This is a genomic window from Amycolatopsis halotolerans (assembly GCF_042647905.1).
Lineage (GTDB): Bacteria > Actinomycetota > Actinomycetes > Mycobacteriales > Pseudonocardiaceae > Amycolatopsis > Amycolatopsis halotolerans.
This window is the reverse complement of sequence record NZ_JBHRWI010000025.1, coordinates 1-57,671: the sequence shown is the minus strand read 5'-3', so window position 1 is coordinate 57,671 and position 57,671 is coordinate 1. Positions and strand designations below refer to the sequence as shown.

The 57,671-nt window shown below is 65.2% G+C and carries 30 protein-coding genes and 1 pseudogene (1 of these 31 running past the window's edge); 21 read left to right on the top strand and 10 right to left on the bottom strand.

Features of this window, described 5'->3' with window-relative positions; all coding sequences use genetic code 11:
* Positions 1-60, bottom strand: the 5' end (the start) of a protein-coding gene (locus tag ACFORO_RS21620) for a GntR family transcriptional regulator (RefSeq protein WP_377876467.1). 672 nt of this gene lie to the left of the window's left edge; 60 of the gene's 732 nt are visible here — the first part of the coding sequence; its start codon is at positions 58-60; its stop codon lies off the left edge, out of view.
* A 360-nt stretch (positions 61-420) separates the two neighbouring features.
* Here ACFORO_RS21620 and ACFORO_RS21615 point away from each other — a divergent pair, with 360 nt between their 5' ends.
* From ACFORO_RS21615 to ACFORO_RS21605, 3 genes are all read left to right on the top strand, one after another.
* Positions 421-1,677 (top strand): MFS transporter, encoded by a 1,257-nt coding sequence (locus ACFORO_RS21615; protein WP_377896619.1) that lies wholly within the window; start codon positions 421-423, stop codon positions 1,675-1,677.
* Between the two features lie 298 nt (positions 1,678-1,975).
* On the top strand, positions 1,976-4,513 hold the full coding sequence (locus ACFORO_RS21610) for a CoA transferase (RefSeq protein ID WP_377876463.1): 2,538 nt from the start codon (positions 1,976-1,978) through the stop codon (positions 4,511-4,513).
* A gap of 111 nt (positions 4,514-4,624) precedes the next feature.
* Positions 4,625-5,371, top strand: a complete 747-nt coding sequence (locus ACFORO_RS21605; protein WP_377876461.1) for an SDR family NAD(P)-dependent oxidoreductase — start codon at positions 4,625-4,627, stop codon at positions 5,369-5,371.
* Positions 5,372-5,758: 387 nt separating this feature from the next.
* Here ACFORO_RS21605 and ACFORO_RS21600 read toward each other — a convergent pair whose 3' ends face one another.
* A complete protein-coding gene (locus tag ACFORO_RS21600) occupies positions 5,759-6,409 on the bottom strand; it encodes a hypothetical protein (protein WP_377876459.1) in 651 nt (216 codons plus the stop codon).
* Positions 6,410-6,784: 375 nt separating this feature from the next.
* Between ACFORO_RS21600 and ACFORO_RS21595 the strand changes: the two genes are divergently transcribed.
* Positions 6,785-6,910 carry a hypothetical protein gene (locus ACFORO_RS21595; RefSeq protein ID WP_377876458.1) on the top strand — a complete coding sequence of 42 codons (126 nt, stop codon included), beginning with the start codon at positions 6,785-6,787 and terminating at the stop codon, positions 6,908-6,910.
* Between the two features lie 222 nt (positions 6,911-7,132).
* Here the strand turns inward: ACFORO_RS21595 and ACFORO_RS21590 are convergent, their stop codons facing one another.
* Positions 7,133-8,098 carry a Dyp-type peroxidase gene (locus ACFORO_RS21590; RefSeq protein WP_377876473.1) on the bottom strand — a complete coding sequence of 322 codons (966 nt, stop codon included), beginning with the start codon at positions 8,096-8,098 and terminating at the stop codon, positions 7,133-7,135.
* On the opposite strand from ACFORO_RS21590, the gene ACFORO_RS21585 reads away from it, so the two are divergent.
* Positions 8,049-8,480 carry a hypothetical protein gene (locus ACFORO_RS21585; protein ID WP_377876474.1) on the top strand — a complete coding sequence of 144 codons (432 nt, stop codon included), beginning with the start codon at positions 8,049-8,051 and terminating at the stop codon, positions 8,478-8,480. The genes ACFORO_RS21590 and ACFORO_RS21585 overlap by 50 nt on opposite strands.
* A 281-nt stretch (positions 8,481-8,761) precedes the next feature.
* Here the strand turns inward: ACFORO_RS21585 and ACFORO_RS21580 are convergent, their stop codons facing one another.
* Both ACFORO_RS21580 and ACFORO_RS21575 read right to left on the bottom strand, forming a co-directional pair.
* Positions 8,762-9,040, bottom strand: coding sequence for a hypothetical protein (locus ACFORO_RS21580; protein WP_377876456.1), 279 nt, complete (start codon positions 9,038-9,040; stop codon positions 8,762-8,764).
* The gene (locus ACFORO_RS21575) at positions 9,030-16,316 is read right to left on the bottom strand and encodes an RHS repeat-associated core domain-containing protein (protein WP_377876454.1); all 7,287 of its coding nucleotides are present in this window, start codon (positions 16,314-16,316) and stop codon (positions 9,030-9,032) included. Before ACFORO_RS21575 ends, ACFORO_RS21580 begins: the two co-directional genes overlap by 11 nt.
* 689 nt (positions 16,317-17,005) lie before the next feature.
* On the opposite strand from ACFORO_RS21575, the gene ACFORO_RS21570 reads away from it, so the two are divergent.
* The gene (locus ACFORO_RS21570) at positions 17,006-17,443 is read left to right on the top strand and encodes an SHOCT domain-containing protein (RefSeq protein WP_354736395.1); all 438 of its coding nucleotides are present in this window, start codon (positions 17,006-17,008) and stop codon (positions 17,441-17,443) included.
* A 416-nt stretch (positions 17,444-17,859) separates the two neighbouring features.
* Here the strand turns inward: ACFORO_RS21570 and ACFORO_RS21565 are convergent, their stop codons facing one another.
* Genes ACFORO_RS21565 through ACFORO_RS21555 form a run of 3 tightly spaced genes read right to left on the bottom strand, consistent with a single transcriptional unit; the run spans position 17,860 to position 23,655 of the window.
* On the bottom strand, positions 17,860-18,453 hold the full coding sequence (locus ACFORO_RS21565; RefSeq protein WP_377876451.1) for a hypothetical protein: 594 nt from the start codon (positions 18,451-18,453) through the stop codon (positions 17,860-17,862).
* On the bottom strand, positions 18,450-18,782 hold the full coding sequence (locus tag ACFORO_RS21560; RefSeq protein ID WP_354736399.1) for a hypothetical protein: 333 nt from the start codon (positions 18,780-18,782) through the stop codon (positions 18,450-18,452). Before ACFORO_RS21560 ends, ACFORO_RS21565 begins: the two co-directional genes overlap by 4 nt.
* On the bottom strand, positions 18,775-23,655 hold the full coding sequence (locus ACFORO_RS21555; protein ID WP_377876449.1) for a wHTH domain-containing protein: 4,881 nt from the start codon (positions 23,653-23,655) through the stop codon (positions 18,775-18,777). The genes ACFORO_RS21560 and ACFORO_RS21555 overlap by 8 nt, the downstream gene beginning before the upstream one ends.
* Before the next feature lie 717 nt (positions 23,656-24,372).
* Between ACFORO_RS21555 and ACFORO_RS21550 the strand changes: the two genes are divergently transcribed.
* From ACFORO_RS21550 to ACFORO_RS21540, 3 genes are all read left to right on the top strand, one after another.
* Positions 24,373-25,128 carry a barstar family protein gene (locus tag ACFORO_RS21550; RefSeq protein WP_377876447.1) on the top strand — a complete coding sequence of 252 codons (756 nt, stop codon included), beginning with the start codon at positions 24,373-24,375 and terminating at the stop codon, positions 25,126-25,128.
* Positions 25,129-25,349: 221 nt separating this feature from the next.
* Complete coding sequence (locus ACFORO_RS21545; RefSeq protein WP_377876445.1) at positions 25,350-25,553, top strand: reverse transcriptase domain-containing protein; 204 nt, start codon at positions 25,350-25,352, stop codon at positions 25,551-25,553.
* Between the two features lie 5 nt (positions 25,554-25,558).
* On the top strand, positions 25,559-26,425 hold the full coding sequence (locus ACFORO_RS21540; protein ID WP_377876443.1) for a hypothetical protein: 867 nt from the start codon (positions 25,559-25,561) through the stop codon (positions 26,423-26,425).
* Between the two features lie 394 nt (positions 26,426-26,819).
* Here the strand turns inward: ACFORO_RS21540 and ACFORO_RS21535 are convergent, their stop codons facing one another.
* The gene (locus ACFORO_RS21535; protein WP_377876441.1) at positions 26,820-28,967 is read right to left on the bottom strand and encodes a hypothetical protein; all 2,148 of its coding nucleotides are present in this window, start codon (positions 28,965-28,967) and stop codon (positions 26,820-26,822) included.
* An 812-nt stretch (positions 28,968-29,779) separates the two neighbouring features.
* On the opposite strand from ACFORO_RS21535, the gene ACFORO_RS21530 reads away from it, so the two are divergent.
* The 3 genes from ACFORO_RS21530 (at position 29,780) to ACFORO_RS21520 (ending at position 41,215) form a co-directional block, all read left to right on the top strand.
* Positions 29,780-34,075, top strand: a complete 4,296-nt coding sequence (locus ACFORO_RS21530; protein WP_377876439.1) for a LamG-like jellyroll fold domain-containing protein — start codon at positions 29,780-29,782, stop codon at positions 34,073-34,075.
* Positions 34,076-34,178: 103 nt separating this feature from the next.
* The gene (locus ACFORO_RS21525) at positions 34,179-40,970 is read left to right on the top strand and encodes an RHS repeat-associated core domain-containing protein (RefSeq protein WP_377876437.1); all 6,792 of its coding nucleotides are present in this window, start codon (positions 34,179-34,181) and stop codon (positions 40,968-40,970) included.
* Positions 40,970-41,215: a DUF2283 domain-containing protein gene (locus ACFORO_RS21520; RefSeq protein WP_377876435.1), complete on the top strand. Its 246-nt coding sequence runs from the start codon at positions 40,970-40,972 to the stop codon at positions 41,213-41,215. The genes ACFORO_RS21525 and ACFORO_RS21520 overlap by 1 nt, the downstream gene beginning before the upstream one ends.
* A gap of 7 nt (positions 41,216-41,222) precedes the next feature.
* Here the strand turns inward: ACFORO_RS21520 and ACFORO_RS21515 are convergent, their stop codons facing one another.
* Positions 41,223-41,426: a pentapeptide repeat-containing protein gene (locus ACFORO_RS21515; protein WP_377876433.1), complete on the bottom strand. Its 204-nt coding sequence runs from the start codon at positions 41,424-41,426 to the stop codon at positions 41,223-41,225.
* Positions 41,427-42,127: 701 nt separating this feature from the next.
* Here ACFORO_RS21515 and ACFORO_RS21510 point away from each other — a divergent pair.
* The 9 genes and pseudogenes from ACFORO_RS21510 to ACFORO_RS21470 form a co-directional block, all read left to right on the top strand.
* On the top strand, positions 42,128-42,835 hold the full coding sequence (locus ACFORO_RS21510) for a hypothetical protein (RefSeq protein ID WP_377876431.1): 708 nt from the start codon (positions 42,128-42,130) through the stop codon (positions 42,833-42,835).
* Entirely contained in the window at positions 42,832-43,164 is a 333-nt protein-coding gene (locus tag ACFORO_RS21505; protein ID WP_377876429.1) for an integrase core domain-containing protein, read from the top strand. Before ACFORO_RS21510 ends, ACFORO_RS21505 begins: the two co-directional genes overlap by 4 nt.
* Positions 43,165-43,215: 51 nt before the next feature.
* Complete coding sequence (locus tag ACFORO_RS21500) at positions 43,216-46,953, top strand: hypothetical protein (protein WP_377876427.1); 3,738 nt, start codon at positions 43,216-43,218, stop codon at positions 46,951-46,953.
* Between the two features lie 293 nt (positions 46,954-47,246).
* Complete coding sequence (locus ACFORO_RS21495) at positions 47,247-47,723, top strand: hypothetical protein (RefSeq protein WP_377876425.1); 477 nt, start codon at positions 47,247-47,249, stop codon at positions 47,721-47,723.
* Positions 47,656-48,312, top strand: coding sequence for an integrase core domain-containing protein (locus ACFORO_RS21490; RefSeq protein ID WP_377876423.1), 657 nt, complete (start codon positions 47,656-47,658; stop codon positions 48,310-48,312). The genes ACFORO_RS21495 and ACFORO_RS21490 overlap by 68 nt, the downstream gene beginning before the upstream one ends.
* A gap of 546 nt (positions 48,313-48,858) precedes the next feature.
* Complete coding sequence (locus ACFORO_RS21485) at positions 48,859-50,706, top strand: hypothetical protein (RefSeq protein WP_377876420.1); 1,848 nt, start codon at positions 48,859-48,861, stop codon at positions 50,704-50,706.
* A gap of 1,526 nt (positions 50,707-52,232) precedes the next feature.
* On the top strand, positions 52,233-56,303 hold the full coding sequence (locus ACFORO_RS21480; protein WP_377876418.1) for a hypothetical protein: 4,071 nt from the start codon (positions 52,233-52,235) through the stop codon (positions 56,301-56,303).
* Positions 56,304-56,348: 45 nt separating this feature from the next.
* A complete protein-coding gene (locus ACFORO_RS21475; protein WP_377876416.1) occupies positions 56,349-56,744 on the top strand; it encodes a hypothetical protein in 396 nt (131 codons plus the stop codon).
* A 268-nt stretch (positions 56,745-57,012) separates the two neighbouring features.
* Positions 57,013-57,671: pseudogene (locus tag ACFORO_RS21470) on the top strand (integrase core domain-containing protein); the annotation flags it as partial.

Sequence of the window (57,671 nt, the reverse complement as noted above, 5' to 3'; positions counted from 1 at the left end):
GATCCGCTCGTCGGCGGGTGCCGAAGCAGCCTGATCGAAGATCTCACTGTCCTCTGTCACGAGCCAAAGTTAGCTCAGATCGTTCCACAATGCAACGGCTTTGGCTGTCAGTCAGGGCAAAACATGGATTCTACCAGGGGTTTCGTCTGCCATCATCCGCGTTGTTGACTAATATTGTTCCACGATCTAGTGTCTCGTGAGCGCAGCAGGTCGTTGCTGATCAAGGCACGCCGCGCCGGAACGCGGGAGAGTCGCACGGAGCGCGGCCAGCGTATGAGAAGGCCCGCCGTGCGCGGTGCCCGCCGGCCGGAGCCTCATCGCGCACGAGCGACCTCCGCGAGTCCCGACACGCCAAGGAAGGCAGTTCTGATGAGCGATACGGCAGTCGATGGCCGAACTCGGCGAGGGGCCACGCCTCAGATGCGGCGCACAATCGCGGGTGCGTGCGCCGGCACGATCATCGAATGGTTCGACTACGGCTCGTACGCCTACGTCGCCGGGACGATCGCGGTGGTGTTCTTCGCCGGCGGTGATCCCGCCTTGGCGGTGATCCAGAGTTGGGGCCTTTTCGCCCTGTCATTTCTCATTCGTCCGTTGGGCGGGCTGTTCTGGGGATATGTGGGCGACCGCATCGGCCGTGCGCGCACTCTGAGTATTACGATCATCGGCACTGGCCTGACCACTACTGTCATCGGCCTGCTTCCCGTGTACTCGGTGGTCGGCTTCTGGGCGCCGATCTTGCTGCTCGTGACTAGGCTCTGCCAAGGTTTCTGCGCCTCAGGCGAATACGCGGGCGCGGCGGTTCTCGTGGGAGAACACGCGCCGCCCGGGCGGCGCGCTCGGTACGTCAGCTTCATCGCCATCGGAAACTCCGCGGGTTTTATGCTTGCGTCGATTTCGGTCACCGTCTTGCAGGCCGTGCTGGACACCGCAGCGATGCAGTCGTGGGGCTGGCGCGTTCCGTTCCTGCTCAGCGCACCGCTGACGCTCGTGGGCTGGTACATTCGCCGAAAGATCGACGAAACGCCGGCCTTTGTGGAAGTGCGGAACGGTGCAGCCCAAAGCGCGCCTCCTTTGCTCGCAGGCTTCTCGGCACACTGGAAAACCTTTTTACGACTGTTGTTCGTCATGGGAATCAATGCCGGAGCTTACTATCTCGTGCTGGCCTACATGGCCAGTTATCTTCAGGAAGAAGTTCAACTGAGCGCCTTTCAGTCCAATCTGATCGTCACCATTGCCTTGCTTGTTTACCTGCCCACCCTCTACTTTCTCGCCCGGCTGTCCGATCGTATTGGGCGCAAGCCGGTCCTGATCGCTAATACCCTGCTGTTCTTGGTGTTCAGTTTCCCCTCGTTCCTGGTGCTCGACCATGGCGGGTTTGCCGTCGCGCTGGTCGTCCAGATCCTGATGACCAGCATGTTCGCCTTCAGTGACTCCACCTTCGCCACCTTCTTCGTCGAATCATTCCCGGTTAACGTGCGTTTTACCGGTTTTGCGAGCCTCTTCAACTTCGGAGTAGCGATATTCGCGGGCACCACTCCTCTTCTTTCCAGCTGGCTCATCGGCCGAACGGGCGTCGCCGCCTCTCCGGCATTCATCGTGATGGTGTTGGCTGCGGCCTGCCTGATCGCACTGCTGCTCTCGCCCGAAACGGCCCCCGGGAAAAAGGTGCGATGACTTGCCCTCCCTGCGAAACGAGATCATCCTGGACCGGGCCCCACGGCTATCGCGGCGTGGCTGGCTTGACGCGTCGAGGGAGCATCGTCGGCGGACTGGTCATTGCCAGCAGTCGGGCCATAGCAGGACTCGCCTGGCGTCTCGCGGGTATCGCTGGCCAAAGGCCAGGGCGCAGTCTCTGATTCTGAGTCCGATGGTTCGCGACGGTTCGTTCAGTAAAAGTATTCCCGTACGGCGCGACAGGGTCGAACTGGATCCGAGCGACTGGCTGTCGCTCACCTTCGAAAGGGCTTAGTCTATGACTGAAGGTCACGTCGGATCGCGACCGTCGGGCGCCGGCCGCTCAGGGGAAATTCCGTTGCCTCGGCCCCTGTCACACATTCGCGTTCTCGATTTCGGGCAGTATTTTGCCGGACCTCTCGTCGGCATGATGCTGGCGGACTTGGGTGCGGAGGTCATCCGCATCGACCCCCCTGGCGGTCCCAGGTTGCATTCACCTGCTACCGATATGCTGTCGCGCGGCAAGTCGTCTTTGACCCTCGACCTCAAGTCCTCGGATGGCTTGGCGACGGCCCTTGAGCTGGTGCGTCGTGCTGATATCACGATCGAGAATTTCCGTCCTGGTGTCATGAAACGGCTCGGATTGGGGCCGGACGAACTGCGCGCGGCGAATCCCGGGATCATCAGTCTGTCGCTGCCTGGTTTTGCTTCGACTGATCCCGGTCTGGCGCCTGTCGCGGCATGGGAAGCGGTGATCGCTGCACGGACCGGGCAGTTCAGTGACATGGGCCTGAACCGCCGCCTCATGGGAATCAACCCCAGCTTCACACCGCTTCCGCTGGCTTCCGCGTATGGTGCGACCTTCGGGGCAATGGCGACGCTGTTCGCGCTCGGCGCCCGGGATCGAAACGGCGGGGATCACATCGAGGTTCCGCTGGCGTCGGCGCTGCTCGAAGGTCTTGTCTACAACTGCGAGCAGATTGAAGACTATCCAAAACGCTACAGTTCCGCGCGCGAGATAGAACTTGACCGGCGTGAAGCGGAAAGACTCCCTTGTGATCTCCCATTTTCGGAATTAGAGAGATATTTAGATCCATTCTACCGGACATACGAGTGTGCGGACGGACGCGGGTTCTTCGTCGGCGCAGCCGGTGTCTCGGGGCATCCCCAGCGAGCGCTTCGGGCGCTGGGGCTCGAGGAGCTCGCGCGGAGCCTTCCCGACTTCGACGCCTACCTCGACCAAAAAGATTGGCCGGCCGAGTGGAGCATGCGAAACTCTCCGGTGGGGGAGCGTGACCGAGAACGTCTTGCCGGGGTGATGAAGGCTGCCTTCCTCGGGCGTCCAGCTCGCGAATGGGAGGAAATCTTCGGGGCGGCGAAGGTGCCCGGAACCCTGCAACGATCTACCAGGGAATGGCTTTCGGACCCCCACGCGCTGGCCTCCGGCCTCGTCTTGAGAGTCTCCGATCCACGCCGCGGCGATATGCGGCAAATGGGAAACGTCGCTTGGCTGGCCGATGATTCCGCGGCGGAAAAAAAGCGCCCTGGGCCCACCCTCGACGATGCGTCGTCAAGGCTCCCCGCGATCCTCGCGGAGGCACCGCGCACGCTCCGCGGCGGCGCGGAATCCTCGGGATGGCTCGAGGGGTTGCGGGTGGTCGATCTGACGAATGTCGTCGCCGGTCCGACCATCGGATCGACGGTGGCGCGTTTCGGCGCGGACGTCGTGTCAGTGCAGCCGGTGGAGCCGTCGCTCGACCCATGGGGTGCGGTGACGCTTGGCGTGCACGCTCATCGCGGCAAGAGGAGCGCTCTGCTGAATCTCAAGACTCACGCGGGACGCGAAGCGCTCGAAAAACTGATTGTCGGGGCTGACGCGGTCACGATGAACTGCACAGACTCGCAGCGTGAGGAACTCGGTCTTTCGATCGAACGTCTCCGCACGCTGAACCCGACAGTCATCCTCGTTCAAGTCGATGCGTTCGGCGGTCCACGGCGTGGCCCCAAATCCGATCATCTCGGGTACGACGACTTGGCCCAGGCGGCGACGGGCGTCATGGTTCGGTTCGGCGGAGGCCTGGCGACCCCGGAGGAGCATGCTCATATGGGCACGATCGACGTGATCGCGGGTCTGAGCGCCTGTGTTGCTTTAGGGGCGGCGTTGGAACGCCGAAGGAGAACCGGGCAGGGCGGCGTCGCGCGTACTTCGCTGGCCGCCGCGGGAAACCTGATCCAGGCACCGTTCATGTTTGACTATCCGGGCCGCGCTCCATTTTCTGAGCCAGCCGGGCGTGAAACGCGCGGGCAGGGGCCCTTTTATCACTGCTATCAGGCCCTGGACGACTGGATGTTTTTTGCCGCGCCGGAAGAGCGGCGAGTCGCACTCAGGGCAGTCCCTGATTTGGCGGACCTCGCGCAGGAAACCGAGGAGAACCTGGGCGCCGCGTTGGCGGCGCGCTTCGCGACACGCGACGTCGCCTACTGGGAAAAGTCCTTAGCGGGCACCTCTTCGGCAGTTATCCGCATCGGCTCGCTGCGCGCCACGCGCGCCGCCGCGCTGGTGGCCGAGAGCGAAGGTGAGATCGACCTCGCCCAGGCTACGTTCCGCGTTGTCCGTCACGACCGCCATCCGATGGGCCGGTGGATCGATCTTGTCGCGCCGAATGCGGTACGGCCCGAACGGGGTCGTGTCTTCATCCCGGGAGACGCACCGAAATATGGTGCGCAAACCCGTGAGGTATTGCGCGGTATTGGATACGCAGAGGAGCGCGTCAACGCAATGCTCGCCAAGGGGGAAGCGGGTGATAGTTGGTCTGAGAATTATTTGCCGGAGTGAATTGAGCAGCAAGTTCGGACTGTGCGTTCGGTCTGCGGACGAGAGTCGTCGAGGCCGTGTGCAGTTGTGGTCAGCGGGATCATGTGCTTGCTCGGGAGCAGGCGCGGGCGGGTGAAAGGGAAGACCATGGTAAAGAAGCTGGAGAAACGAGTTGCTATCGTCACCGGTGCGGCCGGGGCGCTGGGTCGGGCCACTACGGCCGAGTTACGCGAATCCGGCGTCGACGTCGTGGGCGTGGATGTCGTAGGCGGGGATTGCGAGCAATTCGACATAGCGAGCAAGGAAGGGTGTGCGGCGATGGTCGCCCGCACCCTGGAGATGCACGGACAGCTCGACATTTTGGTCCTGAACGCCGGGGTGCAGCACGCGTCGCCTATTGAATCATTCGATGACGTCCAGTGGCAGCGGGTTCTTGACGTGTGCCTCAATGGCCCATTCTACGCCATCAAGGCCGCGTGGCCGGCGCTCACCGGTACGCCGGGCGGTCGCATTGTCGCCACGGCCTCCACGTTGAGCTTCCGCGCTGAGGCCAACAAAGCGGCATACAACGCTGCCAAGCACGGCTTGCTCGGGCTCATCAAGACCGCGGCCGTCGAGGGTGGTCAACTTGGTTTGACTGCGAATGCCGTGGCTCCGGGGTGGATGATGACCCCGTTGGTGGAGAAGCAACTCGCCGATCAAATGCGGCTGCGAGAGGCCTCTCGGGACGAGGTTCTTGCGGCGTTCCTCGAGGAGCAACCCGTGAAACGCTTTGTCGAGACGACAGAAGTGGCGGCAACCATATCGTTTCTGGCTTCGCCCGCGGCGTCAGCTATCAATGGGGTTTGCGTGCCGGTGGATCTGGGTGCGCTGGCGTGACGGTGCGCCGACCTGCCTCTGCTGCGGCGCGGCGTTGCTGACCTGAAGCAGAAGGCGCGCTTCGACAGGAACGCTCACCGGTCGGCGCACGTAACGGAGGTTGGAACGCCGCGACCGCCGTTGGACGGACCACTCCCGCTCGCGCGGGGAGAACTTTGTGGCGCTGCGAGCTAGTGATCACGATCTATATCGGCGGTATGCCCGCAGAAGGTGGCTTGGAGCTTGTCGAATCACTTGACGCAGTCCGGGAGCAGGCGGCTCGCGCGGAAATGATCGAAGCGCTCAAGCGCGGACAAGTTTCTTCGTGCTTGCCAGTTGTGCGCGGGATCATCGCGCGATCCTGCCACCCCGGGCGTTTACCGTTGGAATGTGCAGTTGATCGCCGACTCAACCGCCGATGCGCCACCGCACGTCCTTCCGAGGCTTCAGCCCGCCTGTGCTGCGCTGGCGAATTTCGGTCAACGCCTGGATGATCTCTGCTGGTCGCTGAAAAACTGCATCCGGGTCGAGATAGTACTCGCGGATGCGACTGTCCAGGGTCGTCACCTTCGCCAGCGCTTCACGTGCCTCGTGGGCGCGCAGGTTGTGGCTCTCGATTGCGCCTAGGGCCAGTCGCCGGGCGAGTTCTTCCCTGTCGGACTGCTCGAACCCGTCCGGCAGATTCACCCGGGTGGACCGTGTCTGGTTGGCCTCCGCGACAGCCACGGCAGCAATCGCAGCATTCACCAGCTCCTCGGCCGAAGACCGCCGTTTCGTGCGCACGTTCACCCAGTACGTCACCATCGCACCGAGAAAGACCGAGACCAGGGGAACGACCGCACCAACGGCAGTGGAAGTCATATCTACATCCTGGCCGTCCGGCGCTAAGCGTTCAGGGACTGCTTCAGCAGCCGATGAACCTTGTGCTCTTGCCGCTCCGGCAGATCGGTAGGAAACGATCGCCCCGTCGAGCATCATCGTCCGGCCCGCGTACATTGCCGCGCTCGGCTTCGCTCCCTCGTCGACCGGACAACCAAGGGCCAGCCGTTCCGCCGACACGAAGACCCGGCCCCTCCGGACTGGCAATCCGCGACCCGCGCGAGCAGTGCGGGGATGCGCAACTGGCTGCACGGAGGTCGAGTTCCCCGCCTCTGGAGCCCCCTCTCGCCATGCCCCGCTTGGCAGGCTGGGTTTCGTGACGGTCGATCTGCTGCCTTGCCTGCTAGCCGCCTCGTTCGCCGCGAACCTGCTCGCCTTGCTCTCCGAAATAACCGGTTTCGGCGGCGGAGTTCTGGTGCAGGCCGGTGTCTCGCCGCGCTGTTCGGTCTGCGTGCTGTTGTCCCGGTGCCGACCGGGGCTCAGCCGACTTTTCGTTTGCGACCGCTGCGCGCGTCGGCGGGCTGCACTTGGCCCAGTGTCGATCTGGAGACAGTCGTGGACGGACTGAAGGATGCGGAATTCGTTGCTGCGGAAGCCGGGCTGCTCGACGACGCCTTCCAGCTTGCTCAGGCTCGCGGTGCAGTCCGCCGCCTTGCCAGGCAACCGCACGCCGATCGCTGAACTCTCGTCGTGTCAGGAAACTCCCGGTTCGGGACCCGTGCGTCGGCACCGGTTCGCGCGGACGCCGAGCCACCAGAGTGCACCGTGGACCGACGTAGTCCCGGGACGGTCGATCTTCGTCGGTCGCATGGCCCGTGACGAGCATTCAACGAAGCGTTCGGCCGGTCGAGCGCGGTTGTCCGCGGTTCGTCGGGCAGGCGTGTTTTTCCCGGCATGTGGTGTTCAGGCGCGGGCGGCGTCGATGAGTGCTTTGCCTGCGTAGTCGCCGGGGCGATGGGTGGGACCGGGCAGCACGAAGTAGTAGCCGCCCCCGAAGGGCAGGATGTATTTGTCGAGGGCCTGTCCATTCAGCCGGCGTTGGACCGTGGCGAATCCGCGTTCGAGGTCCTGCTGGAAGCAGATGAAGATCAGTCCTTCGTCGCGCGGGTTCTCTGCGTTGCGTCGGTATGAGTAGCCGCGGCGGAGGATCCGGTTCTGGTCCGTTTCCGGTCGTCGGGGGTTGGCGCGGCGGATGTGGGCGTCGAGCGCGATGGTCTGCCCGGTCGGGTCGCTGGAGTAGTCGAATGGTGTCGTCTCGCCGAGGCGTCCCAGCGGGGAGCCGTCTCTTTTCGTCCGTCCGATGACTGTCTCTTGGCGCGCGACGGATTCCGCGTCCCACAACGACGGCGCGAAGCGGATCAGCCGGACGACTTGGTAGGTGCCGCCCGCGGTCCACGCTGGTTCGTCGCTGCCCGGCTGGACCCAGACGAGCTGGTCCATCAGCTTCGGATCGTTGACGTCGGGGTTTCCCGCGCCCTCGCGGAATCCGAACAGGTCCCTTGTGGACGGTCTGCCGTCTTTGGTCGCCGAGTTCTCGTCGCGGAATCCGCCAATGCTCCATCTCGGCCGCAGCCAGCGGCTGGTCGCTCCCGCCAGCCGCTGGCTGACGCGTTCGGCTTCCCCCGATTCCGCAGCGCAGACTTGCACCAGGATGTCGCCGTGACACTGACGAGCGTCCAGCACATCGTTCGGGAAAGCAGGCATCGTTCCCAGCCGGCGTGGCCGCAGCGCCTGAAATCCGAACCTGCCGTCGAACAGCGACGCACCGACGGCCACGGTGACTTCGCTGCCTGCGATCGCCTCGTCAAGGCTTCGAAAGGTGGCTTCCACGCTCGCACGGTCGGTCGCCGCGAAGTCGAGCGACGACATCACGACCGACTTCGGCGGCGGGGTCACCACTCCGGTCTGTGAGCGCTCCGCCAACTCCGGCACGTCGTTCCCCGATGCCGGGGCGGCCGAACACGAAGCAGCCATCGACGCCGCCAGTATCGAGCCGAAAAGCGCCCTGCGCGGCAGCTCCGCGCTCCGGACCGGCAAGCAGTCGCTATCGGCCACAGCCGCTCCGCTCTGTCCACGACGACCAGGCCACCGGCCCTTGCGCTCTCTGCCGCAAAGACGCGCGAGCAGCGGCATCGTCTCGCGATCCGGCCGGTTCCCGCACTGCCAACCTTTTCCGCAATCCGTATCGCTCGATTTTGACGTGCACGAAATCTCTTCTCGATCCGATTCGTTGAAAACAATGCCGAACTGATCTCCGCGCATGGCACGGTGGCGTCCCCAAGTCCTCAGCCCGCTTGCGGCGGAGTAATGCTGCGGGGCACGCCGGCTCGAGGACAGTCCGGCGTGGGGCTGTCGTTTCCTGCCTCGGAGCCTCGCTTCGTGCTCGTTCGGTTCCGGCTGTCGCGCGCAAGGCCGGCGGTCGTGGCGGGACTTCGCTGCGCGGCAGCCCCTGGGCCGATCGGGTTCCCTGACTGCCGTCCTCACGGGCCGTCCCGCCCTCTTGCCGGCAGGGGCGGCTCATCGGCCGATCGCTCAGATCAAAACGCCGGAAGATCGCAGCCTGTCGAGACCGGACCCGCTGACCTCGAGGCGCGCGGTATGGGCAGGATCGAGGATGTCGGTTTCTCGACCGTATCTCCATATCTTGTCCACTCGAATCGAGACTGAGGCGCGATCGCCCGTACTGTCGACGAAGGCGTTGAAAACCTGCCCGATCGAGGTTGTGCCTTCAAGTGCGCGCACCACGCAGACCGCATGTTCCGCGGCAACGGATTCCACCTCCTGCACGTAGACGGAGACTTTATCGGCCAAGTTTCAGCGCTCCTTCGACGAACTGCTGGATCTGTGCCGCCGAAAGCTTCGGCATGGCCTCCAAGGTAGGCGAGATCTCGCTGATGGAAACACTCGCCGGGACGGCGATCCCCAGGTCGCGCAGGAGCCCCCTGGCGTCGGCTGCCGGTATCTCCGCGCTGATCCGCCGGGCGAACTCGTTCGGTGCCAGGTCCACGCCCACTTCGAACTCGGACGCTATGTACCCCTCGTAAGTAGCCACTCCCGCAAGGTCGCCGGGCAACGCGATCTGGACCACCGCTTCACCGAATTGCTGAGAGTGCGTGGCGAACGTGGCGGCCACGCCGGGATCGGTGGACGTTGGAGTGACTCCGACGCGTTGCGTCCCTTCGCTGCCGGGATATCCGCGCGTGGTTCCCCGGAACAGGGCCTGCGGTTTGGCGCCGAGCGGGTCGGTGAGGTTGGTGGGCTGGTTGGTGACGTAGGCGTAGAGGTTGCTGTCGCCGCCGGCGAAGCCGAGGGGGTCTTGGCTGATGAAGCGCTGGTCGCCCGGCGAGTAGTAGCGGGCGCGGTTGTGGTAGAGGCCGGTGCCGTCGTCGTCGCGGCCGGCGAAGCGGGTGGGGTTGGCGTTGTCGGTGCCGGTGAGGGTGGTGGCGCCGAAAGGCTGGTAGGTGTATTCGCCGGTGACGGCGCCGTTGGTGTCGGCGACGGCGAGGGTGCTGCCGAGACGGTCGGTGAGCAGGGATTGGGTGTTGCTGCCGGTGGTGCGGGCGTAGACCTGGTCCAGGCCGCCGGTGAGGGTGGTGGCGGTGACGGTGGCGCCGGACAGTTCGGCGGCGGGGTCGAGGCCGTCGTAGAGGTAGTTTTTGGTTGCTCCGGCGGCGGTTTTGCCGATGCGGCGGCCGAGGCCGTCGTAGGCGTAGGCGGTGGTCTGCCCGGCTGTGGCGGAGGCGGTCAGCTGGCCGCGGGCGTTCCAGGTGTAGCTGGTGGCGCCGTCGGCGGTGAGGTTTCCGGCGTTGTCGTAGGTGCGGGCGGTTTCGGCGAGGTCGGTGAGCTGGTTGGCGCCGTCGTAGGAGGCGGGGCCGTAGGCGGCGGGGATGGCGGCGCGGGCGTAGCTGCCGCCGACGTGGATCGGGCGTCCGGCGTTGTCGTAGGTGTAGGCGAGGTCGCCCAGTGTGGTCGTGCCGCGGGTGTAGCCGATGGAGGCGAGTTGGTCGGCGTTGTCGTAGCCGTAGGTTTCGACGATGCCGTCCGGCAGGGTCACGGTGCTGCGCCGGCCGGCGCCGTCGTAGCTGATGGCCGTTTGTGTGCTGCCCTGGGCGATGCTGGTGGGCCGTCCGGCGTTGTCGTAGCCGTAGCTGATTTGCGGCTGGCCGGCCGCGGTCATGGTCTTGCGGCGCCCGGCAGGGTCATAGGTGTAGCTGATCTGGCCTTGCGGGGTGGTGGTCTGGGCGAGCTGGTCGAGGTCGTTCGGGCTGAAGGCGGTGGTGCCGGCGATCGAGTCGGCGGCCGAGGTGAGACGGTTGCCGGCGTCGTACCCGTAGACGGTCTGGCTTTCCGCTCCGGCCTGGGTGACCCCGTAGCGGACGGCGGAGGTGCGGTCGAGGGCGTCGTGGTCGATCGCGGTGGTGGTGCCGCGGGCGTCGGTGGTGGTGGCGAGGTTGCCACCCGGGTCGTAGCCGTAGGTGGTCTTGCGGTTGAGCGGGTCGGTGTGGGAGGTGACCCGGTCGAGCGGGTCGTAGTCGTAGGTGGTGGTGTGCTGTCGCGGGTCGGTGACGGTGTGGAGGTTGCCGTTGGGGTCGTAGCCGTAGGCGGTTGTGCGGCCCAGCGGGTCGGTGACCGACGCGATCCGGTCGAGCGCGTCGTAGGCGATCGTCGTTGCCGAGCCGGTGGGGTCCCGGCTGCCGGTGACCCGGCCCGTCGCGTCCAGGGTTTGTCGGGTGGTGCGGCCGAGCTGGTCGGTCGAGCTGGTCGGCTCGCCGAGGGTGTAGCCGTAGACGGTGGCGTGGCCGAGGTTGTCGGCGACCTTGCTGACTTGGCCGTTTTCGAGGCTGTCGATCGTGGTCGTGCGCGCGGTCGGGTCGGTGACGGTGTGCAGCGCGCCGTTGGGCAGGTAGCCGTAGACGGTGGCGTTGTTCTGCCAGTCGGTGCTGCGGCTGATCTGGTCGAAGGGCCCGTCGCTGGTGAAGGTCGCGGTGCGGGCGCTGGAGGTGCCCGCGAGCTGGGTGAGCGAGGTGAGGTTGCCGTAGGGGTCGCGGCCGAAGTCGGTGCGGCGGTTCAGTGCGTCGGTGGTGCTGGTGACGGCGTTGCTGGCGGGGTCGCGGGTGATGGTGGTGGTCTGGGCGAGCGGGGTGCCGAACGCGGCGGTGTCGCTGGTGGTGAAGCCCGCGGCGTTGAAGGTCAGGCGGCGGACGGTGCCGCGCGGGTCGGTCAGGCGGGTTTCGGTGACGTTGCCTGCCGCGCCGGTGGTGTAGTCGATCGTGAAGAACGTGCCGTCGGCGTTCGTCTGTTTGGTGACGCGCCCGTTGGCGTCGTAGGTGTTGGCGGAGTAGACGGTGCCGCGGGCGTCCTTGCTGGTGGCGAGGCGTCCTTGGGGGTCGTAGGTGTAGGTGGTGACGTTGTTGCCCGCGTCGGCGAATTGGGTCAGGTGGCCGGAGGTGTCGTAGTCGTAGGTGACGGCGCGGCCGGTGTTGTCGCTGACGAGCGCGAGTTCGTGGTCGCTGTCGTAGGACAGGCCGAACCATTTCCCGCTCGGCGAGGTGACTTGGGTGATGCGTCCCTTGGCGCGGACGATGCCATCGGGGTCGGCGGCCGCGCCGGCGCGGTGGACGGTGATGGTGTTGCCGAACTTGTCGCGGATGGCTTGCAGCGGGGCTTCTTCGCCGAAGACGTAGGTGGTGCCGTCGCGGAGCCGGACGTCGAAGCCGTTGCCGTTCCAGGCCAGCACGGATCCGGCGAACTTCGTCGGGGTGGGGTCGGCGGCGAAGACGGCGTCGAGGAAGTCGGTCGATCCGGTGCCGCCGGGGGTGATCCGGTGGTATCGCACCCGGCCGCCGTCGGGCAGGATCAGCTGTCCGTCGATCCACTGCTGGTCGGAGTAGAGGTACATGTTGTAGTCGAAGTCGCCGCCCACGCCGAAGGTGCGCTGTGCGGTGTCGCCCTGCTGGTAGGTGCGGTTGATCGCGAGCGGCAGGGTGTCGTTGACGGCGAGGTCGGTGTGGCTGCCGGTCAGCAGCCCGGTGGCCAGGTCGACCGGGTCCGCGGCGCTGACGACGCCGCCGGGCTTGGAGGCGACCGGGGGCGGCGGCGCGGTGCCGGGCTCGATGAGCATGGCACCGGTGAACTGGTAGACCTCGGTGCCGGCGTCGGGCACGACCTGCTTGCGGTCGGCGGTGACCTTGCCGTGGCCGTAGACGAACCAGCCGCGGCCGGCCGGGTCGTAGTGCCAGAAGTCCATCACCGTGCCGGGCGCTGCGTTGGCATAGTTCGGGTAGACCACGCGGGCGCCGGTGGGGAACACGTGGGCGCTGCCGGGCTGGACGGTGAAGTACACCGGGACGTGGGAGTTCGGCAGCGGGAACGGCGGGCGGTCGATCGGGATCGCGGTGATGCCGAGCCGGGTCACCGGTTTGCCCGCGACGTCGCGGACCACGGCCCCGGCGGGCAGGTGCACTTCCAGCCCGGGGATGGCGGGGTTGGTGACGACCACTTCGCTCGGAGTCGGCGAGGCGAATTCGACGGTGTGGGCGGTGTCGAGCGCGGTCAGCCAGATCGGGTACGGCAACACGGTAGTGCGGCCGGCGGCCGCGTCGACGCCGACGTCGTACAACCCGAACGACGCCTTGGGCCCGCTGGCGGTGGCGCCGTCGACGCGCAGCACGCGGTGCCCGGCGCCGATCCCGGCGAGCAGGAACCGTCCGGCGGCATCCGTGGTGGCGCGCGTGCCGTCGATCGAGACGGTGACGTCGGGCAGGCCTCGCCCGTCCAGCGTCCGCACCCGCCCCGACAACGCCGTCGTGCCGGGGCTCGCGCTCAGCGCCGCGGGCTGCTCCGCGGCCACGGCGGCGCGGTGGGTCGTCCAGTCCTTGCCGGCGAGGTTGGCTTTGTCCGGGGTCCACGTCTGCGCGCCGGCCTGCGCGGCCGGGGCGGGTTGCTGGAAGCCGGAGGGCACGCCCGGGGCGCGCGGGGGCATCGCGTCGGCGTTGGACAGCTGCAGAGCCGCGCCGGGGCCGGGCGAAGGGGCGACCGCCGGCGGTGCGGGGGCGCGGGGCTGCGCCGAGGAGCGCGCGGACGCGGCGGCTGGCACGAGCACGACTGTGGCGGTGCCGGTGTTGGAGTACGGGCCGAGGATGATCTCGTAGCTTCCGCTCACCGGCAGCGCGGGCAGGCTGATCGACGCGCCGCCCTGGCCGCTGGCGAGAACCGTACCGTCCGGTTTGGACACTTGGTAGTACGGGTAGTAGGGCACCGTGCCGCCGGTCGTGTTGAGCGACAGGCGCTGTCCGGCGGTGCCGGCGTAGTGCAGCCGGTTTTCCTGGCCTGCCCGGGGGAAGGACAGGGTTTTGGCCGTATTGAGCTGCAGCGTGCCCGCGTCGATCGGCTCGGACAGGGTCGCGGTGACCGAACCGGTGGCGAAACCGTCCGGGGTGACGATGATCCGGTGGTTTCCGGCGGTCGCCGGGACGATGATGATCTCGCCGCCGGGATCGACCCGGTCGTCGATGATCGCGGCCCCGGTCGGGCCGAGCACCCGCACCCGCAGCACCGTGCCGGCCGGGAACGTCGAGCCGGTGAGGCCGAGGTCGAGGCGCTGGCCGCCGACCGCCGTGAAACCGGTTTCGCCGAGCTGGGCCCGCTGGGCCATGGCGAGTGTCTTGGCGGCTCCGCCCGCCGTGATCGCGCCGGCGTCGACGCGCTGTTCGAGCATCAGCTGCGTGGCGCCGGTTTCGGCGTACGGGTACACGACGATCTGGTAGGTCCCGGTGGCGGGCAACGGATCCAGGTCGACCTGGGTTTCGGTCAGGTTCCCGTCGCGCAGGACGGTGTTGTCCGGCTTGACCACCTGGACGCGGAAGGTGTGGGCGAAGGTCGGGGCGGCGAAGTCCAGGCTCAGGTGCTGTCCGGCGGTGCCCGCGACGGTGAAGCGGGTGCCCTGCCCCGCGCGCCCGGCGCTGACCTGTTTGGTGGCGCCCACGGCGAGTGCACCGCCGGCCTGCTCGTTCGACAGCGTGACCGTGACCGCGCCGGTGCTGGTCGCGTCGTTCAGGGAAAACTGCAGCCGGTACGCGCCGGTCGCCGTCGGGGTGAAGAAGAACGAGCTGAGCGAACCGATGTCGGTCGCTCGCACCGCGACCTTGCCGTCCGGGCCGATCACCTGCACCCACAACGACGCCGCGGCCGGGAAGGTCCATCCGGAGAACGCCACCGACACCGTCTGTCCCGCGGTCGCCGGGAACGACGACACCGCGGTGCGTCCCGGCTGGGGGAGGCTGATCGTCGTGGCGTCACCGGTCGCGCTGAGCGCTCCTGCGGGCTGGATCGTCGTGAGCCGCAGGCTGAACGCGCCCGCGCTGGAGTACGGGTCGACGGTGATCGTGTAGGTGCCGGTCGTCGGCAATGCCGGGACTTCCCAGTGGTAGTCCGCGACGATGCCCGACGTCAGGACCGAACCGTCGGGCGCGGTGACCGTGAGGAAAGGCAGATAGGCGAAGCCGTAGCCGGTGAGGTCCAGGCTCAGCGCGGTGCCTGCGGTCCCGGCGTAGGTCAGGCGGGCGTCCTGGCCGGGCCGGTCGATCTGCACGGTCTTGTCCGCGCCCGCGGTGATCGCGCCGGCTTCCAGCGCGACCGAGGCGGTGACAGTGATCGATCCCGTGCTCTGGTCGGAGGAGCCGAACACGACCGAGTAGGTGCCGGTTTCGGCTGCGGTGAAGTCGAAATTGCCGTTGCCGTCCAGCCTGATCTGTCCCCGGGTGGACCCGGGCGACCATTGCAGAGCCACCCCGTGCGGCTCGCGGATCGACGCCGTGGCCAGCGTGCCGGCCGCGAACGTGGAACCGCTGAAGCCGAGGTCCAGGTGCTGGCCGGCGGTTGCGGGGAAGGACAGTTCCGCTTGCTGGCCGGGCTTGGCCAACGTCACCGGCGTGCCCGCGCCGGTCGTGCTCAGCGCGCCGCCGACCCGGCTGGAGAGCGTGGCTGTGACCGAGCCGGATCCGTTCGCCGGCGGAGTCAGCGCGATCTGGTAGATGCCTGTGCTGGGCAGCGGCGGGAGCTCGTATCCGCCGTGCAGCTGGGAAAAAGCCCAGAACTGGTCGTAGGGAGCGCGGGCGAACTTGCCGCCGTAGGGAGTGAAGGCGCCGACGCCGAAATCAGTCGAGAACGTCGATCCGGTCAGCCCGAGGGTGAGCCGCTGGTCCTTCTTCCCGGCGAACCGCAGCAGTGCGATCTTGCCCGCGGCCGGGATCGTCACGACGGTCGCCGCGCCGTCGACGGCCAGCCGCGGCGTCGTCGCGACAGCGGCCGCAGCGAATCCGCTCGGGGCCACGATGACGTCGTCCGTGCTCGTGCCCGCCCCGCCGGGGGTCTCCACCGTCACCGGGCCGGGCGCCGCGTAGTCGGGCAGTTCGACCGTCAGCGACGTCGCGGTCGCGGTCTTCGCCTTGGCGCGCACCGAGCCGACGGACACCACGTCGTTCGCGACGGCCGGGTCGAACCCGGAACCGGAGATCGTCAGCGTCGAACCGCCCGTCAGCACCGCGGGGCTGAACCCGGTGACGACCGGAGCCGCGGCCGCGGCGTCCACCGTGAACGCCTGCTGACTGCCGGCCGAGCCGGACGGCGTCGCGACCGTCACCGCCCCGCTTGTCGCTCCGGCGGGGACGGTGACGACCAGCGACGTAGCGCTCGCCGCGGTCACCGCGGCCGCTTTTCCGTTGAAAGAGACCGTGTTCCCGGCAGCGGAGGCGGTGAACCCGGTCCCGGACACCGTCACGGTCGCGCCGACCGGAGCGTGAGCGGGCACCAGGCTCGTGATCGACACCGTCGACGAGGCGTACCGGTCGATCGAGGTCAGATTCCCGGACGCGTCGTAGTTGTAGCGCCCGGCGGCGCCGTCCGCGCCCGTCTGGGCCACGCCCTTCAGCTGGCCCGCGGCATCGTAGGAGTAATCCACCGGATTCGACGGAAGAGCCGCCGCGGCCCGAGGCGCCGGCGCGGCCGCGCCGCTGGCCGGAACCTGAGAACCGGACAGGACCAGAAGCGCGGACAACCCCAGCATGAACGCACGCCGCAAGGCAGGCACGATCCCCCCAAAGGAAACACCGAGTGAACAGCTCTGAATGGAACGAAAACGCGTGACAGAACCGTGAAAAGCCGCTTCCCGGGAAAACTCGAAAAGCGCACCGGCTGACGACGCTAATCAACCGGTGCGCCGTGCACAAGATTGCTTGCAAGCCGTGCAGGTAAGAACGGGCAAGCCGCGGAGCATCAACGGGCTAAGACGGACGCGAGAACGGGCAAACCGGGCGGTCGCTGCCGTTGATCCCCCGAATGACCTACGACTATCGCCGTGGTTTGCGGTTGACGCGGATTCGCTATTTTTAGTTCTTGACCAACAGGTCGGCAAAGGGGCCTTATGTGATTAAGTTGTTGACGTCTGCGGTCTGCGGGAGCGTTGCGGCCCGTCCGCTGCTGGTTGAAATTCGCAAGCACGAGTCACTCGCGCGTTGAACGTTGCGGAGTCTCTTGCCTCGGGCGAGTTCGGGAAGGCGGCGGTGGGTCCTGGGCTGTTATCAGTGGCAGCCAGTCCCGGTGGGAAGCCGGGCGAAGCTCGCATCAGGGGATACGCAGGGGAACTGTGCGAGGCGCTCTTTCAGAAGCTGTGCTGATTCAGCTCGTGTATTGATCGCTGCCGAGCCTGACGGGTAACCGACGGGCTCGCTTCCGCGATGTCAACTACCGGAACTGTGTTGATCAGGGCGGAGGCAAGTGATGGCGAGCGGGCAGAGCCACGGGTTGGGTGTCGGGAGCGGGAGCATCATCGACTACGGCGGCGGCGTCATCGAGTACCGGCAAACCGGCAAGCTGCTTCCGGCTTTCAAGGTCAACATCGCCGATATCACCGGGTTTTCGGTCCGCAAGGCGACGCGGCAGGACAAGAAGAACGGCGCGAGCGCGTTCCAGCAGATGCTCGTCCTGCAAGGCAGCGGGACAGAGCTCGCTTCTTGCCCGGTCAACCACGGAACCGCGGCGAAGGTCGAAGAATGGATCCGGGCGCATCCCTCGTACCGCGGAAACGTCCCGCAACACGCGCCAGTGCCAGCGCAGGCCACCATTGCAGACGAGCTCGCGAAGCTCGCCGAGCTGCGCGACACGGGCGTGCTCTCTCCGGACGAGTTCGCCCGAGCGAAGGCGAAACTGCTGGACTGACCCGCTGGTCTCGCCTTCCGCTGCTGTTGCGGGGATCGCCGAAGCCGCCGCGATGCGCCGGGCGACACGTCCGACCGGAGCCGGCGACGATTCCAGTTCGGTCACGTCCGCGTGGTCGTTGTGATGTTTTTGGTGCTTGCGCCGACAACATCGGCGTGTTCGAAATGGTGATGCCGGGGCGGCGCGTTGTCAGCCCGTGTGGTGGTGGCTCCGACGCGGCGGCGCTGCCGCTGTGCGGACGATTCGCTGGACAGAGCTGCCTTGCCGACAGTGCTTCCGCTTCGCGTGAGGCGGGCGCGTGATCCAGAACATCGCGAGCGTCGTGACGACCGTGAGCGTGTTCCTCGCGATGCTGTCGCTGCGGGCGTCGCAGCAGCAACGGCAGCATTCGATCGAGCCCGTCCGCTCCGTGCGGGTCAGGGGCAGGACTGGCTGGGGCGAACCGTTGCGACGGAGTCCAGCGGGATGATCTGGTAGGTCTCGTGTGAATGGACGATGACCGAGCCGCCCGACACCCCGGCCAGGCCCCCGCAATATCGCGTGCTCCTCGACTCGACGGTGACGGTGGGCTCCGCACTGCTCGCGGCTGGCGCGAACCATGCGAGCCCGGTCGCGGTGGCTACCAGGCACACTCCGAACAGGGATGTCCGGCGGGCGAACACGATCTTCCGTCCGGCTTCGGCCGTTTCCTTGCGGGTCCAGGCTTCCAGATCCTCGCCAGCCAGCAGGCACGTCTCTCCCGGCGCTCCGGACGCTGCCCGGATCGCCGAGAGGGTGGCGACAACGAATGCGATGAGCGCCAAGGCGAACAGGGCCGCAGTCAGTTGGGCATAGGGCGCGGCGAGGCTGGTCAGGTTGTCGCGCCCTTTGATCACCAGGACGGCGCTGAACAGAGCGGTCAGGCTGGCCAATCCGGTCCGCCAGGACTCCGCCTGCTTGCGCGTCGCCTCGAGTTGGTGGAATCGAAGTTCCTGTGCTTTCCGCGCCCACAGCAGCCGCTCGGTACTCACGACATTTTCACCCGCCAGTGGGCACCGCAGCCCAGGAAAGGCTCGTCGGCAGGGCGGTCCGAGTGGCCGTGGCCGCAGTCGCAGCAGACCGTGCGGCCCGCGGCGGGCTCAGGCGGCGGCGTCTTCTTGCGCCGGAATGATTTATAGCCGCTTCCGATGCCATAGTGCCAGTTCGTCGTCGTTCGGCCGCCGCAACCGGGGCAGATCCCGGTGACGTTGATGCCCCGTCCGCCGTCGAGGGGTTTTGCGGCGAATCCGGGCTGCAGCTCGTAGTCCTTGATTTGATAGGGGATCGACCGGTGGTGTTCGACCCGGGTGTCGTCAGTCAACGGAGCCCTCCGTGAGGAGTTCGTATCCGAACAGCGGAGCGTAGCGACGCAGGCGTTCGCGGACTGCTGCTGCGGTTTCGTCTATCTCGCGGGCGCTCGCGGCAATATGCTCCTCGGTGATTGTTCCGGAGATCGCGGGTTCCTGGCCGTCCAGGTATTCCGTGAGGATCAGAAGGTCCTGCCAGGACGCGATATCCTGGAGGCACGCTGCCGGGTCGTAGGTCCATGTGAGGCCGATCGGCTCGAGCGCGGCGAAGCGCGCGTGTGCTTCGGTCAGCGTCCAGCCCAGCCGGCCCGCGGTCTGAACGAGCCACAGCGGCGTCACAGTGTCGACATAGCAACGGCGTCCTAGCTCGTCAACCGAGGTCAGCATCGCGAGGTCATGCCGGTCGGCGGGCCTGTCCGGCAGCGACTTTCGGGCAGCTGCATCGATCACAGGAAGAGGCGCGCCGAGAACGCGGTAGGGTTCGAGGCGTTCGAGCAAGGCCGAAATTGATTGTCGTGCCCTTGCCGCGGCTGCGACTATGTCGCCTGGGCGCAGCGCCCAATCCACCTCAAAGTTGTCTCCCTTGTCGAGTAAGTAGTGGCGAGAGCCCAACATGGCGATGCATTCCTCGTGCCGAGGCGTCAATCCCTCTGCTTCGGACGCGGCTGGCGGCAGGGCCGTCAGATCGGCCGTTCCGGGGTAGATGGTTTCGAAGTACTCGATGGATTTCGCGATGTCGTAGTCGAGGAACCAAGCCAGCTGCAGGACCTCAGGGACCGTGATCGGCCGATCCAGGCCGACGATGTCGAGCAGACGCCGGCGGCGCCGCAGCCGTTCCTCGTAGTCGTGAAACTCGCGAGCCCCGACCCCTCGGAGCAGATCCAGCACTGCGAGCCATCCCGGGGCCAGAACACGGCGGTATGTCGACCAGTCGAATTCGTACAACTCGTCGTTGATGATGGCTTGCTCGTCTTCGGTCGCCGGTTCGGGAGCCGCGCCGATCGCCGGCAGGCGGATCATCCCGATGTCGGCGAGACGGTGCAGGCCGGTGAAGATCTCCTGGACGGTCTCGCCGGTTGCGCCGGCGAGCTGAACGAGGTGCAGCCAGGTGAGCTCGAAACCCAGCGTCTCGGCGAACCGCAGAGCCTCCTGTTCTAGTTGGGTTGGATCCTCCGGGTAGGACTGCCTGCCAGCCACCGCGTAACCAAGGGCGGTGAAGCGATCCAGCAGCTTGAGCACGTAGCTCACCGGTTGGCCCAGCTTGGAACTCGCTCGCAGCACGTGAGCGGGCGAAACGGTGGGGTTTGTCCAGGGAAAGCCGACGAAGAAATCCTGGGTGAACAATTCGACTTCGCCGCGGGTGAAGACGTGGTCGTGCAGCTGGCGGAGGCGGCCTGCCAGCGGATTGGTCCAGTCGGAGGAGGTGAATGCGGCCACCCGCCGAATCACCTCGCCAAGAGGGATGCGAAGGTTGGCCGAAGCCCTCGCCAGGCTGAATCCTGGGGGAGATCCGTGCCGGTCGGCTGGTGCGAAGGCAGCGACTGCGCCGAGGAGGGATTCCTCCTCGGTGGATCCGGGCAGGACGTCGTCCTTGTCCACGAATCGGTAGTCGATGCGGGGGATGTTCCGCGCGGCGGAGAGATCGATCCCGGTGATTGCATAGCGACGGAGACGCTTGATCCGTTCCGAGGGCGACTCGTCCTTGTCAGCCGCCGCCTCGAGGACCTCGTCAATCGACGGTCGCCCGAATTTGCCGGGACGCCGGTAGTAACGGCCGGAAGAGTAGATCGCGCCGAGCACGTTGGCATCCATCGGGCTCACAACAGGGAAGCCGATAGTCGTCGCCGGTTCGGCCACGTGCTCCGAGCTGGCGAAGGTGGTGACTCCCCTCCACGCGCCCACTCGCCAAGCGGATATCCACCAGTCCCTCGTCCCGCCGCTCCACGGGATCATTTCGCCGGTGAACAGTTCGCGATCGACGGGCAAGCAGCCGACTCGGCTCAGCGGCGCGCTGGTTCGCCCCCAGGCACCCTGCACGGCCATGTCGTGCTCCTGGCCGAGGAGATAGGCGAACACGTCCTCGGCGATGGTCGGGGTCTGGTCCGACACCTCCCACAGCCAGGGCAGGGTTAGTCCTGGCCACTGCCGAAGGGCCGGCAGCGATTCACGGATCTGCTGCCGGATCCAGTCCTTGTCCCATTGCCGCAGCCTGTTGCGATCGACGGTGAACTGCGGCCGGCGCGGTCCGCGGAGGTTGACGATGAGGCCATGGCGTTCCTCGTTCGTCCGGACGCCGTCGGCGGCGAAGCCGCCTTCTCCCGGGACCCACCAAAGGTCCTCGCCGTGCTTCAGCGGTTCCACGACGGCATCGGGGAACCGTAGCAACTCGGGTTGCCAGCTCTCGCGTGATCCATTGGCCTCGATCACGTCGACCGTGTACTCGGCGATCCAGAGCAATCGGCGCAGAGTGCGGAGCACCGACAGCGAGTCCTCGCCGGTCAAATACAGCCGGATCCGGGTTCCGCCCGCCGGCATGTCGCTCGAATGGGTGATCTGGAACAGGCTGCCGCTGCTGGCGATGCGAACGTTGAACGCCTGAGGACCGACCACGTCGTCTTCGCCGACTGGGCGCGTCGTGATGTGAATTTCCTCGGCGATCATGAAGTAGCTGAATACCCCCACACCGAATTGGCTGTTGGGGATGAGCCGCAGCGGGGGATCGAGTTCTTGCCAGCGCATCTGCTCGGAGCGGAACCCAGACCGGTAGACGAACCGTTCGCCCGCGTTGGCGAACGTGCTCACCATCGTGTCCATGCTCATCCCGACACCGTTGTCGGTGCACTCGATGAACTCCCTGCCCTCCGGATCGGTGCCTTGCCGGAACGAGATCAGTCCTGACCAGTCCACAATGGAGCACTCGCGTCGGGTGAGGTAGCGTCGGCGGACATCGCGGTAGCGGCACGCGTCCAGCGCGTTCTGGTACAACTCGCGGATCGCCAGGTCAGGCTCGCCATAGAGCTGGCGTCCCATCAGCAGTTCGCGCACCTTGTCGTCGGAAAGCCGGAAGCGGAGCAGCGGGGTGTCGAACACCGGCTGCCCGTCCTGGTTCTCTGGCCGGAGTCCGTCGGAGTTCGCCCTGTCTGGGAGCTGGTCGATCAATTCCTTGGCGGGGTCGAATGCCAGGGCGGTCTTGAGCACGACGTCGGCGCGGTGCGCGAGGTCGGTGAATGCCGCGTGCAGCGCGGGGTGATCGCAGATCGCGTGCAGTTCGAGGTCGGTGCCGTTGCGCTCCCAGCGTGCGTTGACGGTCGCCGCGTGCAGGGCGGACAGTTGGACCTCGGAGCCGATGCCCAGGTGGTCCACCACGACGGCGGACACCCGGCGAGGATCGGCTGCCAGCACCCCGCCCAGCCACAGCGCTGCGGCCATCGCGCGCATGCGAGGGTCGAACACACGCTGCCGAACCAAGTTCACGAGGCGTTGGTCGTCTGCTGAGGCGTCCACGCACTCGATCAGGGTGTGGATTGTGGAGCAGAGCTCGCGTTCGGTCAGTGCCGCGGTTACCCAGCCCGCTGCCGCCCGTGCCAGTTGCCCGCAGAGCTGTTCGACGCTCGGTTCGGTCCACAGCGAGGGACGGACCGCGAGCCATTGGTGCACCAGCCACATTCCCAGTGCGTCTCTGGGCTCCGCGCGATCGCGCCGGGCCAGGCCTTCCGCACGGCGGCACACGTGCTCGTAGATGGAGTGGGTGGTCTCGAGGTCGCTTCTGGCTCCGTCGCGGAAGGTGCGGGTGAAATCGGTGGGCTCGACGGTCGCGGCGAGCCGGATGCCGGCACTCAGCGCGGCTTCCCGGAGGAACGGCGCTGCCACGAGAACCGCCAACTCGACCGAGCTGAACCCCGCTTCCTCGGGGAAGCATTTATGGACGGCGGCCAATACTCGGACCGGATAGTCCTGCGCTGCCCAGGGATCGACGATCCCGGTGCGGGTTGCGAGGAACTCCTGAGCTTCGAGCCATTGCTTGGAGCACTGGTCGACGACGCCGAGAACCGCCTCCGATGCCTGCTGTCGGCCGGGATCGTCCTTGAGGCAGCGCTCCCACATCGGAGTGTTCTCCGCTGCGCGCCGCCAAGCCTCGCCCACTTGGTCGCCCGCGCAGATGACGGAGTTGCCCGGTCGCGCTGTGCTGCCGGGGCGGTGCGCGATCACCAGATCCGGTTTCTGTTCGAGTCCGTCGGTTCTGGCCGTCTTGCGCGCCATCCGGCGCATGACCTCGTCGTGCACCTCGGTCAGGGTCCGTGCGGGGTTGCGCCGGTCCAGCACCTCCGCGAGCGCTTGGGTGAAATAGCTGCCGTCGTCACCGTGCTGGCTGCGCTCCCCGGGTTGGCAGCTGTTGAACAAGACGAAGGAACCGTCCGATGGATATGGCAGCTCACCGCTGCTGGGCACCAGGGCCAGCGAGTCGGACAGATCGTCCCGGCATGCGTCTACGGCGAAGACGACGAGGCCTGCCCGGGACTCGCCGAGGCGACTGGGTATCAGCGAGACGAGGCATTCCGGGTCGGGTCCGTGGGGGCCGGCATAGGCGTCTTGCGGCACCAGGTAGCCCTTGCCGCCGACGGTGACGCCGTGCCCGGAGAAATACAACAGAAGGGTTCCGCCAGGAGCGACGTCCCGGAAGGCTTTCATCGTCGCCGAGCGGATCCGGTTCCCGGTGGGCTCTCGGCCCGATTCGTCGCCGACTCCGCAGTATCGGACTTCGTAGCTCGACTGGACCAGCACGTCCGCCATGCGCCTGACATCGGCGGCGACGACTTCCGGCAGCGCCTCGAAAAGATCATTGTCACAAGAAGGAACACCGATCAGCAGCGCGAGCCGATCCGCCACGGCCGCCTCCCAAGCTCACGTCGCCTGCACGAACATACAAAGTTCGGAGACGACGACCGGTTCGTTACAGCGCGCGATGCCTCGTGGACAGCGACCGGCGCGAACTCTCCGGCCCCGGAGATAGGACCGACATGTTCGGCTTCGTCGAACTCGCCAGGGTCCGACGCGTTGGCTTGAGGCCAACTGGCCGTCATCGTGCGCCACGGCTGGCGGCGTTGGGCGGTGTGAACGCGGCTCCTTCCTGCGTCGCGTCCATGAAAGTGGCGGCACCGCGGAAGGTTGCGCCTCCGAATTGTGTCTCGCCCGTGAAGACGGCTTTGTCGAACAAAGTCAGGCCGCGGAAATTTGCTGCGCCGAACCGGGCAGCACCGCCGAAAGTCGCGCCATTGAACCGGGCGCACCGGTGAAGGTCGTGCCGTCGAAGCGAGCCGGGAGAGGCGTTCCGCAGACGGATCCTGCCACTGGGGCGCAGCGTGTATTCGAAGGTAGGTTGCCTCACGAGAGGCGGTGGGCGAGTGCCTTGGAGTATCGAGTTCCCGGATCTAAGGGTGACAGCTCTCGGATTATAGCGAAGACCCTGCCCGATGGTCGGACAGTGATGGGGTGGACGACTGAACACTACGAGACGATCAAGACCTTCAGTGCGCTATACTTCCCTGTCAGGCTTCTCCGGGCTCTCTGCTAGAATTCACCTGGTTGATAGTGGGAAGGTGCGAGATGAGTGAAAGCAGCCCGGTTATTCCGCTCTATCGCCTAGTCGAAGAAGAGTCCGGAACGGTCATCATCGCGGCGCATGAAATCAACGGGTTCTTTGTGGAGTCTGATCACGCACAGTCAGAGGACATCTTGGTCTTCGGGTCTGCGCGAGAACCGGTCCGCCTCGGCAAGGACCTGTCGGACGTAGAGCTGCGCGTGGTCAACTCACTCGGCAAGGCGATCGGGTCGTATTACATCGGGCGGGTAGGGCTGCGCTCTACGTTCGAGGGTAAGGAAGGCCCCGGGCGGGGTGGCTTTGTTGCGACCTTCTATGGCTATACCTGCCCGTACGTCGCAGCGGGAGCAATCTGGCGTCGATGGTCTTCAGGGGGTCCCCTTATGAAGGGGGAATGGGTGGGGTATCCCATCGAATCGCATGCTAGCTGGCTCCATGTGGTGCAGAACTCTTGGTTCGAAACTGGACATGCGGCTAAGAGGTACGGCGTTGGCGAAATCTGCGTAATCGATGGAAGTCAGATCGTTGGTGAAGGCAGCTTCTATTGTGCGCTTGGCGAAGCGGTTAATGGTCCCGGCGGATATTTTGGATCCACTCTTGACGGGCTTGCTGACTGCATTGCGTCGTCCCGAAACGCTAGTGCTTCGTTTAAGTTGGTATGGGAACACTTTTCCGGTGCGCAAGAAAGGATGGGTGCCTCGCTGGCGGCGTCCGCTATAGACGTTCTGAGAGAATTCGGCGTAGACGTGACACTCAGGTAGCAGTGCTCGATTTCTGGGCGTCAGAAGTGCGAAACTGAAAGCCCATAAGGCAGTTCCTGGTGGGCCTTCAGCGGGTCTTGACGGCAGTAGTTGACGGCAACGTCAGCGTACGAAGGCGGCGCAAGGTGGCGGTTCGTCGCAGTCGGAGCTGGTCGTCTCGGTGATCGACGAGCCGTTGAGCGCAGTGCCGAGCGTGTCGATGGCGTCGCGCTGGAGGCGGAGTGATTCCCAGGGCGAACGGAAAGATGCGTCGTCTGGGAATCCCTACCACGGCCGACCGGGTGGTCCAAGCGGCCCTGAAGCTGGTGTTGGAGCCGATTTTCGAGGTGAACTTTCACCCACGCTCCTACGGGTTCCGCCCCGGACGCCAGGCACAGGACGCGATCGCCGCGTCAGCGACGCCGGGCAGCGCACCGCTCAGCTGACCCGGATGCTTGGCGGCCGCCGTGAATTTGCCTCATTGTTCGGCGGGCCGCTGCTTCCCGCGCTCCACGACCTCCTGCCGACGACTTCCTCTGTCGAAGAGGCCTACCCGGATGGACGTGGCGTCGTATTGCGGGCCGGAGAAGGCGTACTGAGCTTCGACGGCTTCGTCGACCGCACTGACAGACTGTCCGACAAGGATGTTCGCGGCGAGCTCGACCGCGCGTTGCGCGCGCGGGTCCTGCGCCGCGGACTGGTGTTGCGCTGTGCCGTGTGCCAGAGCAAGCAGTTTCTGATCATCGACAAGCTCGCACAGACTTGGCGTTGCGAGCGCTGCGACAGCGGGAACGAGTTGGACCACAGCGCCTGGCACCGCTCCACGTGCGAACCCGCATGGTTCTACGGGTTGCACCCGGTGGCGCAGCACCTGCTCCGGGACCACGGCGACGTGGTCGCGCTGCTGTCAGCTCGTCTGTCTGCGCCGTCGCAGGGCCGCCCTGTGCGGTACCAGGACCTTATGGAATTAGAGTTCGTGAAAGACAACGAGCCGCAGGTCGAAGTTGACTTGATCGCCTACCGCGAGGACGCCCTCATTGTCGCCGAATGCAAGCACAGCGATGACTTGGGTGGCGGCGTGAAAGTCAAGCGGCGCACCGAGATCGACAAGAAGTGCCAGGCCGCGGCGTGGGTCCAGGCCGATCAGTTGGTCTTCGCGACCACTGCCTCAGCCTGGAAACCGAGCGCTGTCGGGGCGATCAGTGCAGCTGTGCGCGGTTTTGAAGGCTGGTCAGCCTGCAACCGTCCGGTCGTACGGCTTATCACCGATCTGGGAACAAATTCTTCCCACGACGAAGTCATCAGACCTGGTACCTGACAGCACTTTTCTTTTGATTCTCGCCCCGCGGACGTGCTAGTCATGCCGCGACTTTGCTCGCACCCCCGGCCACCGCGCGGCGCAGCGCGGTGGCAAAGGGATCCGTCAGTTGACGAACTCGTGAGACCACCGTGTTACCAGCGCTAGGACCACCTTGCAGTTGGGCGTCGGTTCAAGAACACGTTCTCGATGACAGCGCCCATGAGTCATTCTCGTCTAGCCGCGAATGCCCTCTTCTGTCGATGAGCGGCTACTCGATATGTGGCTGGTCGCCCGGTGGCGGACATTATCGGGGAAGTGAACTCTCTTGTGTGTTGCGGATGGCGGTGTTGGCCGGGATCGAGATCCGGAGGCTGTAAAGGCGGAGTTGCCCACAGGAGACGGTCACACTCGGTCACTGCGACGGCTTAGTTGTCAACTCGGTCCAGGTGCGCAGGAAGTGGCTTTCCATGCCACCTGGGCGAGCGCTTCGCACGATGACCTGGTCATCGCCAGGAGAACGGAACATGGCGAGGACCTCGTCCTCCAGAAGGCAGATCCCGTATTCGCCGCTACCGTCGACGTAGACACCGGCCGGCCGCCCGGCCGCCCAGAGCGCGCGTATCTTGCGTCGCAGAACTGCGACGGCCCCGCTGGACAGGATGACTCGTTCTCTCCTTCCGCCGAAGTGAAGAGGCGGATAGGCGATGTCCAGTGCCGCAGGGACGGCTTGGGTGTAGCCGTCCAGCAGGCGATCCGCAGGAATGGTGTCGATCATGGCTGACAGTGCGGCGGGATCGGCGTCGGGTTCACAAGGCAGATCGAAGGTAGCGTGGAGCAGGGCAGTCAGTCCCGCGAGAGCACCTCGCCGCCGGTGTGCAACGTGCGCTGCGATCTCCAGTCCTCCGCGCGCGTTGTAGATCGTTTGGGCGACGATCTCCCGTAGGTCGATCTCAGGTGCGATCGTCAGCAGTCCTTCGTCGAGTGCCTGTGCGTTCTGGAATGCGGCTTCAACCAGGGTCTTGTGCAGCGGGCTGGTATTGCCGACGAGGTCATCGCCGATCCACGTGACGAGCCGCCGGATCACGTCCGGATCCTCGGTAGGTTCGCCACCGTTGCTCGGCCCGATGACAAGCTGTGGTGGGCGTGTCGCAGTGTCGGCGAGCGATGCGGCGAGCTGCAGTTCGGTCATGGGAACGGCCAAGTCGGCGCGTGCCCAGGCCAAAAGCGAACGGATCCGGTTGCGGACAAGCGGGTCTGTCTTCACCTGGTACGCCTTGGCGTATGTCCACAATCGCGCGAGCCGAAACCCGAGGCGGGAGAACCACTGCGCGCCAAAGGTCGGGATCTTCTCGTCTGGCGCGATGGTGTCGATGACCTTCAACGCGAAATCGGGTGTGTGAGTGCCGATCACGGCTCCTGCGAGCTCGCCACAAGTGTCGGCGAGTCGTGCCGGATTGGTGAGCAGGTCACGGGTGTAGTCGCCGATGAGGCCCCAGGAGTTGAACACGACCGGGACGGCGTATCGGTCCATGATCGGGCCCGTGCTGCGGTGACGCTGGTCGCTGCGCATGTCGCGCCAACTGCCGGTCCGGTGCCAGCTCACGGTTCCGTGCGATGACAGGAACCGTGTCGCGGCATCGAGTTCAGGCGAGGAGGGATGCCAGCGGTCGCCGCAGCCGAGTTCCGCGACGCGCTTATGCAGGGGCGAGCGCGTCATCGCGCCGAGGAAGTAGTCCGCTTTCGCGGCGCCGAGGAAGCCTGCCGGATTGACCCGCGCGACGGTGAGTCCGACAGGCTCGATGGACCCGATGGGGTAGTCGCTGTTCTCCCAGGCGAAGCCGAAACCGGTGACGCCGCCGCGGTCTGCCTCACGCCCGATCAGGTCTAGCGCGCTGCCTAGCAGACATCCCGTCGAGACGGGATCGGCGTGGGGGTCGTGCGGGGTGAACCTCAACGTCATGGTGTCGATATGGCGTGCGGGGATGACGTCCTGCCCCAGGCTCGTCCATCCTGACGGAAGCCGGACAGTGAGTTGCAGGGATTCATCAGCCTCGAGGCAGAGAATTCTCAGCCCGTGCCAGGTGATCAACGACGACAGCGAGTGGTCCAGCAACGGCGCGTAATCCGTGGAGACCACGACGAAGCAAATGTCCGTCCGGGCCGAGAACGGCAAGTGGTTGCGCAACTCTTGTTCATAGGCGAGCAGTTCGGTGATCGTCTCTCGCGCGGTGGCCTTGGCTCGCTTGATCTCGAACACGACCACCGAACCTGTTTCCGGTGACATGTAGAGCAGGTCGGCGTACAGCTTTTCAGACCGGTCGAGAGAGATCGACCGCGTGTAGTTGGACACCAGCGTAAGATCAACGAGCCGGTCGCGCACCATCAACGCGGCATCGGCCACTCGATGGAGGACGATGTCGTCCAGGAGCAACAGCCTCTCGCTTCCCTGCACCTGATCCAGTGCGACGGACTCCACCTCGTCCCAGCCGACGATGCTGCCGACTAGTCGACCGTCGCCGATCAGATTGTCTACGAAGCCCTGTAATTCCTTTTCCAGCACAGTTCTCCCCCATGTGGTTTTGCCCCTTGATGCCCGTCAGCGCGGCAACGCTTGACGGGGAAGTCGATCTGCGTCGGCTAATGTGCTCCGGCAGTTGGCGCTTGCTCGACGCTGACGAGGACTCCGCCGACGCGGGCACCGCTTCAGCGGAGCCGCGAACTGTGAACGCCTCGATCCGACGCGCGCGGACGGTCTCGGAGCCCTCGATCTCGACCGCTTTGCGGCGGCCGAGCGCGTCGCGCGACTCCTGCAACCGGAACGTCCGTCCAGTCCAAAGGATGGGTCAGTAAGGAGGTCATCGGCGACATGATCACATCTGATCGCTCGCATCGAAGCGGACAGCCACTGACACTCACCCGAATAGAGCACACCTTCTGAGCGTCGAGTGCTCGTCGCGGAGTCCGTCGATGCTCGACCTTGGTCATAGCCAGCGGCTGGCCGCCCTCGCGAGTCGCTGGCTGAAGCGTTCCACTCTCTCTCCCTCCGATTCCGCGGCGCAGGCTTGCACCACAGGATGTCGCCTTGGCACGTCGGAAGAGTTGCATGGTTGGTCGATAGCTGTCTCACTTGGTCGACTTATGGTGTGTTGGTGACTAATTCAGGCCTGACTTTTCGAGTTGTCTGAATAGTGCTATTTGTCTTGTTGTGAAGTTGGCATGGACATCGCTTCCTGGAATTCTTGGCTGTTTTGTAACCTGACGCCGAATGCTCCGTTTGGCGTATTTCCTTAAATTGGTTGATTAGGCAAAGTAATCCCGGGTTCGTCGGGGGCCCAGCGTTTGCGGCTGGTTGCTCTGGGCGAGGGGGATGTCGTGCGTGGTCGGGTTGTGCGCTGGCGCGCTTTTTTCGTTGCGGCGACGGTGGTGCTGGGTACCGCGACAGTGGTTCAGACCGGTGGTTCGGTAGCTGCGGCGGCTGTTCCTGACACCGCGGCGGACGAGGTGACCGCGGCTGCTTATGCCCGCGAGGGCGACAAGCAGGTCGAGGTTGCTTCTGAGACGACCGAGACCACGCAGGTGCTCGCGAATCCCGATGGTTCGTGGACGATGACGCAGTACGTGCATCCCGTGCGGGTGAAGCAGGGGGCTGCCTGGGTTGCGGTCGATTCCACGCTGGTGCAGCGATCTGACGGCACGATCGGGCCGAAGGCTGCGGCTATCGATCTCGCGCTCAACCCGGGTGGGACCGGTTCCGCGGCGACACCGATCGTGAAGGCTGGCGCGCAGGACAAGGCAGTTGGGCTGAAGTGGACGGCTGACTTGCCGAAGCCGCGTCTGGAGGGCGATACCGCGACTTACGCGGAAGTGCTTCCGGGCGTGGACCTGACGGTGAAGGCGGCAACCGAGGGCTACACCGAGAACCTGGTCATCAAGACAGCGGACGCGGCGAAGAACCCCAAGTTGCGCGAGGTCGCGTTCGGTCTGTACACGAAGAACACATCTGTTTCCGTCGCGGAAGGCGAGGGCCGCGGCACGCCGGCGCAACCGAAGCCGACCGACGGCCTGCAAGTGACGGACGGTTCGGGCAAGGTGCTGTTCGCCGGTGACGCTTCCCGGATGTGGGACTCGTCCGGGGTCGGATCGCCTGCTGAGCAACAGCTCGGCGAAGGCGGCGGCCGTCGCGAGGCGGTGATGGACTTCCAGCTCGCGGCAGACAAAGTCACGATCGCTCCCGACCAGTCGTTCCTGGACGACCCGGCGACGCGCTACCCGGTCTCGCTCGATCCGGACAACTGGTGCACGTCCTGCGGCATCCAGTCCCATGTGGTCGTGCAATCAGGTTACCCGGATGCGCACAACTGGAACGCCTCCACCGGTGATCTCTCCGATCTCAAGGCAGGGTACGAGGATTACGACCGGGCCGGGACGTCACGGTCCTACATCCAGATGAACACCTCCCGGTTGGGCGGCACGGTCATCCACAGTGCGACGCTGAACACGACAGTGCTGCACAGTTACAGTTGCAGCCCGCGGCCGACCGGGTTGTGGATCTCGAATCCGGCCGACCCCGGGACGACGTGGAACCTGCAGCCCGGCTGGTCCTATCACGTGTCGGACATGAACGTCGCGAACTGCCACGACGCCGGCAACGTGGCGGGCCAGTTCGATGCCACCGGCGCGGCTCGGGACGCGGCGGCGAACTACTGGCAGAGCACGTGGTTCGTGCTCGCGGCCGCGAACGAGGGCGACGGTACCGCGGCGTGGCGCCGGTTCGCGCTGAACCCGTATTTCCAGGTGAACTACAACTCGTACCCGAACCCGCCGGCGAATCTGTCGATGCAGCGCGGCCTCCTGCCGTGTGTCACCGGCCCGAACCGGCCGTGGGTGTTCACGAAGACGCCGCAGCTGGCAGGCCAGGTGTCGGATCCGGACGGTGGCACGGTGCTGGCGAAGTTCGGCGTCGCGTTCGGCGCGGTGGGACACAACGTCTACAGCCACGACAACGGAGCGAACCTCGTCGCGGTCGGCACCGCGGGACCGAATCAGCGCGCGACCGCGCAACTGGCGGCTGTGCCGGCGGGCTGGATCAACGACGACGGCGTCTACAACTGGTCGATGCAGGCGACCGACGGCGAGTTGTGGACCAACTGGGTCGGCAATTGCGAGTTCACGGTGGACTCCAAAGCACCGCACGCCCCGAGCGTGACGATGACCGGCACGCCACCGGTGAATCAGGGGGATACGGCGGCTTTCTCGGTGCGCGTCGACATGGCGACCGCTGGCCTCTACGACATCGACCACTTCATCTTCACAACCGACGGTTCCGAGCCGCAGGTGCAGGGCTCGCTGACCGCGCCCGCCACGCAAGGCACCGACGCCGGGGGCGCGCTGATCGCCACGACGAACCTCAGCACCACCGCGGTGAACGGCAACCAGAACCTGATCCGCGTCAAGGCCGTGAACAAGGCAGGCACGCCAGGTCCGGTGGCGACGTGCGTGGCTGACGGCCACCTGGACGGCCCGTCGTGCTCTTATCATGTGCAGCCGGTGACTCCGGGCACGAACCTGGCCGCCGCGTGGTCGCTCGACGAGACCGGCGGCACCACCGCAGCGGACACCGCCTCGACCACGCCGGGCAACAGCGGTATCGCCGTGCACAACGCCGCGCTCAACGGCGGAGCCGCATGGTCGGCCGGTTACAACCAGGGCAACAGCTGGTCCCACCCCGACGCGAACGGATACGGCGAGGGCGCGAAGGGAGCCTTGAGCCTCGACGGCACGTCAGGCTTCGCCCAGACCCCGGGTCCGGTACTGGACGCGACGAAGTCGTTCTCGGTCGGCGCGTGGGTGAAACTGACCGACACCACCCACTCCCAGACCGTGCTCGCGCAGGACGGCACGCTCACGGACCCGTTCCTGTTGCAGTACAACAAGGAAAGCAACGCATGGGTCATGCGCATGACCACCGGCGACAACACCGATCTCAACGACGCCAGGGCAATCGCGAGCGGCGCACCGCAGCTGGGCGTGTGGACTCACCTGACCGCGACCTACGACGCGAAGACAAACATCGCCACGTTGTACGTCAACGGCGTCAAACAGGGAACGACCGCTGCGCACCCGTGGGCAGCGTCCGGACCGATGCTGATCGGTGCCAGCAAATGGAACGGCAGCAGGATCGACTACTTCCACGGTCAGATCGACGACGCCCAGGTGTGGCAGCGTGTGCTGTCGGCCTCGGATGTGCACGACTTCGCCAATGTCGGCGTCCTGGTCGCCGCGTACGGTCTCGCCGAGGGATGCGGGCCCGAGCTGACGAGCGCGACCTCGCGCGTGCCGTCGCAGCAAGTGAATTGGCAGCTCAATGAAACCAATGGTGCGGTAGGGCACGACACCAGCGCGTTCGGCAACGACGTGAGCATGTCCGGTGGCTACAGCTGGGTGCCGGGCCACTCCGGCGGCGCGGTGCACTTCGACGGTGCGACCGGAACTGGCACGTCGTCCGGGCCGGCCGTGAACACCGCCGGCTCGTACACCGTGTCGGCGTGGGTCAAACCTGACGATCTCAACGGAACCTACACCGTGCTGACGCAGCCGGGCAGCCACGCGGAAAACTTCGTACTGCGCTACGCCAAGGACGCCGGGCACTGGGTCTTCGGCATCAACTCCGCGGACGACGCCGCCGCGACGATGCGGTGGGCCGTCGGGACGAGCACGCCGTCGGCCTCGACCTGGACGATGCTCTCCGTCGTGTTCGACGCTGACGCGAAGCAAGCGCGGCTCTACGTCGACGGCAAACGCGAAGCGACCGTCGCCGCGCCTGCGGCGTGGGGCGCGACCGGCAACGCGCTACTCGGTGCAGAACCAGGTGCCGTGAACCTGTTCAAGGGAGCCGTGGACCAGGTCGGTGTCTGGGCGACCGGGCTCAACGACGACCAGATCGCGGCGATGGCGGGCTACAGCTACTACGAGTCGGTTGGGCAGCGGGCGAGCAGTGCTTCCGGCGGCGTCCAGCTCGCCGCAACCCCCGACGCCGGAGGCAATCCGACCGCGTGTGCCGCGCAGTTCGACAATTCCTGGAGCGGCCAGGTTGACGTCCCGAAGCCGGCGAACTTTCGCACGGACAAGTCCTTCACCGTGGAGGCTTGGGTCAGCCACACCTGGACTACTGCCGACGTGTCCGCTGTCGGTGCGGTCGACCCGTACGCCCGGGCTGTGGCAGGGGGGAACGATGCGCAGTACTCGCCGTTCCTGCTTGGCTATCGCGCCGTGGCCGACAGTGCGGGGAAACTGCACGGGAAGTGGAGTTTCCTACTCTCCACTTCGGCGACCAGCGACGGTGCCTGGTACGCGCTCAGCGACGCGGACGTCGTCGACAACACGTGGACGCACCTGGCGGTCTCCTACGACGCCACGACCCACATGGTCACGCTGTACGTCAACGACGTGAAGCAGAACTTCTTCCTCAACACCCAGGACGGCGGCGGCGTCTCCGGCCGCGACGGCAGCGGCGGCCTGTTCCTCGGCCGGGGGATCTGGGGCGGCAACCGCTCGGACGAGTGGTACGGGCGGCTCGCGGGCGTCCGCGTGTACTCCGGCGTCCGCGGCACCGCCGTCGTCGGCAACGACCGATTCGAAGACGACCCCCGCCAGTTGTTCGCGGGCTGAACACACCGAAATTCTTCTGGCTCGAGAACAGGGGTTTGTGATGCGCGTGCGGTTCCGGACGAGCAGATGGGCAAGAGCCACCGCTGGTGCGGTTGCACTGATCATGACCGCCTGCGTCCAGCAGGCAGTGGCCGCACCGGCGAACAGCCCGCATGGCTGGCACGGCCTTGGCTGGGACCTGCCGCCGCTGCAACAGACGACATCAGTGTCGGGGAAGCCCGACGGACTGGCTTCACACCCGGTCCCAACGCCGTCGGCACCGCTTCCGAAGGTCGTCTGGCCCCCGGCATCGAGCACCGAGGTCGACCTTTCCTCGGCTCCGAAGCCTCAAGCTGCGGAAAAAACTGCCGCGAAGCCCAGCCTGACAGTGAGCCGAAACCGGCAGTACAATCGGGCCGAGCAGAAGCCCGGATCGGTCAAACTCGATCTGCTGGAAAAGTCAGCCGCAGACAAGGCCGGTGTCCGGGGAACACTGATGACCGTCACGCCGAAGTCCGGCGACGCCAGCGGACCATTGAACCTGGACCTTGACTACAAGTCTTTCGCCGACGCGTACGGTGCGAACTACGGCTCACGGCTGCGGTTCGTCCAGTATCCGGCATGTTTGCTGACCACTCCCGACGAACCGCAGTGTCAAACTGAAACCCCGCTGGAATCCAGGAACAACACACAGAACGATCATCTCTCGGGCCAACTGACGCTGTCGACGTCAAGCGTCGCGGTCGTCGCGGCCGAGGCCGACAGCAAGGGCGATGGCGGCGATTTCAAGGCGACAGACTTAAAGCCATCTGGCAGCTGGAGCGCCGGAGGATCAACCGGTGCGTTCTCGTTCTCGTATCCGCTCGGTACCGCCGCCGGGCCGAGCGGAAAGACGCCAGGGCTGAGCCTGGACTACTCCTCGGACGCTGTGGACGGACTGACATCCGCAACCAACAACCAATCCTCGCCGGTAGGCGACGGCTGGACCCTGGGCGGCGGAGGATACATCGAGCGGTCATACAAATCCTGCGCGGAGGACCTCGGAGGAAACAACGGGCAGAACAAACAGAACGGCGATGCCTGCTGGTTCTCCGACAACGCCACCCTGTCCTTCGGCAGAGCCAACGAGATGCTGGTCAAAGACAAGGACAACGCATCCGTCTGGCACAAGAAGATCGACGACGGATCGAAGATCGAGAAGCTGACCAACGCCGCCAACGGCACCCGAGGCAACGAAGCCTGGAAGCTCACCACGGTCGACGGCACGCAGTATTTCTTCGGTCTGAACCAGCTCCCGGGGTGGCAGAGCGGAAACGCGGAGACCCATTCGGCCTGGACGGAACCCGTCTACGGCAACAACCCCGGAGAACCTTGCTATCACGCCGCGTTCGCGGATTCCTTGTGTTCGAATACCGCATGGCGCTGGAACCTCGATTACACCGTCGACACCCACGGCAACGCCACGGCCTACTACTACGACACCGAGACCAACGCCTACGCAGTCAACGCCAACACCGCAGCGCCCAGCAGTTACGTCCGCGGCGGCTACCTGTCCCGCATCGAGTACGGATTCAACACCCGAGTGGCGAACGTCTATTCGGCGCCGCCGGCCCGCGTGATGTTCGGAACCACGGAACGCTGCCTGCCGGACGCGTCGTTCACCTGCGATCCTGCTCTGCTGACGAAGGACAACGCGACGCATTGGCCGGACGTTCCCTTCGACCGGATCTGCACCGTCGGGACCAAATGCCTGGACGCCTCTCCGAGCTTCTTCAGCCGTAAGCGCTATACGACGATCACCAGCCAAGTGACCGACGGCGCCGGCGGCTGGAAGCCGGTCACTTCGTGGACGCTCGGGCAGTCGTATCCGACGACCGGGGACGGGCAGAGCCCCGCCTTGTGGCTCGACTCGATCACCCAGACGGGCCTGGCCAACACCTCCGGGACGCAGCCCGCGGTCTCGCTGCCGCCGACATTGTTCCACGGCGTGCCGAAAGCCAACCGCGTCGACGCCACCCACGGCTACACCGCACTCACCCGCCAGCGGATCGATGCGATCACCAGCTCGACCGGCGGCGTCACGAACGTGAAGTACGCCGAACCCGAATGCATCACGGGCACGAAAATGCCTGCTTCCCCGGAGAACAACACGCTCGCCTGCTACCCGGTCTACTGGACCCCAGGCGGTTTGGACGACCCGATCCTCGACTGGTTCAACAAGTACCCAGTCACCGAAGTCAAAGAGGACGGCCGTACCGCGCTGTCCCAGCAGGTCGTGACGCATTACGACTACCTCGGCGGCACGGCATGGCACCACGACGACAACCCGCTCGTCGACCCGAAATACCGGACGTGGTCGCAATTCCGCGGGTACGGCGACGTCAAGACCACCAAGGGCGCGGCGGCCGGAGATCCCTCCGGGCCCCAAACCGTCACCGAGACGCGCTACCTCCGCGGCATGGACGGCGACACACTTCCCGGCGGGGGCCACCGCAGCGTCTCCGTGCCCAGCTACTGGGGCGAGAACGTCACCGACCTCGACCAATACGCCGGGTACACCCGCGAAAGCCTGACCTACCTCGACGGCACCGTCATCTCCGAGTCGCTCAACGACCCGTGGCGCAGCCCGAACCCGACCGCCACCGACGCCGACGGCACACAGTCGTTCTACACCGGCACCGCAGTGACGCGAACCAGAGCCTGGGTTGCTGCCACCCAGCAATGGAAGACCAGCCGGAAGGTCAGCACCTTCGGCGACTACGGACTCGAGATCGCCGCGGAGAACGACGGAACGCTGAACGGCACCACGCCCGATCCGGCAGAGACCACCTGCACCAAAACAACTTACCTGCCCAACACCAATCTCTGGCTGCTCAACAGCGTCCAGCAGACGACGACCTTCGCCGGCGCCTGTTCCTCACCGGTCACCAGCGCCAACATCGTCTCCGACGCCAAGAACTTCTTCGATTCCCAGCCGTACGGCACCGCACCGACAACCGGCGACGTCACGCGCACAGACGTCCTCGACACCTGGCCGACTGGCGGGGACGAGACATTCCTGGCACCCGCCCACCTCACGACCTTCGACCAGTACGGCCGCAGCCTCACCGTCGCCGACCACCGCAACCTGCCGACCGTCACGACCTACACACCGGCAACCGGCGGGCCCGTCACCAAGATCGCCGCCACGACGCCCCAAGTAAGTGCGAGCGACCCGAGGACCTTCACCTCAACCAAGGTCCTCGACGCGGTGTCCGGTGCGATCCTCTCGGAGACCGACAACAGCGGCATGCGCACCGACGCAACATATGATCCACTCGCACGCGTCACCGCAGTTTGGCGGCCCGGCCACAACAAGAGCCAGAACGCGCCGCCCTCCACCACATACGAATACTCGGTGACCGCCGATCCCGGCAAGGTCAGCTACGTCGCCACGCACGCACTCCTGGCCAATGCGTCCTACTCGACGACCTATGCGCTGCTCGACGGTCTGGGGCGGGCCATTCAGACTCAGTCGCCAACGCCATATGCACGGGGCGGGCGGCTGCTCACGGACACTCTTTACGACAGCCAGGGCCGCGTCTACATCACCCACAACAACTACTGGAACGGCGACTCGGGGCCGGACAAGACCCTGCACGTCGTCCAAGACAACGCGGTGCCGAACAGCACATTCACCACCTACGACAGCGCTGGACGGACCATCGGAGCCGTCTACGCGCTCAACGGCACCGAACAGTGGCGCACCACCACGAAGTACGACGGCGACCGCACGATCACCATCCCGCCAGCAGGCGGAATCGCGACTGCCAGCGTCACGAACGGCCTCGGCCAAAACGTGCAGACCATTCAATTCCACGACCGCGACCACACCGGACGATCCGATCCTGGCGATGCCACCACATACACCTATACAGCGTCGGGCCAGTTGGCCACGGTGACCGATGCGACCGGCAAAAACACGTGGACGACTACCTACGACCTGCACGGCAGAGAAGCCTCGACCAACGACCCGGACACCGGGCTGACCACGTATGCCTACGACGACGCCGATCGATTGATGTCCAGCACTGACGCCCAACACCGCACTCTCGCGTACAGCTACGACAATATCGGGCGAAAAACTGCGGAGTTTGTCGGCTCACCTGCTGGCACGAAGCTCGCGGAGTGGACTTACGACACCCTCCTGCCTGGTCAGGCCACAGGCTCCACGCGCTACGTCGACGGACGTGCCTATTCCACCGCAGCCACAGGGTACGACACCGCAGGTCGGGTGACCGGCGCACGGTACACGATTCCGACCTTCGAAACCGGACTCGGCGGCACCTACAGCTTCAGTACCGAGTACGACCCCCTCACCGGAGCGGTAGCCACGACGACCAGCCCTCAGAAGGGCGGCGTCCCGCGCGAAACCATCTACCACGACTACGGCGCGCTCGGGCAACCCACCGGTCTGCGGGCGTCGTCGTCTTCCGGCGAACTGCTGTACTTGGTCTCCGAAACCGACTACAACCCCCAGGCACAGGTCCTGCGCACCAACTACCAGGACCCGGCCAGCCCATACCAGATCGCCGTTTCCAACACCTACGAAGACGGAACGAACAGACTCGCCAGCACGCTCGCCCAGCGAGCCACCACCGCCGGCCACGACGTCACCAACCGCCACTACACCTACGGGCCCGACAACAGCCTCACCAAACTCGCCGACCTGCCTCAGGACGGGGCCGCCGACGTCCAATGCTTCCAGTACGACTACCTGCAACGGCTCACCGCCGCGTTTAGCCCGTCATCGGCGGACTGCACATCGGCACCGAATAGCACCACGCTCGGCGGCGCGGCACCGTACTGGACCTCCTGGACCTACAACCCTGACGGCAACCGCACCCAGCAGGTGCAACATGCGCCCGGCGGCGACGCCACGACGACCACCACCTATCCCGAACCCGGCCAGCCCCGCCCGCACGCCGCACAGACCGTGAGCCGGACGAGCGGAAACTCGACTGCGACCAGCTCCTACACATACGACAATGACGGCCGCACCCTCACCCGCGGTCCGTCCGGATCGGCGCAAACGTTCACTTACGACGCCGAAGGCAACATAGCTTCGGCCACCGAACCCGATGGCAAAACCAGCACTTACGTCTACGATGCCGACGGCAACCGCCTCATCACTCGCGACCCCTCCGGTGTCACTCTCACCGTCGGTGACACCGAACTTCACGTCGCGGCCGGCAACACCACCGCGATCGGCACCCGCTACTACACCTACAACGGTCATCCAATCGCGCAGCGCAACGGAGTCACGGGCATTTCGTGGCTGCTCACCGACAACCAAGGCACCGCCTACGCCACCGTGGACGCAGCGAACCTCGCTGTCCGCAAGCGCTACCAGGACCCTTACGGCGTCCCCCGCGGCACCACCGACAGCCCCTGGGCGAACAACCACGGGTTCCTCGGCGGCTACCAGAACACGACCGGCCTCACCCGGCTCGGTGCCCGCGAATACGACCCGTCCACCGGGAGCTTCACCACACCGGACCCCGTCTTGGATCCTGGCCGGCCGGCGCACCTCAACGCCTACACCTACGGATTCGACAACCCCGTCGGCAGCCCGGACCCCACCGGCCTGGAGCCCGCACTCGACGTCTGTTTCGACGCCAAGACCGATAAGCTGACTTCTCGAGATTCTCTGTCGTGCCGCAACGCGGGATACACGGGCAGTACAGGTGACGCTCAGGAAGACCGTTGGTACAACGACTATAAGCCTTCCGCGGTATGGGCGTGCGGCTGGGGAAAGGACTGCCTCACCGAAAATCGCGACCGCACCAGAAAAGGTACCCCCAAGCCGACTGTGGAACGCGCAGAGAAGATCTACCGTGACTATCACCGGCACGGTATGCCATTCCGTGATCTGCTGCAGCTGGGCTGGCAGGCGACTGGAATTCCAGACTTTCTCGACTGCATAAATGACGGCTCTCCGGGGTCATGCGCCTCTACTGTTCTCGGACTTATCCCGATGGCGAAGGGTGGAAAGTTCATCAAGGACCTCGCCTTAATCAACAGGCTGCGCGAAGGAATCAATTCCCTGCCGTTTGTCGGGGATCTTATTCGCGGTGGAGACGATGTCATCGATGTCGCGATTACCGAGTGTCCCGTCCGAGCGCCTGCGCATAGCTTTACCGGTGACACGACCGTGCTTATGTCAGACGGCACGGCAAAGCCGATATCTGAGGTCAAAGTCGGCGACATAGTAGCTAATTCAGGCCCGGAAGACCATAAGATCACGTATCATGTTGTCACGTCGATTCATGTCACGAGCGACGATCTTGAGAGAGTCGAAATCGTATTCGGCGACGGGTTGGGGTCAGCTTTGCATACGACCCCTCATCATCAGATATGGGAAGCAAAGTCTCATCATTGGGTCGAGGCCGGCGATCTGCGGGCTGGTGATGCAGTGCGCTCGCCCGCGGGTAGTCTTCCTGTGGCGCAGGTGCATGCGAGCTTCGAACGAGGCCTTACCTACGACCTTACCGTTGAAGGTATTCACGCCTACTATGTCCGTGCGGGTAACTCCCTGGTTCTGGTTCATAACTGCGGAGGGTATTTCACGGGACATGATCAGTCATGTTCCTGCGAAGGAATTGGTGACATTACCTGGGAGGGTACCGCACCTTCGACGAGTGGTCATACGGGTCATTCGGCGCAGCGTCTCCGGGAGAGGGGGGTTTCCGATGCTGATGCAGAAGCGGTTCTCGGGCAGCAGCCATTTGATTACTTCCATCAGGGTCAATGGAAATCTGGTTACTATGACCCAAAGTTGAAGATATTTATTGCAAAGACTATGGATGGTAATATTAACACCGTAATAGTCAATGCCACTCGCGCCTACGTCGAAGGTCTCAAGAAAGGTCCCTGATGGTGACGGAGATAAAAGTCACGTACGACTCCGAGGCAGATGCGGCTTACATCTACTTTGTGGACCCGAATTACTCCCCGCCGGTCGCCCGCATGTATCCGTGCGATCCGGTAGAGGTTGGAGGGATGATCAATCTTGACTTCGACGAAGGTGGAAGACTTATAGGTGTTGAAGTCTTAGCGGCGCGATCGAAGTTGCCTGCTCATATTTTGGATTCAGCGGAAAGGATTGACAAGCGCCGTTAGTGTAAACTCAAAGTTCTAATTTAATGGAGGTGTGACCCGATGGCATCGAGCGCTTGTGGGCAAAACAGGCGTACTCATTGAAGGTAGCGTCGGCGAACGAGCTGTTGTCAGAGAAGATCGCCCGGTCGAACGATGCACCGCCGTCGAAGGTCGCGCGACCGAATCCGGCACCGTTGTGGAAGGTAGCGCCGTCGAACAGCGCCTTCCGCACACGGCTGTCGATCAGGTGGGGCGTCGGTCAGGTCCAGGTCGATGGCGTTCCAGAATGCTTCGCCGCGGTGCGGCTGGAGGTGGTCGGCGAGGATGCGCTGGGCGGCGAGGCGGACTTCGCGTTCCTGGATGCGCTTGCGTGTCCGGTCATGTGCGCGGCGTCGGCCTGGCCTGGTGGGTTCGCGGGCGGGCACTCTTCGGGCGGGGTGAAGGGTTGCGCAGGTATGCGCAGAGCACGTTGACGATGCTCTGGCGCTGCAGCGGGTTGCTCTGGGCCAGACGTTCGAGGGCGTAGAGCCGGCCAAGCGGACCGGGGCCTCGTCGGAGCCGAGTTGGTCAGCGGCCTTGGTGTAGAGCTCGGTGAAGTTCTTCTCCATCGCGTCGACCTCGTTGTGCACTGCCGCCGCGCCTGTTGGGCTCGGGAAATCATCGCCGCTGGTGGGAGCCCATGTCCGCAGCTCATCTTCGGCGGCTGAGATGCTGCCCTGATGGTCATTTTGTTGCTGTACCGAACAACTCGCGCGTTGCTGTCTGTGCCGGCGATCCTGCTGCGCCGGAATGCCGGCAAGGATTGTACGTGCCGACAAATACGTCCGTGCAGGTCAACAGGTATCGACACGTGATTGATTCGTCGTCCGGCATGATCACGGCCCGTGCTAGTCCGCTTCGTCTGCCTCGCCGTCGCCCACACCGCTGTTGCGCATGACCGACCGCGAGAAGGACGTCGAGATCCTGGCCCTGCGCCACCAACTCACCGTCTTGCAGCGACAACTCGGCAACCAGCGCCCACGACTACGGCCGGAGGACAGGGCATTGCTTGCTGCGCTGCTCATGCCACTGTCCCGTGCGAGGTTGTGCCGATTCCGGCTGCTGGTCAGCCCGGACACGGTGCTGCGGTGGCATCGCGACCTACTCAAACGCCGCCACGCCCGCGCTAGCGTAAACCGCAGGCGAGGGCGTCCACGCACTCTCGCTTCGATCCGTCGCCTCGTTCTGCGCCTAGCAGCCGAGAACCCCATCTGGGGATACCGGCGCATCCACGGCGAACTCGCCCTCCTCGGCATCACGATCGCTCCCTCTACTGTGTGGGAGATCCTCAAAGCCGATGGCGTCGAACCGGCCCCGCAACGGACGACCTTCACGTGGGCCGACTTCCTGCGCTCCCAAGCCGAGGCGATCCTGGCGATCGACTTCATCGAGACCATCGCCCTCACTGGAGCCCGCCAATACATCCTCGCTGCTATCCACCACACCGGCAGGCGCGTGCGGTTTCTTGGCACCACTGCCCACCCCACGCATGCCTGGGTGACACAGGCAGTCCGCAACCTGCTCATGGACCTGGAGGACACAGGCAGCTCGCGCCTGTCAGGTTCCTCATCCGTGACCGTGACGGCAAGTACCCCGCGTTGATCGACGAGATCCTGGCTGATGCGGGGATCACTGCCGTGTTAACCGGTGTGCGGATGCCGCGCATGAACTCGATCATGGAACGCTGGGTGAAGACGCTGCGCACCGAACTGCTGGACCGCATGCTGATCTGGAACGAGAACCACCTCCGGCACGCACTGGGCGAGTACGAACGGCACTGCAACCTGCACCGAACCCACCGATCACTCGAGGCCGCGGCACCCCTGCGTGCCCGGTTCCAGCCCCTTGAACCCGACCTGATCAAAGGCCTCACGGTACTTCGGCGGGATCGCCTCGGCGGAATTATCCACGAATACCAACATGTATCTTGACCTGCACGGACGTAGTTTTCGGCACGCACAACGCCGCAAAGGAGATCACACGTGGGCGCGCACGACGCCATACGCGGGTTCGAGTACCAGTTTCTCTGGACCCTGGAGTATGGGCTGTCGGCATTGTTCGTCGAAAATCCGGCATCCACGGCGATTCAGGTTGAGGGTGTTCTGACTACCAGGCTGCAGGCCGATCAGGACATCGTGGACTTCGGGGTGCGGTGCGGCGAGCGGATCACGACGGTCGCGCAGATCAAGAGCGGTGGCGCGACCTCGGCGTTCACTGCGTCGAACCTCCTGTCGATCGCGGTCCGCCTGCTGACCCATTCCGCCGAGCATTACTTGGTGGTGACCAACCGCTCGGCCGGGGACAACCTCTCCGAGTTGCTGGCCTTGTTGCGCGATGAACGCCCTGACCTGCGCGAACGGGTACTCGCCTTGGCCGGCCGGTGGAAGGTGGCGACCGAGCTGGCGGCGCAGGAGCCAGAGTTTTGGCAACGACTTGTCCGCATGGAGGTCGTGCTGGACCCGCGCGATATCGAGCAGGTGCGTGTCGATGTGCAGGAACGCGTACGCGCAGCCCGACACCGGGTGGCGCCGTCGACCGTGGGATGGGACGCGGCGGGCCTGTTGACCGGCTACCTCGTGTGGGAGGTGATGGGCAGGGCAGCGGGTCCTGCGGTGGCCGAACTGCCCATGAGCGCTCTGGTGCGCATCCTGGGGATCAGCGTTGAGGCGCTTACCGCATTAATCCGCGAGCGAGACTGGGCGATCCCGGTGACCCCGGCACCCCGGAACGGGGACATCGCCCGGCCGGAGTTGCTGGCGGACCTGCGACAGCAACTGCCTTTCCCCGTGCATCCCAATGCGGCGCCCGTGTGCCTCATTGCGGGTCTGTCAGGGACCGGCAAGAGCAGCTTGGCCGTGGCCTGGGCCGACGACAACGCGTACAGCTACGAATTGGTCATGTTTGTCGACGCGACGTCACCGTCCCAACTGGCGGCGTCGTTCAGTGAAGTCGCGGACTGGTTCCGGGCTCACGACCTGATCGACAACGACGACACCGACCTCTTGTTGCGCCAGCGGATCTTCGGCGTACTGGCGCGCAGCGCACGCCCCTGGCTTCTGGTGTTCGACAACTGCGCGGATCAAGCCGTGGTGCGCGACTGGATTCCGCCGCGCGGATACGGGCATACGCTGGTCACGACCACCGATCAGACACCGCTGGCGGGCCCGTCCACCGCGAAGATCGAGGTTGCCGGGATGACCGGTGGTGAGGCCGTCGAACTGCTGGTCCGGCGCGTGCTGGACGGGCGCACCCCAGATCCGCAGGAGCTGCAGGCACTAGAGGAGCTTGCGGATCTTCTGCATCGCTGGCCGCTGGCTCTGGAACTGGCGGCGGCGTACTTGGTGAGCACGGTACTGGAGTACCAGGGCGACCTTGCCCGTGCGATCGCCGGATTTGGAAGCTTGCTCCAACGCGCCATGGATGACGCTCCCTCGGTGCCGCATGGTTATCCGCACACGGTGGTCGGCGCCGTCACCGCCACCTGGCAGCGAATAACGAGCCGGGCAGAACCCTCTGCTGTGCTCGCGGCAGACGCTCTGCGCGGCGCCGCCTTTGTTGCGTCGCGACAGATCCCCGTACACCTGCTGCTGGCGTCGGCCAGCCCCGAAGTCCACATGGCGTTTCCTCACTACGCCGAGTCTGATCCGCCGATCGGTGAAGTCCTTCGTGCTATGAAGCGCGACTCGTTGGCGGTGATGGACGAGCACTTCCCGATGCCTGCGGAGGCCGCCCACGAGCTATCCGGGCTTTCGGATGCATCGATCGCGATGAATGAAATCGTACAGTTCATAGTCCGAGGGCTGGTCGACCGCGAGGAGAATACCAGTTTCACGGTGTTCAAATTGGCTTTCTGTGCGCAAGCGTGGCTGCAAATATTCGCCTCGCGCCACGAGATGGGTACAGCCGCAGCCATGGTTGCCCACGCCATCACCCTTTCCGAGCGCACCATCGAACTGGCAGTCTTCAACCAGGCCGTGTCGTTGTTGTGGGGCAACACGGCGGGCATCCTCGGGTACTTGGAGGAATGGCAGACTGCCAAGCGGTATCTTGCCGCCGAACTCGACTACCTCGACAGTCAGTCCGACGATCATTCACTCGGTCTCCGCGTCCAAACGCTTGTCTCCTACGCTCACGCGCTGTACGAACTCAGCGATCATCCCCGCGACAACGTGGAGCACATCGTTCCGCTGTTGGAGCAGTTCGTGACCCAGGTACCCCAAGTAGTTGGCCTGGATCAGGAAACGGCGGCCCTGACGATCCGCATCGCTGGCGCCACGGTCATGAACCTGCTGATGCACGGCGCCGAGCATCCGAGACTGACCGCGTTGGACTCGGCGCTGCGTGATTTCCGCCGGCTCGTTCCTGCCACCGGCGGAGACGACTGGTTCGAGAACCTTACCGGGCTCACTCTGCTGATCAGGACCGGTCGTACCGCGGAGGCCCGCGCGCGGGGCGAGGCGATGCTGAAGCGCATGCATCCTGCGCAGGTGGAGTATCCACAGGTCTTGCGCTTCGTGGCAGAGGCGTGTGTCCATCTAGGCGATTGGGACGCAGCGAAGGCGATCGTGGAGGAATTCGAACAGGACATTCAGTCCGGCGCACTCCGCCGATTCGACACGTCGACGCTGTTGCGGAACTTGAGCACAGGCTGTGTGGAAGGCTTGCTCAACCAGGACAAGGCCGCCTTCGAGTTGCTCGCGTCGGTGGACCGGATGGCGACGGTGGCACTGGATAAGGGTGTCAAGCTTCAGGCCGGAGATCGAGACGTCATCATGGTATTTCGAGCGCTGAGCTGCTATCTCAACGGAGACAAGTTGAAATGTTGCAGTCTGCTCGGCCAGGCTGTGCCGGCGGAGATCGAGGCCGTGGATCGAACTGGTTCCGTCAACGTCATGCGCCGGCTACTGCTCAATGGATGCGCCGACCGCCATGACCCATCCTTCGGAACATTATTCGAACTGCCGAGCGAAAGCAGCGAAGGCACGCTCGGTAGACGTCGGGGTGTCGCCACTCCGGATACGGTGCTGGCTCCCAATGAGAATGCGATTCGCAATTCATTGATAAATATAGGTGCTGACTCGGCACCCGCACGTGCCGTGGGCGCGGCGCAGGTTACCCGTGCCGCGGGACAGGCCCCGCGTGATGCGCTGGAAGTCGCGGTCGAGACGGCGTTGGCGTTGCGTGCGATGGGACTGTCGGCGGACATCGCCGAATTCTTCCTGTTCGTCTTTCTCGATGACGGCACCCTCGCGTTCGATGAGCCGATGAAGATGGCCGCGGCAGATCCCCGCAAGGTGTGCGCCTACCGCGGTCCGCATCAGGTTGCCTGGCTGCGGTCACCGGGACAGCTGGTGGACCCGGTAGTTCCTCAGCTTCCGGCAGTTCGCACCATTGCGACAGACCACGAAATGCATCGGCACCCTGTGGTGGTCCCGATCGGCACCGACATGGACGTCCCCATCCTCCGCCTAGGTGGGCTGGCCATTGCTTACCACACCCTGGGCGCATACGGCCTCGATGGCGTGGCGAAGACCCTCCCGTCCGACCGACTGCGGGCTTGCGAAGCGAATGCGATCTTCGTGGCCTACCAGGCATTAATACTGCTATCCACCACCGGTTCAGACTTCATCGTCCAGGCAGAGGAAACGCATCCTGCTCTCGCCGGTCTCATTCTGCGGCCTGAGCGACTCCTTGCCGCGCAACACGGCGGATGGCGATGACAATGGCCGACACGTAGCGCGGATGACGTTGGGACTGCACCCGCCTCAGCCTGATGTCGCAGCTTGGCCTGGACGGTGGGGAAGTTCCTCGTCGGCGGACGTTGCTGACGAACGCAGAACCTGGAGCCCAGGTGCTCTACACGCGAGAATCGGCGGACGGTCGACTTGCGTCAAGGTTGTACGTGCCGAGAAATGCATCCGTGCGGGTCAAGAGCTGTCGGTAGATGGCCGCTGGTGGTCCGGCGTGATCGCGTCTCGTGCTGGTGTGCTCCGTCTGTCTCGCCGTGGTCCGCGTGTTCGCTGTGTTGCGGCTGCTGTCGATGACCGACCGCGAGAGGGACGTCGAGATCTTCGCCCTGCGCCGTCAACTGACCATCTTGCAGCGACAGTTCGGTGGCCAGCGCCAGCGACTTCGGCCCGAGGACAGGATGTTCCTCTTGATGTTGCTGGTGCCGCTGTCGCGCGCGGTGTTGCGTCGGCTCCGGCTTGTGGCCAGCTCGGACACGGTGCTGCGGTGGCATCGCGACTTGGTGAAGCATCGTCACTCCCGCTCGAGTGTGAATCGAGGGCCTGAGCGTCCGCGTACTCTCGCCTCGATCCGTCGCCTCGTCCTCCGTCTGGCGGTCGAGAATCCCGTCTGGGGCTACCGGCGTATCCACGGCGAACTCGCCCTGCTCGGTATCAAGGTCGCGCCGTCGATTCGTGTGGGAGATCCTCAAGGCCCATGGAGTCGGCTCGGCGCCGCAACGGATGAGAGTCAGGCGGGCTGATTTCCTGCGCTCCCAGGCGGAGGCGATCCTGGCGATGGATTTCATTGAGACCGTCACCCTGGCTGGGCAGCGGCAGTACATCCTCGCTGCCGTCCACCATGCTGGCCGGCGGGTCCGCGTTCTCGGTGCCACCGCGCACCCCGCACATGCCTGGGTGACGCAGGCTGTTCGCAATTTGTTGATGGGCCTGACAGATGCCGGGCACGTTGCGCAGGTGAGGTTCCTCATCCGCGACCGCGTCGCGAAGTACCCCGAGTTGATCGATGAGATTCTCCGTGGCGCCAGGCTCGCCACTGTGCTGACCGGTGTTCGGATGCCTCGCATGAACGCGATCATGGAACGCTGGGTGAAGACGCTGCGGGCCGAACTGCTGGACCGTACGTTGATCTGGAACGAGGCTCACCTCCGGCATGCGCTTCGTGAGTACGAGCAGCACTGCAACCTGCATCGAACCCACCGATCGCTGGCCGCCGCGGCACCCATGCGAGCCCGACCTCAGGCACTGGAACCCGAGCGGATCGAACCCCTCGTGATACGCCGACAGGACCGCCTCGGCGGAGTCTTCCATGAGTACAGACAGGTCGCTTGACCTCCATGGACGTGGTTTTCGGCACGCACAGGGACGCGGGGTCGTCTGGCGACGGTGCCATCGAGACGATCTGGAGTAGTTCGCCGTTCGCTGCGAGGACACCGGCGTGCGACGTTCGGCAGCGGTGTCCGTTGGTTCTTCTCTGTGCTGTTTCCGCCGTGCCACCCGGCCGACCGCCGATCGCGTCCTGGAGGGGAACCGACTAGCGCTCAGGCTGCCAACCGTCCCGGCTGCGCGGATGGTTCAGTTGCTGGCAGTTGCTTGAGTCATGTACCGTCCGTTGCGGCGTCTGGTGTGGGCGTGAGGCAGGACCCGTCTCCCGGCAGTTGACGGATGTTCTCCGCAGAGTCAAGGAACTCACTGCACTTGTGGTTGTCCATGACTGTCGGTTGACGCGCGTGTGTGCGTCCTTCTCATGCCGTGCCGGGGGCAGGAGCGAGGACAATCGTGCGGACTGACAGCGGGTTCATCCGTAGCCTGGCCGCCCTTCGGAGGGGTTGCACCGGCGAGTGCGACACTGAGGTCAAGAGGCTAGCCCGCACCGCGATGGAGACCGTGGTCGGCGACGACCGCACGGCGCTCATCGCCGCCTTGACGGCACGCCCGAATCCGGCAGGCCCTTATCGGGACGGGCCGGTGCGCGTACCGGAGCGGGTTCGCCATGCGGTGTTGCCTGATGCGGGCGGCCTTGCTCAGCAGCTGTTGGAAGCACGCATCCTCCAGGCGATCCCGGGCACCGTTGACAGTCTGCGTTGGCGGCCTCCGGGCAGCCTCTTCCGTCCCGCCCAAGCGGTCATCTCGGTACGCCCAGGGCCTGACCAGCTTGTTCTGCAGCTGAGCACGTTCGCGTTGGGGCCGCTGTTGTCTCAACTGCTGCCCTACGACGTCGAGGACACGGTGAGCGGAGTCGCCGGACTGCGTCACCGACATGTCGGGGCTGATGTGGAGCTGTACATCGTGGAAGGCGATCCGTGCGCTCGGGTCAGGCTCGCCGGCATCACTCGCAGGAAGTGGTTCGCCGCGGTCGGTTTGGCCAGTGTGCTCCGTGGTTTGGCACCGGACGCGCGCTGGCTGGGGGACACCCATCCCGACACCCTCAGCGCAGTCGAACGCGACTATCTCCAAGACGCTCTGCTTCCCGTGCGGAAGTTCGCGCGGGTGGGCAGCGCGCTCCTGCGGCGCTGGCACCTGTTCGTGCCGGCGCGGTCGGTGAGTCTGTGGTGGGGACACGACACGTGGTGGTTGGAGTGGACGGAGGAGCCCTTGCGGCGGGACATCGCTGCGATGCTGACGAACCCCATCGTGGGGTTGAGCGCCGAGCTCCACGTGAGCCGGGTCGGTGAAGAGTCCGTGACGATCCTCCGCGCGGAGCCAGCGGCCGACCCCCAGGACGGTGAGCCTCGCGCGGTGGTCCTTCGGCATACGGATGCGCCCACGCACGAGGGCGAGCTGCATTTCCGGTCGGGCACCTTGGACGCGGTGCGTCGTGCTTGGGAACTGTGGTCGAGGGACACGGGGACGCCGCTGAACCCGCAGCCCTCGCCGAAGTCGTCGGCCGGGCAGCTCCGAGCCAGCTTCACGGGGGAACACGTATCGGCCGCGACCGCCGGGGTCGGCCCGGACGACAGCAGCGGCCTGGACCACTGCTCGCCGGCGCAACGCGAGCTGCGGTTCCTGCTCGCCTTATATACGTTCAACGCCGGACCGCTGGGGGCCGAGGCCATTGACCGCGACATCGGCAGCATCATCGCCTACACCGTGGTCGTTTCTCCCCGCCACGACGAGCTAGTCCTGTTTACCGATGCACCCGACAACGTGACCGGCCTGTTTGTCGGCGATCACGGGGATGGTGCCGGCTTTCCCGGCATGCGCCTGGAGGAGCGCCCCAACAGCGGAACGTTCTGCCTGCTGCATCTGCCGACGGGCGCACGAATGACGATCACCAGCCGCGATGAAGCGGCTCGCTACCACCGGACCGGCCGTCCGCGACTGGATTGCTGGGTCTCCGCCGAGCAGCCTGTGGTCGACCAGGAGAGAGCCGCCCTGTCGATCATTCCTTCGGCTACGCCGGCGATGATGACGCTGATCGGTGGGCTGTTCACTCGGATCACTGCCGAGGATGTGGATCGGCGTTGGTCACTGGGCATGTGGTGGCGGGATCCGTTGTACCGGGAGCCTGCGTTGCCGCTGCCCCGGGGCGAGCGGTCGCGCAGGCTGTGGGGCGCATTGGATCAGTGGGAGTTGACCTGGGAAGGGAATCCGTTCGCCGCGGACGTGGTGGCCTCACTGTCGGATCCATTCGTCGGGATCGCCGGCGTCGCGTTTTCGGGCGAGGACCCCGACTACCGCGTCTGTCTCGATGAGGCCGCCCTGCGCGTGCACGGACGGGGATAGCCGATGCCGGGATATTCGCGACGCCGTCTCTGCCTGACCGCACATGACCACCGTTCCGACGAGGCGGGCGGTCGCCATGGCTGATGTACGGCGAGTACTGGTCACATCCGGTAGGCGAGCGGCGACAACAGTTGCTGCAGTGTCTTCGCTCGGAGGCGCCGCGGTGGCGGGCACCGCATGGTGGGCGCTCACGATTCTCGCCGTTGTCGCGGTCGTGGCGATCGCATCAGCGTGCGTCCTTCGGTGGCGGGAGGTTGCCGCTCGGGAGTCGATCGACAGGGAGCTGTGTCGGGCCAGCCCGGGGCTGGTTCGGGCATGGGCGCAGCTGGAGCGGGCTCGATCTGCACCGCCTGGCCGTGCACCGGACGGGTCTGGAGGAGATCACCGTGCCTGACTTCTGGCCCGCGCCCGCACCGCATGGAGTCTCGCCGATGTGGCTCGCGGCCTCGTTGCAGTCGGAACCGCGGCGCGCCGACGATCAGGCGGTCTGCGTCACGGCAACGATCCTGCCAGCCTTGGCAAGGCGGGCGTGCACGTCCGTCGAGCGCTCCCGCCGTTGAGATGTTGCCCGCAGACGCAGTGCGAGCCAGTCGCGCATTTTGGGCTAAACGGTCGTGACGTGTCCGGGCTTTCTTCCGCCGTGTCGGGCACGCGCGCGCCCGGTCCAGACCGTGCGGAGTTCGTCGTTGACCGTCACATTTCTTGTAGACGGTTCCCGGGCAACACGTGTCGCGTCAATGTCCGTCACAACCGTTCAGTGCTGCGCCGTCGCTGCCGGCGGGTCGTGTGGTGGCGAGTCTCCTCCGCGAGGATGCGCTCCGGCGCCGGACTTGCACAAGGAGGTCAGCCCGTGGTCTCGCTGAGTAATCCGCAACTACGTTCAGCCTCCCCAAATGTAACGCTTCCCGGTTGGCCACCGCCTGGCGTCGAGGACCGTTGAGTCCTGCTGTAGCAGTGACCGGGCGACGGGCGATAGAGAAGCATTGCGGCAAGCTGGCGGGTTCGTGCCAGGGCCCGATCGGAGCGGGGTGATGCCTGGCTATGCGTCGGTGGTGGCGAGTGTGCCTGATATCGGCTGGCGGAGCCGCACTGGTGGCCGTGGCTGTGCGGCTCGGATGGTTGTCGTGGCTACTCCAGGATAAGAGTCCGGTACGGAACGTACTGGAGGGCTTGAGCTGGGTCGTTGCTGTCCTCATTGGGCTGCTGCCTGGCGTGGTCACGGTTGCGCGGTGGATCTTGTCACGGACGAACACTGCATCCGATGCAGTGCCGCCCGAGCCAGACCACCAAGCGAAACTGGTGAGGAAGAGCTCGTCAGCAGAGGGACGTGGGGTGGTCATTGAGGGCGGTGTCCGAGGTTCCGGGCCTGGCATTGTGATCGGGGCTGTTACCGGCGACGGGCTCGCAGTCACACGGGCGCGGCCCGAACCGGCGGAGCCGCCGGGCCCTTCCGAACCGGTGCAGGTCCAGGGCAACTTGCGCCGGGAGAGCCGTCCGCCCTCGTCGAACCACCCTCCTCTGGAGCGGTGACGATCGCTGGGAGCGTGAGCTCGGCAGGTCCGGGAACCGCTATCGGCGCGGCTAACTCGGTATCGATTTATGAGGGCACTGCCGTCCCAACGATCTCCGACGAATGGCTGGAAATGCGTGCGCAAGAGTCGATACGGCTCCTGGAGCCGCGCTACCACCCCGCGCTCCGTGTCGATGTTCCGTTGGCTCGCGTTATGGCCGGGTTCGCGCGAGATGAGTCCGCGTTGTCTGCGTTCCGGAAGCACTTGCGGCGAGCCCAAGCGGAACTGGACGCGGGCCCGGTCGTGGCCATCCAAACTGGCCGAGTCCGTGCCGCGGCCGCGAACCTTGTTGGTCTGCGTCTAGCCGTAGACGCCACGCAGGGAACCGCAGCCCTGCCGCTCTCCGCGTGGCAGGAACGGTGCGACGAGATTCTGACGGCGGTCGAGGAGATGTCCGCCGAACTGTCCCTGTCTGCCCATTACGACGAGGCAGGCAAGGTGCAAGATGCGCTTGACGAGTGTTGCTCACACCTCCAGGAAGCCAGCGAGTGGCTTGACGGGGACGTGCCCGGGATCTGGAACAACTCACTTCTGGTCATCAGCGGGGAAGCGGGGCGGGGCAAGAGCCACCTGCTGGCCGACACCCTGACGACCGCATTGGAGCGGAACCAGCCGGCCGTCTTGCTGCTCGGTCACACCTTCCTCACCGCGGGCGAGCCGTGGGGACAGGCGCTGGCCATGCTGGACTGGCCAGGCACGTCCGAGGAGTTCCTCGGTGCCCTCAATGAGCGGGCGAAAGCCTGCGGGCGTCGTGCCTTGCTGATGGTCGACGCGCTCAACGAGGGCGAGGGCAGGCTGATTTGGCCTGCGCACCTGACCGGATTCCTGGAAAGGGCAAGACGATTCGACTCCGTCGCTGTCGCCGTGAGCGTGCGAACCGTCGCGATGGACGTGTGTGTTCCCAAGCCCGTCCGGCAACGCGCCTGTCTGGTGAGCCACGAGGGGTTTGCCGGCGTGGAGTATGACGCCGTGAACGCGTTTTTCCGCCACTACAGCCTCGTCCGGCCCGCGAATCCGTTGCTGCTGCCGGAATTCCGAGAGCCGCTGTTTCTCGACGTGTATTGCCGCACTGCGCAACTGCGCCCGGGCCTGCTCGCCCGCGCGGCACCGAGTCTGACCGGCGTATTTGGCGAGTACTTCGGGGCGATGGATCAACTCGTGCGGGCGCGGCTCGACACGGATCCGTTCGAGCCGATCGTCCTCAAAGCCGGTACAGCGCTTGCCGATGCCATGCACCGTGCGGAGAGACGGTGGTTGAGCAGGGACGAGGCCAAACAGGTCACACAGCGGGTGCTGCCGACCGAAGGAGGCTATTCAGGGTCGTTGTTCGCGGCGCTGGTCAGCGAGCGGATCCTCATCGAGGACCTCGTCGTTGGCCCGGACTCGTCTCGCGGACTGGTTCCGGTCGTGCGATTCGCTTACGAGCGTCTCGCCGATCACCTGATTGCCCAAACACTGATGGACGGAGCTCGACGACCTGGCGGCTACGACGCGGCACAGCTTGGCCGCATCGTGTCGTCGATGGGACCGGGTGAGAGCACGATCGACGCGCTTGCGCTGCTCCTCCCAGAGCAAGCGGGCCTCGAGCTGACGGAGGTTGCCGAGTTTGCATCGCCCCAGCTTCGATCGACCTGGCAAGGCAGAGTGATCCAGTCGCTGCTGCTTCGTGATCACGCCGCAGTCACCGATCAAGCCATGGACCTGTTGGAAAAGGCCCTGTTCGGCACTGACCGGAATGCTGCGCGCCGCGCCGCCCGGGTCGCCATCGCGTTGGCATGCAACCCGGGCCACCGCCTCGATTACAACTGGCTCAATTCAACGCTGACCGCTCGGCCGATGTACCGGCGCGACATGACCTGGACTGCCGCCATAACGACCGGCCCGAGGACCCGCACCAACGCTTTCAACGAACTTTTGCGCTGGGTCGAAGCGCAAGACCTGCAAACACTGACCCGTCTTTCACCGGAGTACGCGCTCGCTGCGGCCACGACGCTGATGTGGGCGTTTCCCAGCTCGGATCGGTTCCTGCGCGACCGGGCGACTCGGCGTCTGATCAGGTTGTCCGCCGCCCACCCCGACGTGCTGATCTCCCTGCTGCAGGACGCGATCGAGGTCGACGACCTGTACGTGCTGGAACGAGTCTGTGCAGTCGCGTACGGCGTCGCCCTGCGCGGGCTGTCTGACGCCTGCCTGCGTCGTATCGGAACCGTGCTGCTCGACCTGATTTTCAGGCACGGCGAACCGCCGCCCCATATTCTCTTGCGCGACTTCGCCCGAAGCGCTGTCAGGCTTGCACACCAACGCGGGTTGGTCTCGGACGAGCAGTGGGATCTCGCAGCCGGCCCGTGGGCCAGCCCCTGGCCTGGCCGTGACGTGCCATCCGTTGTCGAACTGGAGGCGAACTACCCCTTATTCGCCGGAGACGAGCCGGGCCGCAGCGGGTCGCAATGGGCCGCGATACACCTCAGTGCCATGAACGACGGCGACTTTGCACGCTACATCGTCGGCACCGATCACCCGGACAATTTCCCGTTCACCAGGCGTCCTCTCCGCGCGCAAGGCGAGTTCGCATCCACCGCATCGGAGCGCGCGCAGCCGACAGTAACCTCTCAGCCGCCGAACACGATCGTGCAACCCGTTGGCACCGTGCCGGACACCAGCCCGCGTCACAACCAGTCGGCCGAACTCGCCGCAGACGACGAGTCTCACAACTCGGAGGGAATGTCCGACAGGGACAATCCGTTCGACACTGAACTCGTGAGCCGGTTTGTCTTCACCGGCGTAGTCCAACGTGGATGGACGCCCGAGCGATTTCGCGACATCGACAAGGAATCCGACTATGCCGGACGCTCCGCTCATAAACGCGAACGCATAGGCAAGAAATATCAATGGCAGGCGTGGCATGAGGCACTGGCCAGGCTGGCCGACACCTACGAACTGCGCCGAGACTCGCAACGACAGCCGGTTTTCACCACCAGCGCTGAGATCCCGTTCGTCCGAGACTTCGACCCGTCACACCTGCTGACCGGAAACCCAGACGACCCTGGGGATCCATTCAGAGACGAGCAGAGCACCGCCTGGTGGCTGCCGCTGCCGGAACCATCTGCACCGGACTTGTCGACCTTCCACAGCCAGTCGTCGTGGGCCTGCGATCAGACAGGATTCCTGGAGACGGAAGATCTCGTCGTGCTGCCTGGCCACCTCGTCGTCGGTACCGTCGCGGGAACAACCCTCGCCGTGCCTGACTCTTTCGACTGGGTCCTGTTGCAGGGAACCGTCGCCTGGTACTGGGATCCCTATGGTCGCACAAATGGAATATCTTCCGGGCTGTGGGCCGACCACGGCGTGGTTTGTCGCAGCGTCCTGCTCCGGGAACAGGACGTGGCTAAGGCGCTCGAAACCCCGCCCATGCGATATCAGCCTCATGCCTACAGTCAGGAGTTCATTGACGGTCCGTTCCTCGGCGAATTTCCGCGCCAACCGGCCTTTGCGGACGTTCTTGCTGACCGCGATGATCGCGCCGTCTGGACCGCTGACACCGGCTTAAACGCATCAGTTCTGCTGGCGGCCGATCGCTATGTCTGGGAAGGCTCCACCTACGACTGCTCCTTGCACCACACCGTTTCCGTGACGCTTCCCAGCGCCCCGCTCCTCGACATCGTGGCCCCGCAGGCACGGGCATGCGACGGTGCCGTCTATGACCTCGACGGCCAGGTGATCGCTTTCGCTCCCGACGTCTACGAACCCGGAGGCGCGTCCCTGCTGATCCGTGCCGACGTCCTCCACTCCGGCTTGCTGTCATCCGGACTTGCGCTGGGGCGACTTGTCTTCCAAGAACGCCGATCCGGCAGGTCGCGCCAACACGACCCGTATCCCGGCATGACCACCAGGACGAGTCTGCACATTCACTCACCTACATCCGGTGGCTGGACTACAGCAGGCTCCAGCCACCACAACGAGATCGTCCAGGCCCGCCCGCCAAGAAACACCGGGGACGGCGAAGATCAGGCTGGAAACGGCAAGTAAGAGTACGCTGGTAATGGAGGTTTTCCGGCCGGGACCAAGCGTCTCTTGCTGGTGGTCGTCGGTTCGGATGTCTCGCAGATCTTGGACGCGATCGCCGCGATCGGGCAGAACGACGAAGCCAAGCGGGTCCTTGGATGGATGACGAAACAAGACTCGGCCCAGTGCGCCGAGGCGTTGCAGGAGGCGGAGCCGGAGGTTTCGTCGCAGATCGTTGTCGCCGCGGTGCTGGCGCGGCTGCGGGGCTTCATCGCCGAAGCCGGTGCCGAGCTGGATAGCGCTGACGAGAAGCGCTGGCAGGAGATCATCGAGCGCAACGTGTGGGTGATCGGCCAGATCTTCTCGCATCCGCTGGTTCTGGTGAACCGCGAGGCTTACTTGGGCGGTAAGTCGATCCGCAACACCGGCGGCAACACCGCGGATTCCTGCTGCGCAACCAGATGACCAGCGAGGCGCTGATCGTCGAGATGGAGACGCCTGCGACGAACTGGTGCAAAAAGCGAAGCTGCTGCTAGGCCTGTTCGAGGGAGCACAGTGACGAGCGTTCCGCCTGTTTGGCTCGGCTGGAGCTGTAACCAGCCGTGCTGGTCTTCCAACCTAGAGGTGACGTGCAGTCACAGGCGTCTTAGGACGCTTGTGGGGTTCCAGAAGTCGGTTCACGCGCCCGACTTGCGGAAACAGGCACGTGGCGGGCAGGGCGTGATCGCCAGTCGTGACGTTGCGTTTGCTGTATCTGATCTTCCTCCGGCTGGTGGGTCTGCTGGTGTTGCTCGGTCGCTCGTCGGCGTCGAAGGACGTCGAGTTGCTGGTGCTTCGCCACGAGGTGGCCGTGCTGCGCAGAGGCAACCCGAAGCCTCGCCTGGACTGGGCCGACCGGGCGGTGATTGCTGCGTTGGTCCGCCTACTGCCCACAGGATTGCGGCTGCGCCGGTTGGTCACTCCGCCCACGATCGTGCGCTGGCACCGGCGTCTGGTCGCCGGGAAGTGGACGTATCCACACCGAGTCGGCCGTCCGCCTGTCGACGTGGCGCTCGCCGAGTTGATCGAACGGACGGCCACTGAGAACCGGCACTGGGGTTACGAGAGGATTCACGGTGAGCTGCTCAAGCTTGGTCGCCGGGTCGGTTGTTCGACGATCCGGCGGGTCTTGAAGCGGGCGCGGATACCTCCCGCGCCGGACCGGCAGAACGACACAACCTGGCGGCAGTTTCTGCGCACGCAGGCATCGACGATGCTGGCCCGCGACTTCCTCCACGTCGACTGCGCGCTCGCCCTGAAGCGGATCTACGTGTTGTTCGTGGTAGAGGTCGGCAGCCGTTGCGTCCACGTTCTCGGCACGGCCACCCACCCGGACGGCGGGTGGACCACGCA

Bases quoted from the DNA above. Each gene is read 5' to 3' on its own strand.
- ACFORO_RS21615 (WP_377896619.1), top strand. From the start codon at position 421: ATGCGGCGCACAATCGCGGGTGCGTGCGCCGGCACGATCATCGAATGG.
- ACFORO_RS21610 (WP_377876463.1), top strand. From the start codon at position 1,976: ATGACTGAAGGTCACGTCGGATCGCGACCGTCGGGCGCCGGCCGCTCA.
- ACFORO_RS21590 (WP_377876473.1), bottom strand. From the start codon at position 8,098: ATGTCGTCGCTCGACTTCGCGGCGACCGACCGTGCGAGCGTGGAAGCC.
- ACFORO_RS21570 (WP_354736395.1), top strand. From the start codon at position 17,006: ATGGCGAGCGGGCAGAGCCACGGGTTGGGTGTCGGGAGCGGGAGCATC.
- ACFORO_RS21550 (WP_377876447.1), top strand. From the start codon at position 24,373: ATGAGTGAAAGCAGCCCGGTTATTCCGCTCTATCGCCTAGTCGAAGAA.
- ACFORO_RS21540 (WP_377876443.1), top strand. From the start codon at position 25,559: ATGCTTGGCGGCCGCCGTGAATTTGCCTCATTGTTCGGCGGGCCGCTG.
- ACFORO_RS21525 (WP_377876437.1), top strand. From the start codon at position 34,179: ATGACCGCCTGCGTCCAGCAGGCAGTGGCCGCACCGGCGAACAGCCCG.
- ACFORO_RS21520 (WP_377876435.1), top strand. From the start codon at position 40,970: ATGGTGACGGAGATAAAAGTCACGTACGACTCCGAGGCAGATGCGGCT.
- ACFORO_RS21510 (WP_377876431.1), top strand. From the start codon at position 42,128: ATGACCGACCGCGAGAAGGACGTCGAGATCCTGGCCCTGCGCCACCAA.
- ACFORO_RS21485 (WP_377876420.1), top strand. From the start codon at position 48,859: ATGGAGACCGTGGTCGGCGACGACCGCACGGCGCTCATCGCCGCCTTG.